The sequence below is a fragment of the Streptococcus sp. VTCC 12886 genome (assembly GCF_049893425.1).
Classification (GTDB): Bacteria; Bacillota; Bacilli; order Lactobacillales; family Streptococcaceae; genus Streptococcus; species Streptococcus suis_AA.
The window spans coordinates 57,672-115,342 of sequence record NZ_JBMVJB010000002.1 but is presented as its reverse complement, the minus strand read 5'-3'; the positions used below and the strand labels follow the sequence as shown (position 1 = coordinate 115,342).

The window sequence follows — 57,671 nt, the reverse complement described above, 5'->3', positions numbered from 1 at the left end:
TTTGGTCTTTTTCTTGTGGCAACTTATCCATTAAAGTTGTCACATACTGTTGTAAGAAATGGCTTTTCTGGTCTAACAAATCTTTCTGCAAGGCGAGATAGGTCACATCTCCAAAATAATCTTGACTCGTTAAAGACAACTCCTTTTGGATAATATCCTGCAAGGTCTCTAAGGTGAGAGGCGAATAATCCTCCTCATTCAAAACCTCATACTGAGCAAGGGAATCAGAAATGTTGTTGGACGCAATCACTTCCATAATGAAACTAGCTCCCTCACCTGTTCGATAGAGTTTATCCAAGAGGTCCGTCACTTCTTCTTGAAGCTGTTCCTGATAACCGTCTGCTCTTAGGCGCAGGTCATCACTAACTAAAGACAAGTCATCAATGTTCCTAAAGTCTTGATAGAGCGTATCAAGAAGTGACTTGTTTTTGATATTCAATTCCATGGCTAAAAAGGCTTTAACCATGACTTCATAGTTTTCTCGTGCCATCTCAGAAAGGGTTCTAGAAATTGTGTCATAATTCCAAGCCATAGCTTCTCTCCTTACGCTGTTGAATTGGATTCAAGCCTTGTTGGACTTCTTCAAGGTCTGTCAGTCCATCACTATCCGTATCACTGCTAAAAGGGTTGGTGCCAAGAGCTAACTCTTGAGCATCCGTTAGGCCATCTTGGTCTGAATCCATTGTGTAAATGTTTTTGGGTTCCATTTAATTGTCCTCCATTTTGCGTTTAGAAAGTCCGTAAGCTAGGCCTAAAAGAAGTCCTCCACCGACAAGCGCCAAGAGGGATTGACTCTCTCCTGTATTTGGTAAGACATTTGCTGGAACTGGTGGTTCTTGTGTTGGAATAGGTGGTTGGGGTGGTGTTGGTTGATTCGGAGTTGGTGGCTCTGGTTCAGGAGTAGTTGTTTTAACCGTGTTTGAACTGATGGTGTAACCATTGACAGTATGTAACACCGTATTTTCTACCTCTCCTGAAGCACTCCGTTTCATTTGCACGTAAACATCTGCCTGAAACTCGGATTCTTCTGCTAGTTTTTCAAGGAATTCCTGATCAAAACTAATGGTAACTGTCCCTTTTGACGTGTCAACATGTTGTAGCGTGTACTTCGTCACTTCTGTCCCTTTTGGTAAAACCGTTCCATCTTTTAGAGTCACATCTACTAAGGTATAAGCCTTGTAAACACCATTATAGTCGTCATGGCTTTCATCGTAATCATCGTCAAAGCGGTATTCGATGAGTGGTGTCGCACGATTACCTGGAATGAGTGCTCCCACCAAACGGTAGTTAAAGACCTGATTCAAGGCAACTTCTTTTCCATCAAGGCTTTTCTCCTTTTGTGATAAATCAATCACCACATCTTTTTGTGGGTCTAGTTTTGGCACATTATTAACCACAGTCTCTGTCACATAAGCCAAACCAAAGTCAATCTGATATGCGGTGTTTTCATACTTCCCACCAGTCTTTGTCAGCTCATTCTTAATAGTCATTGGAAGGGTCACCACTAAGGTTTGACCAGTTTTAACATAAGCCTCATAGAACGCTTTTGGATCATCAGCGCTTAAAACTTGAATGGCTCCTTTGGGTGTGAACTGGCGTTTGGCCATAGCGTCTTGAACTACTTTAGGCGCTTCTGACAATGAGGCATAGGATTTCACCGAAATCCCTTTGACAAGAGTTCCTGCCTTATCCATCACTTGGACACCATCTGCATTGACGCTAAGCGCTTCTTCGGGGTAATCATCCACCATGTAAAAGCCTTTTGTAAGGACATCATCTGTCACTACCAAGTCCTTGTACTGACTGTAATCCAGAACAATTTTGTAGTAATTAATGGTATTTGGAAGAACGGTCTTCCCATCAATAGACACACCATCTTTATTGGTATTGGACTTATGAGGGTTTACTTTTGGCACGTGATTCGTTACCGTATTGGTCTCATAGGCTTGTCCAAAGTCTACTTGATAAGCTACATTGTCATAAGACTTGCCTGTATTTGCCATCTCCTCACGGACAGTCATAGGGGTGATGATGGTGATGTTTTGACCTTTCGTCACATAAGAATCGTAGAAGTCTTTTGGATCTTCTGCCATAAAGACTTGGAAAGCTCCTTTAGGCGAAATCTTGCGTTTCGAAAAGGCTGCTTTTAAGGTTCCAGGAACTTCTGATAGGCTCGTATAAGTTTTTACTGTAACTCCTGTGACAGCTTTACCATCAGATGTCACAAGTTGAATCGCTGTTTCATCTGGTAATAGAGCTTCTTCAGGATAATCATCCACAAAGTAAAATCCTTGTGCAATCTGAGCCTTATCAGCCTTAATGCCACGGTATTGGTCCAAGTCCCATGACAAGGTATAGTAGTTTTGTGAACCCACTACCATCGGTTTTCCGTTAATGTCCACCTTATCCTTATTCAAGTTTTGTTTCTTAGGTGATGGGCTTACAAGGGTATTCGTCACCTCATCGGTTTCATAGCCATTGCCAAAATCAACTTGGTAAGCCTTGTTTCGATAGGTTGCCGTTTCCCCATAGAGGTCATCTTTCACTGTCATTTTGGTGAGAAGGTTTAAAGAAGTTCCTGTTTTAACATATTGGTCATAAAAGGCTTGATTGTCATTCGGCATAAAGACTTGGAAAGCCCCTTTAGGAGAAATCTTAGCATGAGCGAGTTTATCTTGAAGGTCTCTAGGAGCTTCTGACAGCGACGCATAATCCTTAACAGTAATCCCTGATACGGCTTTGCCATCAGGAGTGGTGATACCTGTCCCCTTGTCTACTAAGTCCAACACTTCTTCTGGGTAGTCATCTACAAAGAAGAAACCACGAGCAATTGTCTCTTTAGAAGACCTATCGCCTTTATATTGATCTAAATCCCAGGTCAAACGGTAATGATTAGTTGTTCCTAAAGCCACTACCGTATCGTTAATGACCACACCATCTTCATTTTCATTTTTCTTCTGCGGCTCAATACGGCTAGTGGTCGTTCCATCACCAGGCGTACGCACTGTCACAACATTAGAAGTCACCGTATAGGCATTTGGGGTCCCCTTATTGATGAGGAGCTTATAACTGTTGGAATAGGTTGCTCCATCATTTTGAAGGCTACCGTAAAGTTTCGGTGCCACCAGTTGGTAAGACTTGGTGAGGTCTTTGTTGACCTCTTGAAGCAAGACTTCCTTGGCGGTCAAGGTCACAAAGTTCTTAGCAGCATCAAAGGTAAGGGTATAATTTCCATTTTCTGCCTGCGTTTTTTCCTTGTCAAAGGCATAGCCTGCTGGAAGGTAATCTTCAAAGGTGAGGCTAGTGGTTTTGGCTCGATTTGGAGAAAAAGCGTCTACGGTTAAGGGATAGATGACCGTTGAATCTTTTGCGACGGTTTTGTCATGAAGGTTCACTTGGTCGGTATTGATAACTTCCTTAACAATTTCAGGAGTCGTTGTCAGACGATAGTCGTGATAATGAACCGTTGGCACTTGTGGTGCTTTTGGTAACGGTTCTGGTTTAGGTTCTTTAGGCAAGGTCACCTTGGTGAGTGTCAAACTAGGCTGAGTAACTTTCTCTAATGGTTTTTCCTTAAAGCTCACAGGTGGCTCTGGCGTAAAGGTCTTTGGGGTAAAGGTTTTTGGCACGACTTTAACTGGTTCTGGAACTGGCTCTAACTTTGGTGTCACATGTGGTTTTGGACTATAAGGTTTAACCGTCCGTGCAACTGGTAGGGTGTTTAAGGCAAACCAATAAGAGAGACCAACATTTTGGGGCATATCCCCTTGACCAAAGGTCACTGTATAGGTGTTACCTGATCTAACCGTTGAGACAATTGCTCCCTTATAGGCATACTTACTATATGACGTATCCCATTCTTCAGGAAGATTTAAATCACTGGTACGGTTTGACCCGAGTGAACGAGCCAAACCTTCGTTAGTCACTTGAATGGTTGAGCCATTGATAGGGACAAACTTGCCTGATGAGTCTTTCACATACTCTAAACCGATGTCATTGTGGTTGAGTGAGGAGTGGGTAAAGACACCTGGTTTTTCCTTGGTGAAGTTCACTTGTGAGCCATCTTCTAAGAAATACTTAGCTTTGACACGAAACTCCATTTTATCGGTTCGCCAATTACCTGTCCCATCATTACGGTAGGCAATAAAGCCTTCTGTTGGGTCATTTGGTACAACCAACTGTACGGCATTAGTTCCAGCTGGAGAAACAAGGTTTGTAATGTCATAGGCTACTTTTGTGATTTTCTTACCATCAAAGCGAGCATTTTGAAGATTTTGATAGGTAAAGGAAAGGGTTTCTCCCGTTTTAAAGGTGTCATAGACGAAGAAACCAGTAGAATCTAGGATTTTAGAATACCCACCAAGCATAGCGTCACCCTTAGCAACGATACGATTAGGATTTCTGGTATCAGCTGAATGGCGTGCTTGCGGTTCTCCATTATTCAAGTTGAGTGCCTGAGCAAGAGCTTGAGAGATATAGCCTTCCTCTCCTTTTGAAATCTCAGCTAAATCCCGTTTATAGCGCTCCATTTCCTTGGTGTTATAGGCATCAATGGCGTCATTTTCTTTCTTGGCGGCTTCTTCTTTTTCCTTATTACGTTTCGTGATAGCAGCAATCTCAGCTTCACGGTCTGTGACTAATTTCTGTTGGTCTTTATTGTGGGCATCAACAGCAGCTTGACCTGCCTTGTTTTCATCATCCACTGCTTTTTGTCCAACTTGATTGCGTTTGTCAATTGCTTCATTATCAGCTTTTGCTTTAGCAAGACCCGCTTCATTTTCCTTTTGAGTCACTAAGTTCTTTGCGACAATGGCATCTGCATCTTTTTTCTTTGATTCGTATTCAGATAGATTGTCCTTATTTTGCTTATCAATAGCAGCTACCGCAGAGGTATAATCCTGATAGCCTGAAACCGTTGAACCATCTCCTGATGTTACGGTTTGAGTTGTAACGGTCACATTAGCCGACTGATCTTGGCCTTTGATTTTTGAAACTGTGCTATCCACTGAATGGTTCAAGGCCTTTCCTGCTTGAGTGGCGTCTTTATGACTAGCAGCCAACTCAGCATTCCCTTGTTCAACACGAGTTTTATCTTGTTCATAGGTGGCTTTATCTGCTTTATAGGTATTGGTCACCTGAGTGATGGCTTCAGCCTGCTTAGCAGCATCCGATTCCGCCTTATCCAATTGCTTACTGGTATCACTCGCAGAGGTCGTGTTTCCTAAATCCATCGGCCGGTCTTGAACAGTAGTAACCCCTTCAGCAGTTGCTTGATTGGCAGCTTGTGTCACAATATCATGAGGAACGGTGACTGTAATAGCGCCATCTGATTGACCAGTTGACGCAAGACTATTCGTTTGTTCAGCAACTGGAGTGGGCTGAGCTTCTGGTAAATTTGTCGCAGGATTTTCTGTCAACTGAACGGTTTTACCTTGTGAGGATGTTACCACTTCGTCAGCTTGTGCTACTTGGCCACCCCAAGCGACAACAGCTGTCACCATAGTTCCAAGAGCTACCGAACAAAGCGTACGGTACTTCTTACTTTTACGGAAGACGTGTTTTTCTGCTTTTTCCTGATTGACTAAAAAGTGATGATGACATTGTTTGGTCATAAAAAGTCCTTCTTTTCTTTTGATAAGTAGTAACATTCCGTCACTCTCTCCTCATCATAAAAAAGACGACTTGATTTTGGTATCACATCAAAGAAGGACAAAGAAAAAAGCCACCCACAAAAAGTGGATGACCCAATGATTATCATATCAATTTTTACATTAAGACGGCCAATTAACCTTTCTAGCTTTAGCAGTCTTAAAGCGTTTCTTATCAACAAGTTTCAACTCTATTTCTCTACAATTTGTAATTAAGGTGTCGTTGATTTTAAGACTTCTTGGAAAGTATTGGTTCCCTTGTTCACGCGATAATTCAACTGTATAACTAATACCATTACTTAATTTGAAGACCACAAAATAAATATTATCTCTTCTAAATCGTTTGCCAACTTTTCTATTCAAAATACCATCCGTTGTGTAGAATTTACATTCCATCACATGTAACATTTGATAAAGTAATAATGTTCCAACGATTTTGAATTTATTTTCGTTAAACCAACCATTATCAGCCTTATTTAGACGCTCCAATGTCCAATCATCCTTTAATCCTTCAAAAATACTCCCTGCGTTATTAGTTGGTAAATTAACATGATGATCTCTTGATAATCCTAATAAATGGGGAATAGAGGAATTTGGGACAGAAAGAACAATTTCAGGATAGTTCTCCATATTTGTCTGATAAACGTATTTGTACTGAGAAACATATTTCTCAATAGTATTGGCTAGACAAGACATATCGACATTGAAAATATCAATTTCTCCATCAAAGGTCTCGAGCCATTCCAAAGTATATGTCATTCTATTTTTCTCCTAAAAAAGAGAAGGAAGCAGGTGCTTCCTTCTCTTCCACGTATTGAGTTTCACCTCACGCTAGATATGCCCTATCTATTCCTCAAGGGTAGGCAGTCCTGCTATTCTTTTTCTCAACAAACAGTTTGAACTGAGTGCGGAGCCCACAGGCGGGTGCAGACCATATCCACTAGCCCACAAGTAATTTATAACCTTTATTTACTATTATTATACGGGATAATTCCTTATTTGTCAACACCTATGTTCACGCTTAAAGTTTAGATGAGATGATTACTTTGCCCCAAATATCATACAACATTTGGGACAAGAAGACAAGTATTCTAATATTTTTTTATTTCGTCGTATAGGCAAAACTAATCGTACCATCGACTCCTGATAACTTACGGAAGGTATAGTTAGGATTGCCATTAACATTGGTCTCTGAGATAAGGAAAGAGCCATCTGGGTAAACTTTCTCGACAAAGGCGACATGACCGTATTCTGTTGGCGATCCATGACCTCCTCCCACAAAGGAAATAATCGCTCCTGCTTTTGGTTGCTTACCTGTTTCACCACCAAGACGTGCTGCTGTTGCCACCCAATCTTGACCATTCCCCATGGTACTGATAATTGGGATTTTCTCACCGTTTCGGCCTTTGAGTTTCAAGCCCAATTGGTTGATACGAGCGGCAACTCCCCACGTACATTGCCCATAGGCATAGCCCATACCGTCACCTCCACCTGGAACGGAGTTGTCATAAAGGTCTCCTCGAACCGCTTCTAGCGCTTTTGGATCACTTTGGGCGGTCCCACCATTTGGTTGGCTAAAGCCTTTCTCAATTTGGTAATACCACTCGGTAGCTCTGGTCTGTCGCTCTAGAAGCTTGTCGCCACTATTACCCTCCCAATAAATGAGAAAGACTTGGGCAAGACTGGCTGGGCTTCCTGAGTTTTTGAAAAAGTCTTTTAACCAGTTGGTATAGTAAGGATTATCCCCATGGAGCATAAAATCCAGTTGTAAGCCTAAGTCATACCACTTCTGTTTTTTTCGGTTGGCATACTCTAATAATAAGGTGTGTCTGCGTGACCCATCTGCTGTATCTGTCCATTGCCCCAAGCCTAAGCCACGTCTTAGAATATTCGGGTACCTGCCATTATAGATAGCTGGACCATTTAGAGACAACCAGCCCTCATCGTCCCAAGAACTATCCGTTGCACCAACAGGAGGCGATAAGTAATCACCTTCAGCTCGTTTAGGATTGATAGAGGATTCTACTGACCAGTTTCCTAAAATAGCCGCAATCGCTTGATTAGTCGCTCCTTGACTCTTCAAATACTCATAGATAGCTTTGGCTCTCGCAAACTCATCGCCTCCAAATTGACCAATGGTAGGTAGAATAGTCGTTTGGAGTTGAATGACTTTAGGAAAGTAAAAGGCTGGATTGACGTAAACCAGTTTCTCTGAATCATCGTCAACCTTTTGATAGGTCACTTTAAGACCAGCACCATCCTTAGTTTGACCGATCACTTCCCCTGCTTGGACTTTTTGGCCATCGCTCACTCGACCAGTATGGATATTAAACAAGGTCAATTGAGACTTGTTTAGTCCCTTACTTGACGTGATGATAATGTTCTCGCCATCTAGGGAAACCTTACCATCCATGGGAGCCACAATCACTTGATTTTCTTTAGCTTCTAGAATGATATGATGATGAAGCGTTGGCTTGTCATCAATCACCTCATAGCCATAGCGGACTGTCATGGTAAGCGCATCGTCTTCAGTCTGATCTTGAAAAGGATTATCCAATTCTTGGAGGGCAAGGTAGGTGCCTTCCTCACTTAATTCCTTTAAGTCTTCTCTATCGTCATCAGATAGCTTATAGGCAGGCTCCTTACTTAACTCAAGCATGGATTTTAAAGAATCCCCACCGTTTAAGTCCTGCCAAAGTTGACTCAAATAGGCTTGATAGGTTTTATCCCCTTCTTCCATGATTTCTTCTAAAGCATAATCTTGATACTTGAGATTCATAAAGCCCATAACGTCATCAATCTTGGTGTAGTAGGTAATGCCAGTGGGGTTGGTTCGGGTGTTTTCCGCATCTTCCCACGTCATGTGAGTATAGGCTTTTGTCAGTTCACTCTCATCCTGTTGAATGAGAGTAGTTCCTGAAATTCCTATAACAAAACTCATCATCAAAAGCAAGAAAAACAAGAGGCCTGACACGACCCAAGTCATAGGATTAAGGGCAATCGATGAAAAGAAGGTCAGGCTATTCTTAATCGCTTGAATAACCTTTGTTATTCCTGACACACTCTGTTTTCTAGCTTGTTTGAGAAAAGTCTGGTAACGTCTTCTTGGTTTTAAGGGCTTCTGACGAGTGAACCCTTTCCCCTTTTTAAAGTTCTGATACAGCTCCTTACTATGAGCGACTTTCGTCTTAGTAAACCGAAGACCAGTCTGCCCACTTTTGACAAGGAGTTTCCCTGACTGATAAGTAAATCTCCCATAGCGTCTTCCTTTAATCACAGACTCTTTTAGGGTTCTGATTCCCTCTAAGTCATCATCTTGAGCGACTACATCCAGTGATTCTGAAGCGACATAGCGTAACCCTCGTTTGACCTTAGTCGAGGGGTTCTTAAACTGATGTGCTTTTTTCAGTTGTTTCACGTCACGCTTAGCTGATTTCACCTCTTTTTCTGCCTGAAGGCGTTCAAGAGGTTTTTCTTTTTGAAACTGAAACCGTGATGTTTTTGATTCTGTTGGCTTTTTCTGATCGGTAAACTTAGAGGTAACAGCCTCCTCTTTTTCGGCCATCTTGACCTCTGCCAAGTGTTTTCTTGCTACTGCTAGGCGCTGTCTGGCTTGAGGAAGCCGATACTTCTTAATTTCCTTACTTTTTAGCCATCTGGGAGACACATAGGCAATCGCTTCCTTAAAGGTATCTGTCGCTAGGTCTTTTTCTTCCTGATAGTTTTGTTTCAGAGTCTGACGTTGTTCCCTTGTTTCAGCTTTCTCAGCTCGGCGCATGATAAAGCGTCGTTTAGGAAGTGAGCGTTTTAACCCCTTCTTCTCCCTGCGGTAATGGATACGGCTAGCCTTTAAACTACTCTGAAAGGTTTTACGGGCAACCTTGACCTTCTGTTGCTCTCTTGTCATGATTCACCCCTCATCTTTTCTGGATCGGTACTCATGATGTCAAAGAGTTGGGTTTGAAATGGGATTTTATTCCTAAAGGGAACAACCGTTGAGCCTGCCTTAATCAATCCAGCTCCCTTTTCTGGGTTAACCAAGTATTTCTCAAGCTCCTTAGATAAGCCCAAAAGATGAACCAACTCTTCTCGGTCACTCTTAGCTTGTTTTAGAAGTATCATGAACTCGCTATTAGCGATAATGCGTCTTCCGTTGGCATCAAGAAGTAAGGTTTCCACGTTCTGGGTAATCCCTGTTGGAATGGCCCCATACTTACGAACACGACTCCAGAGCTTGAAGAAGAAATCAGAAGCGTACTTATCCAACAACAGAAGCTGCATTTCATCAAAGTAAATCCAGGTCTTCTTGCCACGTTTTTGGTTTTTAACCACACGATTCCAAATCTGGTCAAAGATGACCATGAGGGCAATCTGCTTCAGCTCATCCCCTAACTTTTTAACATTGTAAATGAGGAAATGGCTGTCAGTTTTAATGTTGGTTCGGTGTGAGAAAATATCGAGTGACCCTTCCACATAAAGCTCCATATCAAGGGCTAAGTCTTTGGCTTCTTGTTCAGGTTGTTTAGAGAGAACAAAGACCCATTCCACGAGAGATGGTGTGGCAAAATGCTTATAGGTTAACCGTGTCACACGGTCAATTAGGGACTTTTCTCGACCGTCCATTTTCCGATCTAAGAGTTTCCCAATCCAAGAAAGTAGAAATTCAGATTTGACCTTAATAGGGTCTTCATCCATATTGTCATCGGATAAGTCTAAAACGTTTAAGAATGTAGTAGAGTCAGGCGCAATATCAATTCTTTCCCCACCAAAGGCTTGACCAATGATACTGTACTCATTTTCAGGGTCTACAATGATGATTTCGGTATCACTCTCTGCTTCTTTTAACTTGGTTGAGATGATTTCATGCTTAGTTGCCATCCCCTTACCTGCACCTGAAGTTCCTAAAATTAAACCTGATGGGGTATTGAGTTTCCCACGGTCAATAGTAATAATGTTACTTGAAATCTGGTTTATCCCATAAAATTTCCCTCCCTTATCTTGTAGGTCAACAGAGGTCCATGGGGAATTAACGGCAATGTTTGAGGTCAAAAGAGACCGAGACACACCCTCAAGGTAGTTCTTCCCAAAAGGCAACAGGCTATTAAAAGCAGCTTCTTGCATATAGGTCAGATTATCAATCACAAGGTCATTAGAACCTGCCACTTGTTTGATAATATCAAGGGAGTGCTTCAATTGGTCTTCGTTATCCGCAAAGACCCCAATCAAAAAAAGGGTGTCAAAGAGCTTGTCGCCTGTTTGCGTCATGGTTTTAATCAACTCATCAGCTTCATCGATGTTACTTTCTAGGACCTGACTAACCTTTTCAAGATAAACGCCAGATCGTGCCATCTTTTGTTGTTCCCCAATTTTTTGTGATTCCATCAAAGTCTTCTTAGTGCGGAGCTTGGTCATGGCTTCTGACTTGGCTGACCCTTTAGCATGAAGACTAATCATCACTTCCAAGTCCGACTGCATGAGTTCTCGTAAGAACTTATCCCCCAACTCCATCCCATAGTCACGAACATAGACAATCTGAAGCAGTCTATCATCCATTTCAATATGATTTTTGTGCTTAAAGGACAGACTGGTTGGGGCAATAAAGTGCTTGGTTGTTTGTCCTGAACGCACCAGGTCTTGATAAGTAAAGGACAAATGATTTTCCCCTCGCAACATATCAGCCAAGTGGTTCACACGGCTTTCTCCACTGAGGAGAGTAAAGTTCGCATCTATTTCAGAAAAACCACTCTTGAAGTATTCCCCAATCTGAGACAGGGAGCGATAAGCGAGTTTCGGATTTTGGTCTGACTTCCCAAAAGAAATGAGCTTAACCGCTGAAAAGTTATTTTCTCCAGCTTCAAGGTTATTTTCCATGATACGATTGAGTTCTTCACGATAGGTATCGTAGCCATCCTCATGAAAAGGATACAAGACACCCTTTCTAAACTTATCCAAGTTGACCCTCTGGTTAAAAATAGTAAGTTGGAAATTGGTCTTGTCATCCAAACTGTTAATCAAGTCCGAATAGGTTTCCATAATGGCTCCCTTATCCTCCAAACCAACCGTTTGGTAATTGACATCTCCTAAAAGATAGGACTGAGAAAAATAATCTGGGGTGACTTGCATGAGACCATTAGGAAAAAGGCCTTGGTAAAGAAGCGTATTAACAGTTGTTGGTAGCATTTCTTCTGGTTTTCGTGTCTTCTTATGTTTAGAAGAGGTCTTGGGTTTCATTGAGCGATTTGTTTTTTTCACGTTGTATTCCTTTCTGTCCAGTGAGTGTACGGTCTGGTATGGTCATTTCATAATGCCATCTATAATTAAGATACGTTTCAAAAGGTAAGTCATTAGGGCGATAGACCCCAAAAAGCATAAGAGGAATGGTAAAGGTAAAGATAAGTCCGTAGACAAACCAATCCCCAAATTGCCAATAAAAGAGGTTTAAACCTAAAATCAGGATGGTAATGGCAATGGCTGGCAAGACAAAGATAACTTGTCGTGTGGTAAAGCCTAGCCAAGCCCTATGTTGGACTTTTGTGATGTCCTTAAAAACACGTGTATTCATAAGACTCCAATCTAAGATGAATATGAAAAAAGATTGGGAGGAACGTCCTTCCCAATCCTCCTTACATGCCTAGGATACTTCTGGCAGTCCGTTGACTGCCCACCAAGGCAATGATTAACAAAATAGCCTGAACTAAGCCACCAAAGGCAGTCGCTAGCGTCTCCATCACTCCCGCACCATTTGAGAGAGCCAATTTCCCAGCTGATTCAAAGAGGGGAACAAGGGAGATGATTAAGAAAATCAAGACCCCTTGGAGAGCATAGACCATGATATTTTTCAGGTAGCCAATCCCAACACTTCGCCAGTCATCACTGAGGAAGGTCGGAATCGTTAAAGGTGCAAAAGGAATCATGAGATAGAGTTGGATAAAGCGAATGGTAATGAGGAGATTCACCACCATCACACTCACTAATCGCACCAACCATATCAGAATGGCAAAGAAACCAACAATCAGTTTTCCAATAATTCCTGACCCTTTAAGTCCTGAAATGGTCTCATAAGTTGTTCCCCCATGAGAAACGACACCAGCTACGCCTTCAATGATGTGAGAAGCAACGGCTAAGATGGCTTCTACAATAACGGTGGTGTTTGTAATCACTACTGCCACCATGATATAAGAGATAATCATGGGAGCAATAGCTTCAAAGGTCATAGCACCACCTGAGTTGGCGATTTTCTTAGCCATCTTAGAAAACTCAAGGACTAAAACGACTGCTAAAATAGCCACTCCCAAGGGCTGCATGATTCCCTTTGTGATAGCTGACATATAAGACCAAACGGTTGGGTTATAATCTGCAAGGGATTTGACCAAGTTGGCCGTCGATTCCAAGTCCACGTTAAAGCCTTCAAATAGGCTATCGCTTGAAATTTTCTCCGAGGCTAGAAAGACAAAAGCTGAAGGTAATGTGTTGTTCATGTCATACCTAGCCCTCCTATATGGTAATTTGGGTGATAAAGGCACCAGCGGCACCTACCATAACACCACCCACAATTTCTAAGATGGCATTGCGGACACCAGGTCCACCATCTTTGATATTGGTTGACAGGTTAATAATGCCCATGACGACAAGAAAGGCTCCTGTCGCAACCATTCCTTTTTGTAAGAGCGCCATGGCTTGGGCAAACATGGAACTAGCGTCCACGCCATAAACAAATCCTGTAAATTTTTGGTTCATACGATTCCTCTTTTCTATTAGTGTAGTGTGCTTTCTGTGCTTAAATCCCTAACCTTGTGGTCTGATGGTTCAAACGGAACTTCCTCTGTTTTGAAGGGGTCAATGTGGTAATGCCACCAACGTTCATCTGACTCCTTATCCGCTAAGTATTGCCAGTTCTTATGTTTCAAAGGAAAATACTTCTTTTCCTTAAAGACTGGAACCCCTGCAATTCTCACCAAGCATTCATCCCGTTTCATGTTTCCGACTTCATCAGGGGTCATGAGATCCCTTGCGATTTTCTGATGAGAGGTTGACCCAGACCCTGTTTGGCCATACGACCGACTGGTACTTCTCACATCAATGGTTTGTTTGCCTAAGAGACCACTCATGAACTTGAAGGTCTCTTCATCATTGCCTCCAAGATAAAGCAAGCTATCACAGTTTCCTAGAATGGTTTTCCAAGCCTCCTTCTCCTTATAGAGCCCTTGAAGTTGGGCAATGTTTTGAAGAATGGGTACGAGACTCATGTTTCGTGAACGAACCGTTGAGGTTTGTTCCGCAAAGTCTGGAATTTCGCCGACATTGGCAAATTCATCTAGATAACTTCTGACATGAATAGGCAATTGTCCCTTAAAGTCCACGTCAGCTTGTCTCGTTAAGGTGGAAAAGACGGTGGAGAAGAAAAGGGCTGAGAGAAAGCGAAAGGTGGTGTCATTATCTGGAATAACGAGATAGACCATGGTTTTCTGCGTTCCCCATGTTTTTAAGTCCAAGGTGTCACGTTTGGTTAAATCAATGACAGATTGGATATTAAAGAGGGCAAACTTAGCTGTTGTGACGGCAATTACCGAATCTAAGGTCTTATCCTTGTAGTTTTGGAAGTCTGCCCAGTTACGCATAGTGAAGTTTTCTGTCCCATATGTCTTGGCATAGGTCTCAAACATCACTTCTAAGACACTCTTATCTTGATTTTCTCCTTTGGATAAGAGCTTGATGAGTTTTCCAATTTCAGAAAAAGAGGGGTAACGCCCACGCTTACGGCGACTGTCTGCTTCTTCTTTGGGACTTCCTGGAGGATTGTAAAAATCCACCAAGTAAGAGGAAATGGCTCTCACTAAGGTCATGGACGCCTCATCCCAAAAGGGATCACTGCGACTGCCATTACCTTTGGTATTATTGAAATAGACCGTAAGCATACGGTTCAAATCATTCTCCGTTTCCACATAACGAAAAGGATTAAAGCCATCTGAGTTAATCATGTTTACAAGGTCTAAGACCTTAACCTGATAGCCATTCTCTAAAAAAAGCTTCCCTGTCTTTTCAGCTAAGTGATCCTTAGGGTCAACGACAATATTGGAACAGTTGAGCTGAATCAGATTGGGTTTGACAAACCGAAAGGTCTTCCCGCTACCAGACCCACCGATGACCACAAGGTTCTTGTTTCGGTCAAACTGTGGGGCTTTCTTTTCTAACAGGCTTAGCCTAACGTTTCGTGACAAAATGGTGTCATTAAAGGGATTCTTACTGAGAAAGGATTTACGCTCACGATTGTTTCCAAAGCGAGCAGAACCATATTCAGCCCCTTCTCGGTAAACCTTTTGACCAGTTGAAACATAAAGATAGACTAGTCCCACCGTCACAAGCCCAAAGCAAAAGCCTAAAACCGATCTACCTGTAAAATGACCATTCCACAAGGGATTTAAGACCTGGTTCTGTCCTTCGCCTAAGAGATAGGCAAGCCGTTCCAAAGGTGGTTGATTGGGGAGACTATCGTAAAGCAAGACTAGCCTATGGCAGAAATAGCCAAGAGCAAGCCCTAAAATACCAAAGATAAAAACTTTTTTCCCTGAGACCATTAGAGAATGACCTCCTTTGTTTTCACAGCAGAGGGTTCTGACATCACAATCTGTTCCTTGGCTTGTGCGATTTCCTCATCAAGGGTTTTATCCATAGTTAGCCCTTTCAGTTTTTCTGGATTGGAAACCAACTTCTGAAGCAACTCATCTAAGTGCTTGTCTAAGAGCGACTTATCCTTAGCATAGAAATGAAGGTAGTCACCTTGCCAACTAATGGCAATAGGAAGGTTCTCTGATTCCACCAATTCCTTGAATTTCTCGACATCAACGGGTTTATCCAAGACATCTTTAGAAATATTAAGCGACTCAATGGCATAAGGACTTTGAAGGAGTTCTTCTAACTTTTGAACCCCAATCTTATAAGCAGAGTCTTGTGCTAGGGCATGTCTGGCTGACCACTCTAAGAGTTTAAGAAGAATCTTTACCGTAAACATAGCACTACGTTCCGCATATTGAATCGCTTGGCGTTCCTGTTGTTCAGATGACATCATTCCCTCCTTCATGTGATTCCCCATAAAAACAATAGGGTGCTTTCATAATACGAAAGCACCCTTGATTTTGGTATCACAATAAAGATAGGAAAAAGACGATTCCATTCCAAGACAGATGAACGAGAGTTGAGTTCAAGCAGTCCGTTTGCCATCGCACTATACCAAGTATGAGACCTAAACTCCCATAAAGCACCCAAGTGAATAAACTAGAGGGGTGGTGGGCTAAGGCAAAGAGGAAACTCGTTAACACAACTTGACTCATTGGTTGAGACAAGACTCCCCACAACACTTCTCGGTAAAAGACTTCTTCCACGACACTAGCATTAAGGAGAAAAAGAATAAAGGACAGAACAGGAATCTGGTTTTGAACAGTCACTAACGTTTCTTGGTTTGGTTCGCTTCCTGAAAATAGAGCACTCATGATAAGAGCCAGACTTACCATGACACCAAGACTACCAAGTAACCAAATTCCTCTCTCCTTCAAGGATAGGTTTCTTTTCGGTATCTTAAACCTTTTCCAGCCCCACAATAGCAGGGCTAGAAACGTCACTTGTAAAACTGTTAACCATGCCCCATTTAGCCAACCAACCAGGTACAAACTCACAAGGAGGACATTGACATGAATGGCTCCGTACATCACTAATAGTCGTTTCATCACTATCTCCTAAACAAGTCTTCATAGTCAATCTCTAAGACAGTCACTATTTTCTCCACCCATTTGCCTTGTGGCATGAGACGATGAGATTTGTAGTGACGAAAGGTTTGGTAGAGACGGTTAAACTCACTAGGGTAGACGTATTGTCCCTTAAACATCTGTCGAGCAAGGTCAGCCCATGTCATACCCTTTTCCAAAACAAGACTTTCTAAATTTTCCCAAAAGCGTTCGTTCATAGCTCCTCCTTATGTCGTCATGTCCTTAAAAAGATGTTCACGAAAGGAAACCACTTTTTGACTTCTCGGAAGAAAGGTTCTCGCTTCTTCTAAACTCATATCGGGATACACGTTATCCTCACAAACCACAATTGGGAGACGAAGATTCTGGTCAGGTTTCCGTAGAACTAACGTCACTAACTCACTCAATTTCATCTCTCTATGACCTTTAAATCGTTGTAGCGAAAGGGATAAGAGCGTAAAACAATCACTGCTTTTGGTAAACAAGCCCAATAAGTCTTCACGTGACAGGTTACTTACTTCTTTACTGGAGTAGGAAATACCATGTGAGTCACAAAAAGATAGGAGTTTCTGATTCCGACTGTTATTTCGACTTAAATAGATTTCTAACATCGCTTCCTCCTACACAGATAGCTCCTTCTCTAATGCTTGAGTTGGTGGAGTAAACACCTTACTCATATCAATAGGTGATCTGCCTTCACCAAAGCACTTCACTGTTATTAATGTGGTGACGACATCATTCTTATCATTCCAAGAATAGCCTTGCCCATATGCCCTAAAGGCGAGATTGTTCTCATCCGTTAGATAAGTATCAACACCATTTTTGATGTCTTGGATTTCAATAAACTCAAAAATACGGTGTAAGTTGGACTCATAAGCTAACGGATAATTCATTTCTTTGTGGTAGTCATCTTCAAAAGTGACATCAATGTCACAATCATAATTGGGTAAAGAAGCAATCATTTCCGAAAATCTCTCCACTTCTGCTTGATGTATGGCTTCTTCTAGCTCCGTGCAGTTCCTAATACTTTTACTATGTAATAATTTCATGTTTTTCTTCCTCTTCAATCTTTCTAAATTCTCTAGCAATGGCTTCAATAACGGTGACGGTCACGCTATTGCCTGCTTGTTTATACAACTGGCTTTTACTGGATACGTTCTCAGCTCTGTCATAAGCCCAATCAGGAAACCCCTGAAGTCTAAAACACTCTCTAGGTGTTAGGCGTCTGATTCTCAAACGATACAGTTTTCCCTCTAGGATTATTCCAGTCACTTCATACCACTTGTCCTTACGGTATTCCAAAGCCGCAACTACCACTCCCATATTGTCAGAAGTGGTTAAGGTATTTGAAATCCCCTTTCCCACTCGTCCTCTGCGTTTGGTAGACTCTGGGTAAGCAAGGTTGACAGAATCTCCCACTATTGCCTTGGCATAGCCTAGTTTGGTCGCTTCCCTAATTTTCAAATGTGGCGCTTCTTCACGACAAAGAATCTTAGGAACTTTATCCCCTCCTTGCATCGTGGTCAACGTTGGAGAAAGCCCTGAAAGGTCATAAACTCGTCCAGTCTGCACAAACGTTGTTGGTAAGGTTCCTGAGACAACTACACCATGTCGATTTTGGCTAGTTAAAGTAAACATTGGATCATCATTCCCTTTAAAGCGTCTCCCATGTTGGCTTTTTTCTAGCCTATCAGGGGTTAAAACTGGAATGGCAATTTTAGTTCCCTCACCTTTTCCTCTGGTTAAGGTTGGTGCTAGCCCACGTGATAAATAGACTTCTCCATTCATCCCTTTGCCTGACGGATTAACATTACCTAATCGTTCAAGACTAGCTGAGCTGTTTTCTCCTCTGAGAGGAAATAGGAATCGGGGACGGTATCTTCTAGAATGTCCGATAATAAAAATTCTTTCACGGTTTTGCGGCACTTGGAAATCTTTACTGTTAAGCACCTGCCATTCGACATCATACCCCAACTCATCCAATGTGGTGAGGATTGTTCGAAATGTCTCTCCCTTGTCGTGACTGAGTAAGCCCTTGACATTTTCGAGGAATAAAAAACGTGGTTGGATCTGTTTGGCCGCTCGAGCAATCTCGAAGAACAAAGTTCCCCTAGTATCCTCAAATCCCAATCGTCTGCCTGCGAGTGAAAATGCCTGGCAAGGGAATCCCCCACAGATGATGTCCACTTGCCCTCTAAGTTGTCTAAAGTCTTGGTCTGTGACTTGTCTAATATCATGAAATTCTATTTCTCCTTTGGTCTCATAGATGGCCTTGTAAGATTTCCTCGCAAACTTGTCAATCTCACAAAAGCCAATACACTCATGGCCCTGACGAGTTAACCCCAGTCGAAAGCCTCCAATTCCTGCAAACAAATCTAAAAACTTCATGTCTCTCATTCCTTTCTGACAAAACTAAAAAGGACCTTACTTCTTGCGTAACGTCCTTGCTTAACAATGATCTTCCATTTCTGGGGCAGTGATAAGTTCAAAAATGAACCAAATCATTCCTAATCCCCAAATACCTAATAATATCCACCAAAACACCTTACTCACCCCCTTTTAGTTCTTTTAAGCGTTGGACCTTGGTCCATTCGGATAAGACGCCATTAAAGACGTATTCCGCTATCGTTTCTGATTTATCCGCAAACCTCATATTCTCTAAAGCGTACTGATAACGATGATCAAAATAAATCATGGCATAATCACTAGCAGCCTGCGAAAGACCAACTTGTCTCAACTGGTCATGAACCAGTCCCCAAATGTAATCTCTGTCATATCTTGTGACTTGCTCCACCTTACGTTGAAATTTGTCATTGTCACATTTCTTACTTGTTAGACTTTCTTTCTCCTCGTCGTCCTCAATGACTGACTCACTCTCTTTAGTTTCACTCATATCAGTCTCACTAACTTCAGTCTCACTAGTGGCTGAATTTAAGACTGGCCCCGGCTGATTTTGATACCCCCCTAGTGTTTTTTGAACACCACCCCCGTCTGAATTTGAGACTGGGGTAGGTTCATGTTCCAACTCACCTAAGTAAATTTTATTCGCCAAACGTCCTTTTTCACTGGAAGATTGTTGGACTTCATCTATCAAACCATACTCTCGTAAGGTTTTCTTAATCGTCAATAATTTTGACTTGGAACAGCCAAGTAGTGCCATGAGTTTGGAGTTGGAATAGACCAAATAAATAGCTCCATCTTCATCTATCCACCCTCTACTTAATGACAATTCCAAACGGTCTTTTAGAACAGCATAAGCAACCTTAACTTCTAGTTTCATATCCTTGTAGCGTTCGCTCTCAAATAAGAGTTTTGGGAGCTTATAATAACGCTCTGACGTTTGATAGTGATTTGCGGTGATACGTTTCATGATTGTCCCTCCAGCACTAACAGACCAACATTTCCCATGTCATCAAACTGGATTAAGCCAGACTCTTCCATCTCACCAACTATCCATGTCGCTTTCTCAATATCGATTCCCATGATAGCCATGAGATGACACATCACAATTTGTCGTGATGACTGTTCATTCTTTTGCATGATTTTCCTCCTGAGAATAAAAAAAGCGAGAACACTTATTAAAATGTTCTCGTTTAGTTAATTTACTACTGACGTATCTATTTTTTATCTACGCAGTCGACATCCAAACAGACGTTCACATCAATGTACTTTTTTTGCACCTTTTTTATGTCAAAATCACTCTTTTCAATAAAGACAAAATGCTTGAAAAAGTGCTTAAAATAAAGGATTTTTACCCTTTGCTTCGTTGTAGCAACACTACGCACTCGACGTGGTGCGTATTTGGAAATAAATCTGTCGGCTGTACTTTGGTTAATCGATACCCTAACTCTTCATAGAGCTTTACATCACGCGCCATCGTGGCTACATTACAGGAAATGTAGACAATTTTTTCAGGCTCAACAGATGCACTGGCACGGATAAAACTATCCGTCAAACCTTTTCTTGGCGGATCAACAAAGATAACAGTCGGTTTAATGCCAGCCATCACCCATTTTTTCATCGCCGATTCAGCGCTATCACAAACGTAGGTAACATTCTCAATACCATTTCTAGCAGCATTTTTCTGGCTATCAAGGACAGCCTTTTCAACCATTTCCACTCCATAAACATGCTGGACTTGTCTTGCAAAAGATAGACCGATCGTCCCGATACCAGAATAGGCATCAATTACAAGATCATCTGCCGATAGTTCAGCAAAGTCAATAGCCGTTTGATATAGTTTTTCAGCCATTTCAGTATTGACTTGATAGAAAGAAGGGGCTGAAATTTCAAATTCATTGCCCAACATCGTATCAACTATTGTTTCACTACCGTACAAGAGGCGGAAATCTTGACCGAATATCGCATTGGTGTTCTGATCGTTGATATTCTGAATTACAGAGACAAGATTCGGAAACTGACTGGTCAAGCGTTCGATTAAGGTTTCAATACGAAAAATCTTTGGCCTGGTTGTCACGATGATCAACATGAGTTGCCCTGAATAATGGCCACGACGAACGACAATGTTTCTGACCAGACCAGTTTGTTCTATTTCATCGTAAGGCTTTAAATCCAGTTGACGCATAAGATTACGAGTAGCCAAAATCAAGGCATCAATTTCCTTGTGCTGAATATAAAAATCTTCAATTGGCACTAAATCGTGAGAATTTTTTCGGAAAAAGCCTGTTTCTAATTGGCCGTTGACACGACGGACAGGCACAGCTGCCTTGTTACGGTAAGCCACAGGATGATTCATCCCGATTGTATCGTTCACCTCAATATTTGAGATACCTGCAATCTTTCTCAAACTAGTTTCAACTTGCTTTCTCTTAAATTCAAGTTGAGCAGCATAATTCAAATGACCCAAATCAGCAATACCTGTTCTTAAATAGGTCAAATCAAGGCTCTGATTGCGATTTGGTGAAAAGCTCAGCCATTCTTCCACCTTACCAAACCCAATATTTTTCTTCAGTTTTAAAATTTTCATCCGAATATTTTCACCCGGTAGAGCATTGTCTACAAAAAAGACAAATCCGTCTAATTTTGCGACACCTTGTCCCTCATGGGTCAGGTCAATTATTTCTACTTCAACAATATCATTTTTCTTAAACATAGTTCTACTTTCTATTTTGGGCACTAAAAAAGTGACCGAAGTCACTTCTAGTATACCATATTTCCTAACGCAAGCCCAATTCTGCTAAGCGTTGTTGATAATTATCAAAATCAATTCGTAAAGCCATACCACCAAACATATCATAATCATCAATCCAATCTCCATTTTCAGGGATGGTCATTCGTTCAATACCATTTGCGGCATCTAAAACAATGCCAGGACCTTGTAACCACATAAAACTTTGTGGAACTGTTGTAGGCGTCATTGCGACAACTTTCCCTATTGCCTCAGAACCAGAAAATAGTTTCATTGGATTTTTTGCCTGTGACATGACGGCTGACAACACCTGCTGCTGACGTCTAGTTCGACCAAAGTCCCCCTCATCATCGTAACGATAACGGGCATAGTTTAAAAGTGTTTTTCCGTCCATCTGTTGCACGCCTACTTGAATAGTCTGGTAGGCAGGTGCGTTCTCCTCAAGTCCTAAGTCATTAGGAACTTCAACAGAACTGACTTCTTCTCCATCAATTGTAGAGAACTGCGCGTCTATTGTAACTCCCTCAGGGAAAAGTGTATCAATTGTGGTAGCAAATGTTGCAAAATCAACCATTGCATAATATTGAATATCAATGTCAAAATTATCCTTTAAGGTCTTACGTACTTGTTCAGCACCCTGTTGATTATCTTGCTCACCTAGGGTATAGGCGTTATTTAATTTGTATTCGTAACCATCAATATTCACCAAGGTATCACGCATGAAACTGACGAGTTTAACCTTATTGTCCTTATTATTGACGTTCAAGACCATTATGGTATCGGTACGGGTTTCATCAGAATTTTCACCAAGGCGCCCATCAGTCCCCAAAATCAGGATGTTTGTTCCATCAGCTGTCTTTACACCATTAAATACTTCGGCAACTGGTTTCTCGCTAACGCTGTTCATACCTTTGAAAAAATTATAGCCCATCGCTCCAATGACAAACAAGAAAGCAAGAATCAAATAAAAGAAAAATCGTTTCAACCGACCGCGTTTTCTAGGTTTTTTCTGTTTTTTCAACTTGATTTTAGGTGCTGTTTTTTCTGGTTGTATCCGCTTTTGGGGCTGCTTTCTGCTTCTTGATCTACGTTCAGGATACTGAGGTAGGATAGATTCCTGTTCAATATCATCATCAAAGTAATCACTCTCAAAATCATCCTCATAAGCAGATCCTACATGACGTGTCTTCGGTTGTTGAGGAGCTGCATGACGATCTCTAAGCTCTTTTTTATACAGTAAATACTCTAATTCACGACTCTCTTTTTCGTTTAAATAGTGGATATTTTTTTGTAAATAATCTAACCTCAATTGTTCATGATGGGTTAGGATACTATCATTATTATTCATTTGTCTCATTTCATCCTAGCTGGTCATATAAACCAGGTAATTCCCTAGTATTTTACATGATATTCCTAAACTAGTCAATTCATCTTGTGAATAAGCTAGCAATTCATCGGATTGATGATCAATATCTAATATGAAAAAATACTCTCCCAGTGCTGTTTTTAAAGGACGACTTTCTATTTTTGTTAGGTTAATCCCGCGCCATGAAAAAACAGACATTGCTTTATAGAGGGCACCCGGTAAATTATCTGGCAAGGTCAGTGCTAAGCTAACTTTTTGTGCCACCTTTCTCAACTGTATATCTGGAGCTACTGTTCCCAAGATCCAAAAGCGGGTAAAGTTTTCACTAATTTCCTGGATATCTTGTCCAATCACCACCAAACCATACTCATCTGCAGCAGCATGAGGAGCAATGGCAGCGAATGGTTGGTCCGCATGTTCAGCGACAAATCGAGCCGCGTAAGCAGTACTTGCCGTAACTTCAATCCGAGCCTGAGGAAAATGCTCCTGAATGTATTTTTTCCCCTGAGCAATAGCTTGAGGATGGGAATAAATCACTTCAATTGATTTATGTGCATCGGTTGCCAATAACTGCTGAGCAATTGGTTGAACGATTTCTGCAACTGCATGTATTTCTGCCTGATGAAAAAGATAGTCTATGGTCTCATGAACACTTCCTTCAATCGAGTTTTCTACTGGAATGACGGAATAGGTAACTTGTCCATTTTCATAAGCTTTAATCACTTCTGTAATCGTTCCGAAGGCCTTCAAATCAGCAGTAGGAAATGCCTCCTGGGCAACTTGATGGGTGAAGGAACCACGAGGTCCCAAATAGGCTACTTGCATAGAATTTTCCTTGCTACTTGTTCTGGACGTACATGATCTGTATCAATAACTGTTGTTGCCAATCCTTGATAAAGTGACATCCGTTCTTGATAAATGGCTTTAAATTCATCTTTGCTATGTTGCAAAAAGAGTGGCCTTGGAGATTGATCATCCATGCTAATTCTCTGATAAGCAACCTCAAAGGAGGCTGTAAGAAGTACATTATTATCCTTATTTTCCAGCAATAACTTCCTGTTTACTTCAGATTTTACAACACCACCACCCGTTGAAACAATGCAATCTGCTGGTAATGTTAATAAGTCTTTTAGCACCTCGGTCTCAATCTGTCGAAAAGCCGTTTCTCCCTTCAGACTAAAATAATCAGCGATTGACATACCAATCCGTTCCTCTATGATCTGGTCCATATCATAGACTGGGAGTTCTAACAAACTGGCAGTTGTAGTTTTCCCAACCCCCATAAATCCTAGCAATACGATTGGCATATTTACTCCTAATCAATCAAACTATTTAAGTGTTCAAAGAAAGCAGGGTAGCTTGTATTGATCGCTTCCGCTCTCTCTAACACAACTTCTCCATTTTTAGCCAACAATGCAGCGATAGCTGTCATCATACCAATACGATGATCACCAAAGGTATTGACAGTAGCACCATGTAAAGATGTTGGTCCATGAATAATCATACCATCCTCAGTCGGCTCAATATTCGCACCCATGCTATTCAAAGCATCCGCAACAACTTGAATTCGATCTGTTTCTTTAACCTTGAGTTCTTCAGCATCCCGAATCACAGTTGTACCATTTACTTGAGTTGCTAATAAGGCGATAATAGGCAATTCATCAATTAAACGTGGAATTAATTCACCACCAATTTCTGTGGCATGTAGTTCTGAATATTCAACTGTAATGGTGGCAGATTTAGCGAGTTCATCAACATTCGACAAGGTCATTTTCCCGCCCATGGCCTTAATGACATCTAAAATTCCTGTACGCGTCTCGTTAATACCAACATTTTCTAGCGTAATCTTTGATCCTGGAACAACCAACCCAGCAACCAACCAGAATGCTGCACTTGAAATGTCACCTGGAACTGTGATTTCTTGCGGTGTAAACTCCTGACCACCTTGAATGCGAATTTCTTTTCCATGAACATCCAATTGCCCACCAAATTGAACAATCATATCTTCCGTATGATTTCGTGTCAGCTCCTTCTCAACTATGACGGATTCCCCATCTGCCTGTAAGGCAGCAAATAGCAGAGCTGACTTAACTTGAGCTGAAGCTACAGGAAGTTTGTAATGAATCGGTTTTAAATGCTTACTACCTTTTATTGTTAAAGGTGGCAAATCACGGTCAGTTTGTCCTGAAATCTCCACACCCATTTGACTGAGTGGGACAGTTACACGATCCATTGGACGTTTGGACAGAGAATCATCACCAAACATGGTTGCCTCGAAGTCCTGACCAGCTAAAACACCTGATATCAAGCGAATCGATGTTCCCGAATTTCCCATGTCCAAATCATTTTTGGGAGCCTGAAAGCCATCAAAACCAACACCATGAATCTCCACAGTGTCCCCTTTATCTTCAATTTCAACTCCAAGATCACGGAAAACTTGCATAGTCGATAGGACATCTTCTCCTCGAAGAATATCGTGAACTGTTGTGACACCCTTAGCCAAGCTACCAAAAATAATCGAACGGTGACTGATTGATTTATCACCTGGAACACGAATGGTCCCCTTTAATTGCTCTACATTGCTTCTTAATCTCATATCCTTACCTCAAAATAGTTTCATTCCCATTTTACCATATTTACAGAATATTTTCTGATTTTTTTGACAATTCGTAGGAAAAATACGATTATTCGTGATTTAAAACAAACGTTAAAATGTATTTATTGAAGCTAATGCTAATCAAGTATATTTTTATCGGTTTTAGACATCGTTTACCAAACTACATGTTTAAACCTTCATTTCGAAATCAATTCAAAATCGGTCAGTATCTCAGATTTTCATAATCTAGAAAGGAAATATTCTGAATTTGCTGTAAATTTACCGCAGATTCACTAATCTATATTTAAAAATCGTCAGAATAATGATATAATTAGGAAATCTACTAATGAAAGAGGAAGAACTATTGTTTACACCAATCAGCGAAAAAATTAATATCGAACAGGTTCGAGAACATTCTAAATTAGCACCTGAAACACTTGCAAAAAAACAAGCACGAGACCGTGAGCTAGAAGCAATTCTCAAAGGTGAAGACGATCGTCTATTATTGGTCATCGGTCCATGTTCATCTGATAATGAGGAAGCTGTTCTTGATTATGCGCATCGCTTGGCTAAACTCCAAGAGGAAGTCAAGGATAAAATCTTCATGGTCATGCGTGTATATACTGCCAAACCACGTACTAATGGGGATGGCTACAAGGGACTCATGCATCAGCCTGATACAGATGCCGCCCCTAGTCTTATTAATGGAATTAAAGCCGTTCGTAACCTGCACTATCGTGTGATTACGGAAACTGGTTTAACGACTGCTGACGAAATGCTGTATCCTGAAAATCTCCCGCTTGTAGATGATCTAGTTTCCTATATTGCGATTGGTGCTCGCTCTGTTGAAAACCAGCAACACCGCTTTGTTGCTTCTGGTATTGATGTTCCAACAGGCTTGAAAAATCCAACATCTGGAAACCTAAAAGTTATGTTTAATGGAATCTTTGCAGCTCAGAAAAAGCAGTCCTTCCTTTTCAATAATACGGAAGTTGAAACTTCTGGTAACCCACTTGCCCATGTTATTCTCCGCGGGGCAGTGAACGAAAATGGAAAATACCTGCCGAACTACTACTATGATAACCTTTTGGAAACGATTGAGATTTATCAACAATTCGGCTTAAAAAATCCATTTATTTTGATTGATACAAACCATGATAACTCTGGTAAAAACTATTTAGAACAAATACGAATCGTACGCCAAACCTTGATCAACCGAGACTGGAACGAGTCCATCCGCAACTATGTACGTGGATTTATGATTGAATCCTATATTGAGGACGGTCGTCAGGACAATCCAGACATTTATGGCAAATCAATCACTGATCCATGTTTAGGATGGGAAAAAACACAAGAATTAATCCAAGAAATATATAACAGATAGGAAATAATGATGGGAATACATAGAAAAAGTACTAGTATTGATGTAGAACAAATTAAAGAACTTTCAAAACTTGAAGGCGAATTTTTAGTAGCAAAAAACCAGCGTGATGAAGAACTAAAACGAGTGATTAGAGGTGAAGATCAACGTTTTCTCCTCGTCATCGGACCTTGCTCTTCTGATAATGAAGATGCTGTTTTAGATTATGCACACCGTTTGTCAAAACTCCAGGAAGAGGTTAAAGATAAAATCTTTATCGTTATGCGAGTCTATACTGCAAAACCGCGTACAAATGGTGAGGGATACAAGGGTTTGATGCATCAACCAGATACCTCTAAGCTACCTGATTTAATTAATGGTATTGCTGCTGTACGTCATCTGCATTACCGTGTTATTACTGAGACAGGTTTGACAACGGCGGACGAAATGCTCTATTCCGCAAATTATCCTTTGGTAGAAGATTTGGTATCTTATCATGCCATCGGAGCTCGCTCCGTCGAAGACCAAGAACACCGTTTCGTTGCTTCTGGAATCGATATGCCTACAGGCATGAAAAACCCGACTTCAGGTAATTTGACTGTCATGTTCAATGGTATCTATGCTACACAAAATAAACAAAATTTTATCTACCGAGATGCGGAAGTTTATACAGACGGCAATCCACTTGCCCACGCTATTCTTCGCGGTGCCAATACTGAAAAAGGTGGTTATGAACCGAACTACTACTATGACATTCTTTTGAAAACCATCAAGCAATATGAGCAATTTGGTCTTGAAAATCCATTCATTGTCATCGATACTAACCATGATAATTCTGGTAAAAATTACTTGGAGCAAATTCGCATCGTTCGCCAAACGCTTATTAATCGTGATTGGAACGAATCCATTCGTAAATACGTCCGTGGTTTCATGATTGAATCCTACTTAGAAGACGGCCGTCAAGATAGCCCCGAAGTCTATGGCAAGTCCATCACTGATCCTTGCTTGGGATGGGAAAAAACCGAAGCACTCATCCGTGAAATTCATCAGACACTATAATTATTTTACAATTGCAAAGCATGATTGATTAGAATTGGAGACATTTTGTGAATATTGATGGATATACTCGCCTAGCAGCTGTAGTTGCAAAGCCAATAAAACATTCCATTTCACCCTTCATCCACAATCTTGCTTTTGAGGAAACGGGTGTAAATGGAGTCTACCTAGCATGGGAAATTCCAGAAGATGATCTAGCAGTCACACTTGAAAATATCAAACGATATAACATGTTTGGAATTAATCTTTCCATGCCTTATAAACAGGCTGTAATACCCTACCTAGATGATTTAACAGAGTCTGCTCGCTTGATTGGTGCCGTTAATACTGTTCTTCATCAAGACGGCCTGCTTATTGGTCACAATACAGACGGCATCGGATTTTTTAAAAGTTTGGAAACTCTTAGAGCATTCCATGTAAGAAACAAACGGCTGACAATCTTAGGTGGAGGTGGTGCTTCAACTGCCATTATCGCCCAAGCTGCAATAGATGGCGCAAAGGAAATCACCATTTTTTGTCGCCCACAAAGTGTGGAAAGGACTGTTGTAACAGTCCAAACTATTGCACAATCTACTGGAGTTTCCCTACAAGTACTCCCCAACAATGATAGCTACTTACTCGCAGAGCACATAAACAATTCAGACTTACTCATCAATGGAACCAGTGTGGGAATGGATGGCACTTCCCTACCACTCCCAGCTACCATTCGTTTTCCAGAGGAACTATTGGTCGCGGATGTGATATATCAACCATTTGAAACACCTTTATTGAAAATGGCAAATTCACAAGGAAATCCCACCATCAACGGTCTGGGTATGCTACTCTTTCAAGCAGCGGAAGCCTTTGAACTCTGGACGGGAAAAGAAATGCCGACAGATTTGATTCGGCAACTATTAGTACAGAAATACGATATCAAATAGAGAGGAACGGGTATGAAACTAACTGTTAACCTTCCCCACAATCCATATGACATCCTCATTGAAAGAGGTAGCTTGTCACAGGTTGGTTCCTGGGTCAAAGGACTCTGGAACCCTCAAAAAATTGCCATCATTACAGATGACCTGGTTGGTAGACTGTATACTCAAACGGTTCAAGCTAGTTTAGAACAAGCTGGTTTTGACACTATTGTATTTGAATTTCCAGAAGGTGAAGCATCAAAAAATCTTGAAACTGTTTATCAAGCCTACGAATTTCTCGTAAAAAACGGGATGACACGGAGTGATGGAATTTTAGCTCTTGGTGGTGGTGTGGTTGGAGATTTAGCTGGCTACGTTGCTTCAACTTATATGCGGGGTATTCATTTTCTCCAGGTTCCAACGAGTCTAACTGCCCAAGTTGATTCTTCAATTGGTGGGAAAACTGGCGTGAATACACCATTCGCTAAGAATATGGTCGGTAGCTTCTACCAACCTGATGGCGTCCTCATTGACCCTAATACCCTAAAAACACTTGGCAAACGTGAATTGATTGAAGGAATGGGCGAAGTCGTTAAATATGGCTTGATCGATGATGTGGAACTCTGGGATACACTTGACCGATTAGATGGATCTGTAGAAAGTATTTTGGAGAATGCCGACTATATCATCTACCACTCCTGCGAAGTTAAACGCAAGGTTGTAGTCGAAGATGAGTTGGACAATGGAGTCCGCTTATATCTAAACTTTGGACACACAATCGGTCATGCGATTGAAGCTACCGCTGGCTATGGTCAAGTCATGCACGGTGAAGCTGTCGCTATCGGAATGGTTCAAATCTCACGTGCTTCTGAGAAAAAAGGATTGATGCCAGCAGGTATAACTGAAAAAATTATCGCTATGTGTGAGAAGTTTGGTTTGCCAACTGCACATCAACCATGGAATAGCGAGGAATTATATACAGCCTTAACTCACGATAAGAAAGCAAGAGGAAAAACTATTAAGCTTGTTATCGTGCCACAGCTTGGACAGGCTGCAATCCATCACATTCCATTAGAAGAAATGAGAGAGTTCTTGCAATAGAACATATAACAAAAGGCTACTGAGTTGAAGCAATAAACTCAGTAGCCTTTTTTTTACAATATCATATCATCATCAGTCAATTTTTCGCCACTATTCTGGTAGAAAAGATTCATCAAGTCTTGAACAGTTAAGTTCTTCTTCTCTTCACCCTCAACATCAACAACGATTTGACCACGATGCAACATCACTAATCGATTGCCATATACAATAGCGTTTTCCATATTGTGCGTAATCATCAACGCCGTTAATTGGTGTCCTTCAACGATTTTCTTCGTCAATTCCATTACCATATCACTGGTTTTTGGATCTAGGGCAGCAGTATGTTCATCTAGCAAGAGTACCTTGGGCTTAACAAGTGAAGCCATCATCAAAGTCAAAGCTTGACGTTGGCCACCTGAAAGAAATTGAGTATCAACTTTCATACGGTTTTCCAATCCGAGACCAAGCTCTTTCAATGCTTCCTTAAAAATAGCACGTTCACTATCTTTTACACCCCAACCGAGACCACGTGATAATCCACGACGATAAGCAATGGCCATGTTTTCTTCAATAGTTAGGCGAGAAGCAGTTCCCATCTTCGGATCTTGGAAAACACGGCTAATGTCCTTAGAACGTTTTGCAGCTGAGACATGCTTGATGGATTTCCCTTCAAGTAAAATATCACCCGAATCAACCGTTAGTGCTCCAGCAAGTGAGTTCATAAATGTTGACTTACCAGCACCATTACCACCGATAATAGAGATAAAGTCTCCTTCTTTCACATCTAAGCTTAACCCACGAAGAACATGATTTTCATTGACAGTCCCTGCTTCGAAGGTTTTATGAATATTTTCTATTGATAAAATTGTTGTCATTATTTCCTCCTAAGCATGTCCATTTAATTTGGGACGACGAATATTGAGTTTCTTCTGTAATTCAGGTACATAAAGTACAGTTGCCAATAGAATTGCAGAGAAGAGTTTAACAAGGTCCGCATCCATCCCAGGTATTTCCAAAATCGCAAGAATAATCAAGCGGTATACGACTGCACCCAGTACAACTGACAGCAATCTCCAACCCAAACGGAGATTCCGTAATATGACTTCAGCAATAATGACAGATGCCAAACCGATAACGATAGTACCCGTACCAGAGTTAAGATCTGCATAACCATTATTTTGGGTCAACAAGGCACCACAGAGAGCAATTAACCCATTTGACATCATATAGCCATAGATTTTCATTCTGTCTACGTTAATGCCATTTGCTTCACTCATTGGAATATTATCCCCTGTTGAACGAATAGCCAAACCAATTTGTGTATTGAGTAAAAGCGTTAACACTCCGACAACTGCTAAAACAAAGATGATACCAATCACCAGTACAGCATTCGTTTTAGTCAAACCAAAATCCTGCAATTGAGTGACCAAGGTCTCCTGCTTAAGCAAAGCCACATTGGCCTTATCTAATATTTTCAAGTTAATCGAATAAAGACCTGTCAAGGTGACAATACCTGTCAAGAGAGCAGGAATTTTTAACTTTGTGTGGAGTAAGCCAGAAATTAATCCAGCTCCCATACCAGCTATCATTGCAAGAAAAGTTGCAAGGAAAGGGTTTAGACCATTTACAATTCCTGTTGCACAAACAGCGGCTCCAAGGGGATAAGATCCCTCTGCTGTCATATCTGCGATATCCAAAATACGAAAAGTCAAGTAAACACCAATCGCCATGACTGACCAAAGCAAGCCTTGCGAAATACTCGATAAAATAATATCCACGATTTTCTCCTTTGTAGGTTATTGAAGAATCTCTCTTCTTGCACCGTTTACTCAGATACAGAAAGTTTGCTAGTATCAATTCCGAGTTGTTTGGCAATGTCCTCATTTACATGAAGACTAACTGTTTCAGGGTATTCCACTGCGGTTTCAGAAACATCCGCACCTTCAATAATTTTGATTGCCATTTTTGCGGTTTGACGTCCTAGAGCCTCATAATTAGTACCATAAGTTAGTAAACCACCTTCATCCACCATATCTGTTGAACCACCGATAACTGGTATTTGATGCTCAACAGACAATTCACCAATCATGGTCATTGTTGAGGCAATAGTGTTATCAGTTGGAACAAAAATAGCATCTACATCCTTCATCAAGCTTGTAGTGGCATCTTGCACTTCATTTGTTGAAGTGATTCCCTTTACAACCACCTTATAGCCCGCTTTTTCAAATAATTGTTTAGCTTGTTCTACTTGAACCTCAGAGTTCCGCTCGCTAGTGGTATATAGGATACCAACTGTTTTCGCATCTGGAACTGCCTGTCCTAGCAATTCAACTTGTTTATCAATTGGAGCTTGGTCGGAAGTTCCTGTCAAGAGTCCCCCTGGTTTTTCAATAGATTCTACCAAATCCGCTGATAATGGATCCGTAACGGCAGTGAATAGGATGGGAGTTTCAGTTGATACGGTTGCCAAACTTTGTGCAGCAGGTGTTGCAATAGCTAACACAATATCATTTCCATCGATTAATTGTTCTGATATAGTTTGTAGGTTTGCTTGATCACCTTGTGCATTCTGATAATCTAAGACTAATTTTTCTCCTTCTTTGTAGCCGTTCGCCTCTAACTCTGCGACAAACCCTTCACGCGCTGCAGTCAAGGATTCATGTTCCATATATTGTAGAATCCCAACTTTAACCGTTTCAGAAGAAGATTTGTCTGAACTTGCGGAAGAGCAAGCTACAAGCGTCAAAATTCCTACACTAACCAGGGAAATCGCAGCTATTTTTTTCATGAATTTAGTTTTCATCATATGATACTCCTATCTTTCCAACTTTTATTTTTCCAATGCTTTAATGGTTTCAGCATCAAAACCGAGTGCTGTCGCCATTTCTTCATTCACAGTAACAGCAGCTGTATTTGGTTTTTCAACTGGCAAGTCAGCTGGCTTATCACCTTTCAAGATTTTCACAGCTAGTTCGCCAGCCTGTACACCAATTGCATGATAGTCAACTCCATAAGTAAATAGAGTAGCATCAATAACTGCGGCATCACTTCCCATTGCTGGAACCTTTGCTTCTTGTAAAATTTCACCAATCGTTGAAGCAGTTGAAGCAACTGTATTATCTGTCGGGAGATAGATAGCATCGACCTTAGCAGCCAGAGAGGTCATTGTTTGTTGAACGTCATTTGTTGAAGTAACAGTTGCTACCTCTACTTTGACTCCTTTCGCTTCAAGGGCTTGTTTAGCTTGGTCAGCTTGCACCTCAGAATTAACTTCACTTGAATTGTAGAAGATACCAACCGTTTTAGCTGAAGGAACCACTTTAAGTAACATGTCAATCTGCCCTTCTACATCTGTTGCATCAGTAGATCCTGTCATAGAACCGCCGGGTGCATCCAAACTTTCAACCAGTCCTGCTTCAACTGGATCCGTTACAGCTGTAAACACACTTGGTGTTTCACCATCCGCATTTAACAATGCTTGGGCAGCAGGTGTTGCAATTGCAAAGTTCAAATCATTTTTCCCTGCAAGCTGTCCTACCATTGTTTGTAAATTGGCTTGATCTCCTTGGGAATTTTGTAAATCAATTGTCAGATTCTCGCCTTCCTTGTATCCCGCATCTTCCAATGCTTCTATAAATCCTTCACGAGCTGACGTTAATGCCTCATGATCTGCATATTGGATAATACCAACCCGAACTGATCCAGAATCTTCACTATTAGAACTACATGCTGCCAATGTTAGCGCTGATAGTGCAACAACCGAGCTAAGAATAATTTTTTTAAATCTAAACACTTCAATCTCCTTTAAATGTATAAGTAGTTAAGCCAAAAAGAAAGGGACCGTCTAGAAGATGACATTCTAAACGACCCCAATGCTTCAACTGTATAGTAAAAACAGACTGAACAACTCGCGCCATTTAGATGTATTCATCTATGAGGCACACGTCAAAATGACTACAGCCACATAGATACAAACTTTACGTTCCCGTGTTTGCATCCATGTCTTCCATGTCTACAAACACTATCTAAAATAGCTGTAGAAATATGTACGAGTAACTGTTTGTTTTCGACACATACGTGGCATATCTGTTTTCCTTTCATTTTTTGATTTGTAACTATGATAACTGTTTTAAAATCATTTGTCAATAGATAATTGCGTAAATTTTCAGATTTTTCAATAAAATTCATACAATTGATGAAATTCTAAAAATAAACGACTACTTGAGCCGTTTATTGAAGCAATTCATTTAATGGTTTAAAGATAATCCGTTCCAAATCTGCCACATAGGTTCCTAATTGTTGTTGCTTCGTAAAATACTCTGTCAAAAATGGATTGGCTTGAACCTTTTTATTGAAATCAACCATTTTCTTTTGGTCAGCTTCAGTTGGAATTTCACCTGCTTGCAATTTTTCCTGAATACCTTTTTGGAAAGAAATATAGTCATCTAGGGTACTTTTAGCTTCTGCATTCGCTTCAACAGATACTTTCACTGCTTCTACTGCCTTATATTCCGGTAGATTGCGAATAGCGCGCTCCAATTGATTGGCAATATCATAGATATTTGTGGTCATAAACAACCTCCTAATTTAAGTATATTTGATAAGAAGTCTGCGCAGTTAAACGTTTTGCAGCTTCATCTAAATGTTCCTTATTTTTAAATGTGATCTGTAAGATACCATATGTGTCTTCACGGTTCTCTTCGTTAATACGAATATTTACGATAGAGATTCCTCTCAGGACCTCTAAAACTTTTAGAACAGAGTCCTCTTCGTCAGGCACATTGATAAATATATCGAAAAATGAATCAACACCACCACGCTTATGGATTTCCATCTCTTTACGTGTTTGACTACCTCTAGCAAAAAAGTCCCAAATATCATCCTGTCGTTTTTCTATTAAAAGTTGACTAATATAAGTTAGGCGATCTTTAAAATCTTCTATACGTTCAATAATTGGCTCTGCATTTGTCATCAAGATACTCGTCCACATACCTGGTTCACTCTCTGCAATTCGAGTCATATCTCGAAATCCACCTGCTGCAAAGTTATTTGTAAAGGGGTGTTCTAAGGCATAATCACCCGCCTGATTCATCAGGGTTGAAGCTAGCACATGGGGAAAATGCGATATTTGACTCGTTACAAGATCATGTTCCCGGGCATCAATCTGTACGAATCGCGCACCAGTTCCCGAAAGGAGGTCAGTTAGTCTAGGAACTGCATCTGCCTGGGTCAATGAACAAGGTGTCATAATGTAATATGCATTTTCAAATAATAAAACATCTCCAGCTTCCGCACCAGATTTATGACTACCAGCCATTGGATGACTTCCGATAAAGTTTATTCTTTTTTCTGAGAGATAAGCCTCCGCAGCTTGAATAATCTCTGTTTTTGTGGAACCAGCATCTGTCACCAATACGTTTGGTTTTAAATCGATTTGTCCTAACTGTTTGATAAACTCAATGGTTTGCTGAATTGGAACGCATAAAATGATAACATCTGCACGACCCGCAAATAGTAAGAAATCATCAGTCGCCTCATCTACCATATTTCTTTGTAAAGCTATATGACGAGATTTTTCTCCTCGATTATAACCAAGTATGGTGTAATCTGGATGGTGTTTTCGTATACCGAGTGCTAGAGAGCCACCGATTAGACCGAGACCGGCAATATATACTGTCTTAGTCATCTTATCACCTAGAAATTCTTAACATAGTCACGGTGGCTAGCAACAGCAGCTTTTAATTCCTCTAAATTATCTGAAGAGAATTTTTCCAACATTTCATTTGCAATAACCGTTGCAACAACAGATTCCATCACAACACCCGCAGCAGGTAGAGCTGTTGGATCCGAGCGCTCTACAGTAGCTTTATAAGGCTCGTGAGTATCAATATCGACTGACATAAGCGGTTTGTAAAGGGTTGGAATTGGTTTCATCACCCCTCTGATAATTAATGGTTGACCGTTTGTCATACCACCTTCAAAACCACCCAAATGGTTTGTCCGTCGAGTATAGCCATCCTCTTCTGTCCAAAGTATTTCGTCCATTACTTGACTACCTTGGAGATAGCCAGTTTTAAAACCAAGACCAAATTCGGCACCTTTAAAGGCATTAATTGACACAACAGCCTGTGCTAGTTTTGCATCTAGTTTCCGGTCCCATTGTACATAGGAACCCAAACCAGCTGGAACACCGCCAACGATTGTTTCAACGACTCCACCAATCGTATCACCATCACGTTTCACTTGGTCAATGTAAGCCTTGATTTCCTCTTCACGCTCTTGATTGACAATGGAAACTTCTGATGCGGCCGCGCGGTCACGAATCTGAGCAACAGTTAATCCATCTGGTACATCAATTTCTTTCCCACCAAAAACAACAACATGATTTGCAATCTCAATATCAAGTTCTTCCAAAATACGTTTTGCAACAGCCCCAACTGCCACTCTCATTGTGGTTTCACGGGCACTTGAACGCTCTAAAGAGTTTCGTAAATCACTAAAACGGTATTTCATCCCACCGACCAAATCGGCATGTCCTGGACGTGGGTGTTTTATGCGACGCTTGCTTTTGAGTTTCTCTTCAATATCCTCAACAGCCATAATATCCAACCACTTCTGATGATCCTTGTTTGTTACATTAAGAGTGATTGGTGCACCTGTTGTTTTACCATGACGAACTCCAGCAGTAATTTCCACACGGTCCGTTTCAATTTGCATACGACTTCCTCGACCATAACCACCTTGACGGCGTTTCAAGTCTTTATTAATATCTTCAGCTGTTAAAGGAAGACCTGCTGGAACTCCCTCTATGATGGCTGTTAAACGTGGGCCATGCGACTCGCCTGCTGTTAAATACCTCATACTAGTTCTCCAATATATCTAAAAATTTTCGTGTATTTGCCAATGAGATCTGGCCAGGGGCAGAAGCTTCATCTAAACTTGCAAAAGTCCAACTTGAACCCGTTACAAATCCTGATATCCGAGATAATTTTCCTAATGCCCCCATTGAAATTGTAGCAAACTCTTGCTCAGAATTCAATGTTTTAAACCCACGAGTATAATTCATCACATCAAGTACATCCTGCTCGGAGTTTGCCATAACAGCAATTTTCACAACCGCAGGAGATAAACGTGTAAGCTCAGAAATGATTTCCAAATAATTGGAAGGTGTTTCCTTGAAATTGTGGTAACTTAAAACTAAGTTAGGGAAATCCAACATCTGATCAAATACAGACTGATAAGAATAGTACTCAAAATCAATATAGTCTGGTTGGTAAATTGCTGCAACTTCCTTAATTAGATTGACATATTCTTGATCTTCTAAATCTAGGTGTCCACCCTCACGTGTGGTTCGAAGCGTAAATAATACCTCTTTACCATTACATAATTCAAAAACGGCAGGTGCAACTTTCAATATCTCAGCTTTTGGAAGAAAATCAGCTCTCCATTCAACAATGTCAGCTTCAGATAATCGTTCTCTATCAATTGCTTCTATTTCTTCTAAATTTTTAGGCATTATTGGAACAACAATTTTCATTTTTGCACCTGTATCGTAAAGACCTTAAGGTAATTACTACTTTCATCATTTTTATTAACTGTAAAATCGTTTGGCAAGCGATAAGTTTGTAAAAAGCGATACTTAACTTTTCCAAGTCCCTTCTGAACTTGCTGTTTAAACTTGTCTATCGAAATGTTTGCAGCATTGGTTGAGGCAATAATCATGCCATCTGAATGTAAGATTTCAAGTGATTGTTCAATCAGTTTGTAATAATCTTTCGACACTGTGAATGTATGCTTTTTATTTCGAGCAAAGCTAGGTGGATCCAGAATGATCATATCAAACTTCAATCCCTTTCTCTTTGCATAATTAAAATATTCAAAAACATCCATTACAACGAATTGATGGTGATCAAGAGGTAAACCATTTGCCATAAAATGAGCTTTAGATAGATCACGTGATCGTTTCGCCAAATCAACTGAGACAGTCTCACTCGCCCCACCCATAGCTGCCGCAACCGAAAAAGCAGCTGTATATGAAAACATATTTAGCACTTTTTTACCGCTAGCAAGTCCATCAACCAGTGAAGCTCTAACATCATGTTGATCCAAGAAAATTCCAGTCATCAATCCGTCATTTAAAAATACCTGATAAGCAACACCATTTTCGTTAACAGTGAATGTATCCGGGGCCTGATCTCCATACAGGAAATTAGAATCTCTTAATTCTGATTGAAAACGAATTTTCTCGTAAGCTCCAACTACCTCAGGAAATACAATTTGAAAGGCCTCAATAACTAACTGCCTAATGGAATAGACAAAAGTATTATACCAAGAAAAAACAGCGTAATCTCCATATAAATCAATTGTCAATCCACCAAAACCGTCACCATCTTGATTAAATAAGCGAAAAGCTGTTGTCAAATTTGAATGGTAGAACGGCTGGCGTACTGTTTTTGCCTTTTTAAAGAGATTAGTAAAAAAATCTACAGACAATGCTATTTTATTACGACTAAAAAGCCAACCAATTCCCTTATTTTGTGGAGACAAGTAAGCCTCGCCTAAATATCTTCTACTCTTAGAAAACAAGGACACTTGACCATCAGGTAGGTTTTGGTTTTCCTTGAAATCTGAACTGTCTAAAAGGCTGATTCCTTTATTAATCTTTTTTTCTACAATGGTACTAACTATTATTTTCATACATTTTCTATTATATCATGAATTAAACTATATGCCAAAAAAACTCGTATTATTGCAGTTTTTTTTATAAAATATGATATGATATAATGTACAAAGATTTTAGAAAGGGATGTGGAGACTACTAATTGTGAAAAAACTAATTGACATCATAAAAAAGAACTATCAGACTCGTATTGGATTCATAGTTTTACTATTATTAAGTTATTGGACAAAATCCCTTTGGGCCTATTTTGTTGATTTTCGTTTGGATTTATCTGGTTTATTGCAATATTTAATTGCTATTTTTAATCCAATTCCACTAGCATTACTTTTACTCGGACTAGCACTTTATATAAAAAATACTAAGCTATTTTATGGAATTGCCATAACCATCTATCTTGTTTTGTTCCTATGGCTTTTCTCAAATGTCGTCTATTATAGAGAATTTGCTGATTACATTTCAGTTTCTACAATGTTGGCAACTTCGAGTGTTTCCACTGGTCTTGGTGAGACAGCACTCGAGTTATTCAACTTATGGGATTTAGTCTATTTTGCGGATTTTATTATCATTGCAATAGTATTAAGAAAAAAACCATACAAACTAAACCCTAAACCTTTCTCAAAAAGAGCTAGTTTTGCAGTCTCTTCTTTAGCAATTTTATTATTTTCAGTAAACCTTTTTACTGCTGAGATTGATCGCCCAGAATTACTAACTCGTGGATTTTCAAATACGTATATCGTACGGGCTTTAGGTTTACCTGCATTCTTTACTTATAATGCACATCAGACTTACACTACGGAAAAGGATCGTTCTGATGCAACAGCAGAGGACCTTGTTCCTGTAGAAGAGTACATTCAAGAACATTACGCCTCACCCAATAGTGACTATTTTGGAATCGCAAAAGGACGGAATGTCATTTATCTACACTTAGAAAGTTTACAACAATTTGTAATTGATTATAAACTGAACGTTGATGGCGTTGAATATGAAGTAACACCATTTCTCAACTCTCTCTACCATTCACAGTCTACTTTGGCCTTTTCAAATTTCTTTAATCAAGTTAAAGCAGGAAAGACTTCTGATGCTGAAACTATGATTGAGACATCTCTTTTTGGTCTCAATCAAGGCTCATTCATGGTTCAATATGGAGGAAGCAATACACAGCAGGCTGCGCCTTATATCCTTTCTCAGAATGGAGGCTATACTTCCGCTGTTTTCCACGGTAACTCAGCCAGCTTCTGGAACCGAAATAATACCTATAAACAATGGGGCTACAATTACTTCTTTGACCAGTCCTATTTCTCTGAGGCGACTGCTGAAAACTCATTCCAGTATGGTTTGAATGATAAAATCATGTTCGCAGACTCGATTCAGTATCTCGAACATTTGCAACAACCTTTCTACGCAAAATTCATCACGGTGTCAAACCACTATCCCTACACTTCCAGTCTAATTGGCGATGAAGTTGGCTTCCCTTTGGCAGATACACCTGATGAAACTATCAACGGGTACTTTGCTACAGCTAACTATTTAGATGACTCAATCAAGGCATTCTTTGACTATTTGAAAGCTACTGGTTTGTATGAAAATTCAATCATTGTTCTATATGGCGACCACTATGGGATTTCAAATTCTCGCAACCCGGACTTAGCTCCATTAATCGGAAAAGATTCTCAAACTTGGTCAGATTTTGACAATGCAATGATGCAACGAGTTCCATATATGATTGTAGTACCTGGAATGACAAATGGTGGAATTATCGATACTTTTGGTGGTGAAATAGATGCCTTACCGACTCTCGAACACCTCTTAGGAATTGAAGCAAACAATTATCTTCAAGTTGGACAAGATATGCTCTCTAGCGAACACAGTCAAGTCGTTGCTCTCAGAACCGCAGGAAACTTTATCACACCAAAATATACCAGTTATGGCGGAAAAATATACTATACTGAAACTGGAGTTGAAATAACCAATCCAGATGAAGTTACTCAAAAAGAAATTGATGATATAAAAGCCTCTGCTGCGGCGCAATTATCTGCTAGTGACGCCATTCAGACTGGGGATCTTATCCGATTCTATGACAATGGTTTAACAGCCTTAGACGCAAGTCAATACAATTACATAGATTCACTCGCAACTTTATTAGCTTTAGAAAAAGAACTTGGAATCAAATCAACAAGCTTATATAGCAAAAACAATAATCAATCAACTGTTGACCTCTTTAAAGCTCCAAGTTATCTGGAATTACACAGTAGTTCATCATCCAGTGATGCCTCGAGCTCAAGCACTACTACTTCCACAAGTTCATCAACAAAGACTAGCTCTAGTGAATAATAAAAAAAGGACATTGACCAATCACACGTCAGTGTCCTTTTTTTACTTCTAGAATAATTTCTCATTACCTTGACAACCTCACGCATACTCATAAAATGAAAAGCAGTATAGCTTCAAACAGCATCACTCTCACAGACTAATAAAACCCTTATCAAGCATATCGCTATGTTGTGCCATATACTCTGAGAAGTTATACTAAGGCATTTTGATCAACCTCGTACCCATGCAGAGGATATGCCAATATTTGTTTTATATTTCAATAAAATGCTTGAAAACTCCACTAAGAACATTCAATCAGCATTGCGGTGACACTGAAAAATATTGAATTTTTAAAAGTACGGTCATTTGAATTAGCTTTGATGCATCCTCATTTTCAGCTTGCCCTACTCTACGAAAGTGACTTGACGAAAGTGACTTGTTTCGCAAGTCTTATTTCCAACCTAGAACAGCCTTTAGGCTGTTCTAGCTACCTGCACCTCCTCCATTATCTTCAAAATCAAAATGTACAAAAAAATGTAAAGAAAAAACTTGGAAGTTTTCCAAGCTTTTTTCAAATCCTATATGCTTATTTAGCAAGTTTTGCTTTAGCAGCATCTGCAAGAGCTGTGAAAGCTGCTGCATCGTTTACTGCTAAATCAGCAAGCATTTTACGGTTCACTTCAATTTCAGCCAATTTCAAACCGTGCATCAATTGTGAGTAAGACAAACCATTCATACGAGCAGCCGCATTGATACGAGTGATCCACAATTTACGGAAATCACGTTTTTTCTGACGGCGGTCACGGTATGCATAGTAGTAAGAGTTCATAACTTGTTCTTTCGCAGTGCGGAACAAGAGATGTTTAGCTCCATAGTAACCTTTAGCTAATTTTAAAATACGTTTACGGCGTTTACGAGAAACAACGCCACCTTTAACACGTGCCATTTAATTTTCCTCCAAATAATTTAAATTCTAGTAGTCGGCTTATTTCAAACCAGTAAGCATTGATTTTATACGCTTAAAGTCACCAGAATGTACCAAACCTGCTTTACGAAGGTGACGACGTTGTTTTTTAGTTTTACCGTGGAAACGGTGTGAAGTATAAGCGCGGAAGCGTTTCAATCCACCAGAACCTGTACGTTTAAAACGTTTAGCTGATGCGCGGTGAGTTTTTTGTTTTGGCATTTTAATTCTCCTTTTAGCGTAAAAAGCTTATTTTTTTTCTGAAGCTGGGGCCAATTGCATAAACATTTGACGACCGTCCATCTTAGCACGTTGTTCAATAATCGCAATATCTTGGGTTGCTTCGGCGAACTCAGCTAATACTTTCGCTCCAACTTCTTTGTGGGTAATCATACGACCCTTAAAACGGATCGAAACCTTGACTTTATTTCCTTTTTCAAGGAATTTACGGGCATTACGAAGTTTTGTCTCAAAATCCCCTTTATCAATTACTGGACTTAGACGTACTTCTTTTACAGTAACAACACTTTGTTTCTTGCGTTGGTCTTTCTGTTTTTTCTGATATTCAAACTTAAACTTACCGTAGTCCATGACTTTAGCTACTGGCGGTTTAGCTTGTGGTTGAATCAATACTAAATCCACATTTGAATTATCAGCAATGGCCTGAGCCTCATTGAGCGGTTTGATTCCCAACTGTTCACCCTCAAGACCGATAAGACGAACTTCACGCACTCGAATTTCATCATTGATGAACAAATCTTGCTTTGCTATGGCTTTTCACCTCATTTTATTTTTTTCGAGAAAAACAAAACGGACCTGCTAAACAAGTCCGCACTACACCATTATTCTTTCCGAAGAAATCTTAAATCGTAGAGCCAGACAACGTTAGTCGCAAGGCGAGAAGCTCTCACTTCTGCTTTTCTCAATATGACTATTTTATCATCTCTCCAACTACTTGTCAAGTATTTCTTTCGCTTTTTCTGAAATAAATTTCACAACACCTTCAATGGACACACCGGTCGTATCAAAAGTGATTGCATCATCCGCTGCTTTTAATGGCGAAATTGCTCGGTTTGAATCTTTAAAATCACGAGCTGCAATCTCCTCCTTTAAGGTTTCCAAATCAGTTTCGATGCCACGTTCCGTATTTTCCTTAAAACGACGCAAAGCCCGTTCCTCAACCGATGCAATGAGAAAGATTTTTAACTCCGCTTGAGGAAGTACGACAGTGCCAATATCACGACCATCCATGACGATACCACCAGCTTGTGCAATTTCCTGTTGTAAATGAACCAATTTTTCCCTTACCAAAGGAAGTGCCGCTACTGCAGAAACATTATTAGTCACTTGGTTATCGCGTATAGGTAACGTCACGTCACATTCACCAACAAATACAAGTTGCACTCCATTCTCATCCCTGCCAAATCGAATCGGATTGGATTCAAGCAACTCAACGATTTTCTCTTGATTTGACACCTCTATACCATTCTTCAACGCTAGAAATGTAGCTGAACGATACATGGCCCCAGTGTCTAAATAGGTATATCCTAATTGTTTTGCAATAATTTTAGCTACTGTTGATTTCCCGCTCGAAGCAGGACCATCAATAGCGATTTGAATTGATTTCATAACTCCTCTTATCTAATACGAACAATGTCACCAGGATTGGCCCACCATGTTCCACCAGGTCCGACCATTTTATCTGGATTTAAACGTTCTAGCTCTGAAATTGAAATACCAGCACGGGCCGCGATACTCCCAATTCCTTCCCCAGCTTCAACAGTAATGGTTGAACCATCTCCTGCTTCTGACGAAGTCGTCGTTTCAGTGCTAGAATCTGTAGTACTTTCAGATGTTGTACTTTCCTCACTCGTTGTTGAAGAAGAGGAAACGACACTACTAGCATTGCTTGCATTGTAAAATTCTTGTTTTGAATTAGTTGAACTACCACCTGTTGATAGGTAGATGGAAACCACTAAAACAACAAGCATTATGATAAAGAAAATAATAGCCAGTACTGTGAAAATTCGCGTACTCGCAACACTATTTTTTATTCGATCTTTGCGACTCGCAGATTGTGAGGTATAAACTTCTTCATTCCATGGTTCTTTTGACATGAGCCTAGTTTCTCCTTGTGTTTTTCGTACAATACGATTAAAATATCAATATGAATATAAAATTAATTCCGGAAAGATGCATTGCATGTGGTCTTTGCCAAACCTACTCAGAACTTTTTGATTACAATGATGACGGTATTGTCATCTTTTCTGATAGCGAAGCTTTAGAAAAAGAACACCCACTAACAGATAGCATCTTGAAAGCAGCAAAATCATGTCCCACTAAAGCGATTCGATTAGACTGAAGTTGCTTGCTTACTATAATATTCCTCAAAATAGTCCTGTTTGATTAGGTGATCAACTAATACTATCTCCCCTGAAAACTCTGGATGTATTGCTATATGATTCACAAAATAATTTTTTGGCCATTTACGCATATGATAGAGTTCTCCCTCAGGAGAGGTTATTGTATAAATACGAATCGCCAAATAGGACACTTCGATTCTACTGATATCCTTCATCAGTAATTTTTTTGTTTTAAAAGGATTAGCTGTGGAAATTCTTAAATGATATTCTTTTATTTCAAAATACCGTCTTGTTCCAAGAAGGCACATTAAAACAGAAAGGCTGACTAACACAAAAAATAAAGTGGACATTTTTAGCTTTTCTAATAGAAGCGACAAAGCGATAAATAGCGGGGTAAATGCCATTGTCCAGTATATGATTCCCAACGAAAATTCTGGTTGCCAGTGATAACGTATTTTCCCAAAAATTTTTATCATTGCTATCCTCCAACTATTATTCTAGCATAAAAAAAGAGATTTTCCTATGAAAATCTCTAACATTTGGTAATTTTTATTACATTTTCATTACAAATTTTAGCATAAATGTAACCAATTAGTAACATTTTTCCTTCTTAACTTCTTGAAGATTAACTGGTTTTACAACTCAGTGATATCACCAGTACGAAGATACACAACCCATTCACAAATGTTTTTCGCATAGTCACCAATACGTTCCAAATAAGTTAACACTTGGAAGTAATCTCTACCTGCAATAAGTGAATCTGGATTCTTTTTAATCTCTTCAGTTGTCAATTCTTGAATTTTAGAATAATATTCATTGATAATTTCGTCACTGGCCGCAATTTCGTAAGCAGTCTCAATATCACCAGAATTTAAATACAAATCGAGTGAGGACTCAACTAAACGACGGGCTTCTTTGCCCATATTCTTAATTTCTTCCTCGACTATAGGAATACGAACTTCACCTTTCATGCGAATGGCTGCTTTTGCAATTGAAACAGCATGATCGCCCATTCTTTCTAAATCACTGGTTGCTTTTAAGACTGTAATCACTCGACGTAGGTCAGTTGAAACGGGTTGTTGAAGCGCAATAATCTCAAGAGATTTTTTCTCTAGTTTTACTTCAAACTCATTAATTTTTTTGTCTGCTTCAATTACTTCCTTCGCTAATTCGCGATCATGAGTCGTGAATGCACGAACAGTATTGTTAATCTGTCCTAATACTTCATTACCCATAGCATAAAATTGATTGTGAAGCTTGCCTAGTTCTACTTCAAATTGTGCTCTTAGCATATGAATCTCTTTTCTATATCTTTTTAAACGCTCTGATTAGATGGTTTATCCAAATTTACCTGTGATATAATCTTCAGTCTCTTTGTGAATAGGGTTTAGGAACATTTCTTTGGTGTCATTGTATTCAATTAGGTCGCCATCTAAAAAGAAGCCTGTACGATCTGAAATACGTGAAGCTTGTTGCATAGAACGCGTCACTAAAATCATTGTATACCGTTCTTTCAATCCGTAGAGTGTATCTTCAATCTTACCTGCTGAAATAGGGTCTAGGGCTGAAGTCGGTTCATCTAACAAAATGATTTTGGGACTAGTTGCCAATACACGAGCAACACATACACGCTGCTGCTGACCACCTGAAAGACCTAATGCTGAATCATGGAGACGATCCTTTACCTCATCCCAAATGGATGCACCGATCAAAGACTTTTCAACAGCTTCGTCTAAAACATGCTTGTCTTTAATACCATTGATTCTAAGTCCATAGACAACGTTCTCATAAATAGACATTGGAAATGGGTTTGGTTGTTGGAAAACCATTCCAATTTCCTTGCGCAAATCTACAGTATCTGTACGTGGACTATAGATGTTTTTCCCATTATAATCAATCGCACCCGTCAGAGTCACTTCAGGATTTAAATCTCCCATACGGTTTACAGACCGCAAAAGTGTTGATTTTCCTGAACCAGAAGGACCAATCAAGGCTGTAATTTCATTTGGATAGAAGTCAATTGAAACACTATTTAAGGCCTTTTTCTTATTGTAGTAAACAGACAAATCTTTTACTTGTAAAATAGGGGATGTCATAGTTTTCCTTTCTATCCGAAATGACCTGAAACATAGTCGCTAGTAGATTTAAGTTTCGCATTTTGAAAGACATTTGCCGTCTTATCATACTCAATTAAATCGCCTAAATAGAAGAACGCTGTATAATCACTCGCACGTGCTGCTTGTTGCATGTTGTGTGTCACGATAATAATGGTATAATTCTTCTTCAACTCGAACATGGTTTCTTCCAATTGCATTGTCGCTATCGGATCAAGTGCTGACGCCGGTTCATCCATGAGCAAAATTTGAGGCTTCACTGAGATAGCTCGGGCAATACACAAACGTTGTTGTTGACCACCTGATAAGGTGAAGGCTGACTTATGCAAATCATCTTTTACCTGATCCCAAAGTGCAGCTTGTTTCAATGATGTCTCAACAATTTCATCCAAAACTTTTTTATCTTTTACACCTGCACGCTCATGCGCAAAAGTGATATTACGATAAATGGATTTTGCAAAAGGATTTGGACGTTGGAAAACCATTCCAATATGCTTACGAATCTCGTAGACATTCATGTTTGGTTTATTGATATCAATTCCCTCATAGAGGATTTGACCAGTTACTTTTGCAATATCAATCGTATCATTCATTCGATTCAAACTGCGAAGATAAGTTGATTTCCCACAACCCGATGGTCCAATCAAAGCTGTGATTTTATTTTTCTCGAACTGCATATCAATGCCCTTGATTGCTTCATTTTTACCATAGTAAACATGAACATCTTTTGTTGAAAGGGCTATTTTTTCCTCTGGAAATGTAATGATATGGCGTTCATTCCAGTTGTAATCTGCCATTTTTTCTCCTTATTATGCTAACTTCTACGCTGCAGAAGTCATTTTCGCATGAAGTTTTTTACCGATGTATCTTGCAGAGAGGTTAAAGAGTAAGATGAAAATCAAGAGAATTGCTGCAGATCCAGCAGAAACTTGAGTCGCATCAGGAATTGTACCCTCACTGTTTACCTTCCAAATATGTACCGCTAGGGTTTCTGATTGACGGAAGATTGAAATCGGACTTGTAACACTTAATGGATTCCAGTTAGACCAGTCAAGAGCTGGTGCAGACTGACCAGCTGTGTAAATTAGAGCAGCAGCTTCACCAAAAATACGACCAGATGCCAATACGATACCTGTAACGATACCTGGAAGGGCTTCTGGGATAACAACATGAAGTACAGTTTCCCAACGAGATAAGCCGAGTGCTAATCCTGCTTCACGTTGTGTATGATGCACATGGCGAAGGCTATCCTCTACATTACGTGTCATCTGTGGTAAATTAAAGACTGTTAATGCCAAAGCGCCTGATAAAATAGAGAAACCATATTCAAATTGTACAACAAAGATTAAGTAGCCAAACAAACCAACTACTACAGATGGCAGAGAAGACAAAATCTCAATACAAGTGCGAATAAAGTTTGTCAAAGGTCCTTTTTTTGCATATTCAGCTAAATAGATACCTGCTCCAGTTGATAGAGGCACAGAAATCAACAGCGTAATGATTAGGAGGAAAAATGAGTTATATAACTGAATTCCAACCCCTCCTCCAGCTTTATAGGAAGATGACTTGCTTGTCAAAAAATGCCAGTTGACATGTGGCAACCCTCTCACAAGAATAAAGAGGATAAGCGCTGTTAAGATAATAACAATCACTGTTGCGATTGAGTATAGAACTCCTGTCGCAAGTTTATCCATTTTCTTAGCGTGCATAGTTTTTCTTACCCTCTCTTGTAATAAATTTCATAATCATGTTAAAGACAAGGCTCATCAAGAGCAAGACAAGAGCCAATGACCAGAGCACGTTATTTTGGACGGTACCCATAACAGTGTTACCGATACCCATCGTTAAGACGGAGGTCAATGTCGCTGCTGGTGTAGTCAATGACGTAGGCATAACTGCTGAGTTACCAACTACCATTTGAATTGCAAGAGCCTCACCGAATGCACGAGCCATACCAAAAATAACAGCGGTAAAAATACCTGGCTTAGCTGCATTCAAGGTAACACGCCAAATTGTTTGCCAACGCGTCGCACCCATCGCAAGACTAGCTTCACGATAATGACGAGGTACAGCTCGCAAACTATCAACGGTCATAAATGTTACTGTCGGTAAAATCATAACAAAGAGAACACATACCCCTGATAAGATACCAAAACCAGTACCACCAAAAATAGAACGTACAAATGGTACAACAACTTGGAGTCCAATGAAACCATAGACTACTGATGGAATACCTACCAAAAGTTCTATAACAGGTTGTAAAACTTTTGCACCACGCTTTGGAGAAATTTCAGTCATAAAAACAGCTGCTCCAATCGCTATCGGAGTGGCGATAATGGCTGATAAAATGGTAACAATGAATGAACCAGCAATCATGGGTAAGGCACCAAAAGTTTTAGAGCTTGGTTCCCACTTATCACCAAATAAAAAATCTGTTATGTTTACACCATCTACAAAGAAAGTTGACAGCCCGCGTTGAGCTACAAAAATTAAAATCATAGCCACAATAAATACAATCAAACTAAGGCAAAGAAACGTCAATACCTGTCCAAACTTTTCCAAACGAGAGTTTTTGGAAGGCATCGATAATTCTTTTTCGAGTTGTTCGTTTTTCATCCCTACTCCTTCACTGATACCACACCATCAGCAGTTTTTTCTACTTTCATATCGTTGATTGAAATATAGCCCATGCTCACAACAATACCTTCTTGCACTTCATCCGAGTACATGTAATCAAGAAATTCCTTGGTTAAACCATCAGCTTCACCCTTCGTATACATGTGTTCGTAGGACCAAATCGGCCAATCATTTGTTGATACATTTTCAGTCGTTGGCTCAAAACCATTCAACTTTATTGTTTTGATAGAATCATCCAAATAGGCAAAAGCCAAGTATGAAATAGCTCCTGGTGTTTGAGCTACAATTGATTTGACCATCCCATTTGAATCTTGTTCTTGACTTTGAATAGCTTGTTCACCATTCATGATAATTGCATCAAAAGTTGCTCGAGACCCTGAACTAGCTGCACGGTTAATGATTGAAATTGGTAGAGCACTACCACCCAACTCTTTCCAGTTCGTAATTTCACCAGTGAAAATCTTACGAAGATTTTCCGTTGAAATGTCATCAACTGTTACTTGCTCATTAACAATAACTGCTAGACCTGCAACAGCAACTTGGTGATCTACGAGCTGACTAGCGTCAATTCCTTCTTTTTCCTCTGCGAAGACATCTGAGTTCCCAATCTGAACTGCACCAGATTGAACTTGCGAAAGACCAGTACCTGACCCCCCACCTTGGACGTTAATCGTTTTTCCTAGGTTTGTCGAACCAAACTCATCGGCTGCTGCTTCAACCAAGGGTTGCAGTGCTGTTGATCCAACTGCGGTAATGGATTCTCCACGATCAATCCAAGCAGAGCAGGCAGATAAAGCCATGCTAGAGATGAGAAATAAAGCTGCAATTCCTAGCTTATGCTTTGTTTTCATATCAAATATTCCTTTACGTTTTTCAGTGGAATTCCTAGTTTTTTACTTGATTTTTACATAGTATTTACAAGAAATTTCCACTTATCCACTATAACATATAACAAGACAAGTTGCAAAAATAATTTGCTTCTTCTGACTTAAAATCTTAGTCCTTTGGGGAAGCTATTTTTCAATACTCCAGAAACGATTTTTGAAAAGCCTAGCCCATTTCCAGCAACGGCAACTTGATACCAACCATTTGGTAATTCTTTAGGCACCTCAATCGTCTGACCTGCAGTATATTTTTGAAAATCTTCCGCTGAAATTTCAACTCGCTTCATCACTTCATCACTATGTAATGCAAGGCCGAGAGCAAAACTGGGTTCAAAGCGCTTCTTCTTAAACACACCCAGATGTAAACCATTACGTGCAATTTTAATTTTAGATAAATCAGGAAGCTCCTTGGGTAATAAATAGAGATTATCTCCAAACGCCTGTAAAACACCGTCAAATTGTATTGTCAGGTGTTCTTGTTTGAAAGACTGCCATAATTGTTGCTGTTCACGATTTAAATTTGACTTCCCAAATTTCCTTTTTTTCGTGGAACCTTCCCCTTTATATCGAAATTTCGCTACAAACTGTCCTTCTCCTTTAAAACGATGAGGATACATCCGAGCCGTCTCAGGATAGCCAATACCTTCAACCATACCATTTTGTTTCGGAATATCAATTAATTCTAAAGCATATTGCTCCAATAACCATCGAACAATATCTTCATTTTCTTCAGGCGACCACGTACAGGTAGAGTAAATGAGTTGTCCATTAGGTGCAAGCATTTCAAGAGCTGATTCCAAGATTTCCTTTTGCAACTGCGCACACTGAGCAAGATAGTTTTTAGACCAATACTGAATAGCATCCGGGTCTTTTCTAAACATTCCTTCGCCAGAACAAGGTGCATCCAAGACAATCATATCAAAATAATCTGAAAAAACACTTGCTAATCGCTGAGCTGACTCATTTGTGACAACCACATTCCTTGCTCCGAATCTCTCGATATTTTCGGCAAGAATTTTGGATCTTGTGGCTGAAATCTCATTACTAACTAAAATCCCTGTATTCTCTAAATATGAAAGTAAATGGGTGGTCTTTCCTCCAGGAGCTGCTGCTAAATCCAGTACCTTCATCCCTTTTTCAGGAGCAGCAACTTGCCCAACAATCTGTGCAGCGGGTTCTTGAGAATAAACCAAACCTGTCACATGTTCGATGGACTTTCCAGAAACCTTACCGTAGTAAGACCAAGGCATATTCGGTATTGCATCTGGGAATTCCTTCTGTTGTTCTTTTAAAGGATTTGTACGAAAGCCAGAAACTGCAGAAGATTCAAAACTCTCAAAAAATGCTTGGGCATCTGGGCCAAGCAAGTGCGTATATTTTTCAATAAATTCCTGTGGTAATTGTATCAATGGATAAACCTCTTAATCTCACTCAAACTAGCTTTTGGGACCAACATCACATGTTCTCGACCAGAAAATTGGGGAGCATCACCTTCTAAGCTCAATAACTGACAATCTAAACCTTCCCCTAAAATGCTCGCCGCCGCATAATCCCATGGATAAAGATTTGAAGCATAAGCTAATAAGCGTCCTTCTAAGACGTGAGAGAAACCAATTCCAGCACTACCAACAGAACGAGTCCCTAATGAATGATCGGCCAAGTCACCTAAGCCATACTGATTTGTAGCATATAAGGTTGCATTTAAACCAATCAAGCTTCTTTTCAAAGATGTAGCTGTGGGAATCTCAAGTTGTTGATGATTGAGATAAACTGGAAATTGCCCTCCACCATGAAATAATTTATCTTGCATCACATCATATATGATTGCGAATTGACCAACACCATCTTCAAAATATGCCAAAAGAATGGAAAAGTCATTCTTTTGAGCGATAAAATTCGTTGTCCCATCAATCGGATCCAGCACCCATACCTTTCCCTCTTTTATGGAACCAGTTTGTCCACCTTCTTCACCAAATACGCTATCCATTGGAAATTCCGAAAGAATCTTTTGGCTCAATTGGTCTTGTACCTGTTTATCTAAGTGCGTGACTAAATCTTGAGGATTGGTTTTTTCATCTATAATAAGAGGGTCATATAAATGATCACGTAAGAACTCGCCCGCTTCAAGAATAATCTGCTTAGCAAAATGATATTTAGTTTCCAAATCGGATCATTCCTTTCTGTTTTTCTTGGGCAGCCTTTACAACTCGATAGCTCGAGTAACCTGACGCTTCTTCGAAATATCGATCAATTTGTCTTTCTTGCCCTTTGCTTCTTACAACTTCTTTAAACTTTTTATACTGTTCAAGAACGAGTCTTGCTTCTACACCCTTTTCATATGCTTCTTCCACTCTATTCAAAAAAGAAAGCACTGAGGAAATTTCCTCTGTGCTCCACGAAAAATCAAGCGGATATGAGTATTGTTTATCCATGTCTCTATCCTATTTCTGCTCGTAATGTTGCATTCTTTAATTCTTGCTTGCGATAGTTTCGCGGTAGAAATGCCCGAATTTCATCCTCATTAAACCCTATCTGCATCCGTTTTTCATCAAGGATAATCGGACGCCGAAGTAAACTCGGATATAGCTCGATTAACTCAATGAGCTGTCTCACGGACAGTTCATCCAGGTCAATATCTAACTTTTGAAACACTTTTGATCGTGTTGAAATCAAATCATCTGTCCCATTTTCAGTTAGAGACAAAATTTGTTGTAGCTCATCAGCAGTTAAGGGACTAGTCATAATGTTATGCTCATTAAAAGGCACCTCGTGGCTAGTCAGCCATGCTCTAGCTTTACGACAACTCGTACAACTTGGTGACAAAAATAAGGTTATCATGCCCGTACATTCCCTTCTATGCAAGCTTTTCTAATATATTATATCTTATTTTGTTATTTTTTTCAATAGGGAACCAAAGGGATTATATTAATTTTTCATAAAATTTAATGACTGTTAACACAAATGTATTAGCAAGTTCTTTGAAATCTATTGGTTTACTTACTTGTCCAATGCAAGGCGTAGTTTTCATCGGACTTCATCTGCTCCATGAGACTCTCAATTCCATCAAATTTGACCATATCTCGAATTTTTTCAAGCCAAAAAATAGTTATTTTTTCACCATAAATAAAGCGGTCAAACCCAAAAATATGGGCTTCTATCCGCATCTCAGTTCCATCAAAGGTCACATTTTTTCCAACGCTTGTCATAGCTCGATAGCGTTTTCCATCTACTTCGACTTCAGCGACGTAGACTCCCTCAGATGGTAAATAGACACGGTCAAAAGGAGCTAGATTTGCTGTTGGATAGCCGATGGTGCGCCCTCTGGCATCTCCATGAACCACAATTCCCTCCGTCATAAATGGATAACCTAAAAGTTGATTAGCTAAAGTGACATCCCCTGACTGGATAGCCTGACGAATGCGAGTTGAAGAAACTTTCTCTCCACCCAAACTCACTTCACTTACAATTTCTACCTGACCATCAAATAGCTCTGTCAAATCTTTGACATCTGCTCTGCAATTTCCAAAATGATAATCAAATCCAGCAACCAAGACCTGAGCATTTAACCCTTTTACATACCGCTCAATAAATTCTTCTGGAGTATTACTGGCAAATTCGCTAGTAAATGGCGTCATGACCAGTTGATCCACACCATATTTCTCCAATAAGAGATAGCGCTGTCCCTCACTTGTTAAATGTAGCAATAATTCTGGTGTAAAACGAGAAAAGGCCAACCGAGGCGATTCTGGAAAGGTCAAAACAGTAACCGTCAGCCCTCGTTCATCTGCCACCTTTCGTGCACGTTCAAAAAGGGCTTTATGCCCCAGGTGAATTCCGTCAAAATAGCCAAGTACCAAAACAGTTGGTTCTTCTTTTTGCAATTCGTTAAAATCTTTAATTGTTCTTATATTCATGTCTTTTATTTTATCACAGTTATTGAGAAATTTCTTAGACCAAAACCTTGCTCGGTTTGTACAGCTGGTCGCGTTTTTCAAAAATAGCAATCAACTGACCATTATGAAAGCCTGCTAAGCGCTCTGCTTCTGCATTCAATTCTACAAATCGACCAAATGTAGCATCTTGCACCTGCTCTTCTTTCAATTCTACAACAGGTAAATCCCCGATACCACGTTCAATAGGTTGGAGAAATGAAAAATCATTTTCAGCTACCATCGAAGAAATTTCTTCCAAAGTCAAGGCGTCCGCTAGGTCCATTCCAGCTGAACCAGTTCGTTTCAGCTTAGACATGTGGCTGGCGTAGCCTAACTTAGCACCTAAGTCAACAGAAAGAGTACGGACATAGGTGCCCTTTCCACAACGAACTCGGAAGGTAAAACGTGCACAGTCATCTGCCAACTCAATTTGGCTGGTACGTTCAAAACTATATATGTAAATTTGGCGTTGGGGACGTTCGACTTCTTCACCTGCCCGTGCGTATTCGTAGAGTTTGCGGCCATTGACCTTGACAGCTGAGTACATAGGCGGAATCTGGGTAATCCTTCCGACAAAACTGGCCATAGCCTCATCCACTGCCTGCTCTGCTATGTCCAAAACAGGCGTCCGCTCAATAAGGTCGCCCGACGCATCTTCGGTCGTGGTCGAGTAGCCGAGGGTAATCTCCCCCTCGTAAATCTTGCCCTCTTCCTGCATATACTCAATCATACGCGTGGCCTTGCCGACTGCGATGGGCAGAACGCCTGTCACATCTGGGTCTAAGGTCCCCCCGTGACCAATCTTCTTCTCCTGCAAAATCTTGCGGAGCTTTAAAACAACATCGTGCGAGGTCATACCTGCTTCTTTATTAACGTTAATAATTCCTGAAATCATGTTCTCATTATAACACAAAAGACCGCTCTAGTGGGCGGTCCGCTATCAATCACTCATCGTAGAAACGATAACTACCAAAGGTTGTACCTATCAAATTCTCAAGTTCCTTGTGAATATGTCGCATGGTTTCAGAAGGTACTGCATCACGCGGAACTGCTTCATCAATCCCTTCCTCAGCCTCTTCATCATAGCCATACGAAAATACCAATGGGGCATCATGATACCCTTTATCACCTAATCTTAGTGTAGGCCACTCCAACAGCTTCATTTCTTTCAAAAATTCTCTAAATTTTTTTGCCTTGCTGATACGAATAGGGATATGATCCAGTTCATTTTCAACTTTTCCTTCTTTATCAACATGCTGTATCAAATAATAGTAATCCTGCAAGCTAACTGCCACTTCTACGCTTCTTCCCTCAATATAGTCAGCTCTGAAAATGATTAAGTCCAAATTCTCATAAATACGCTCAAATTGTTTCATAAAATTTCCTTTCACAATTATATACAAGATTTTCTAAATTTCTCGATGAAAATCGCTATCAATCTCAAAAAATGGTTGAATATCCTGGACATACTCCAAAACGCCTTGAAACTCTCCTTGGTCATCACGCACTGCCTTATAGACCACATAGACAAACTTGCCCATGCTCTCGGACTTGAACCACATGGTGACCTCGTCTTTTTGCCCTGTGCGGAGCAGTTCAAAAATCTTCTTGACCTTGTCTACGATTTTAGGTGGATGGCAGAGTTCCACACGGCGTCCAATCTGGCTTGGCGTTCGTTTGAAAATCATGTCTTCAACAGGGTGGCTGTCATTATAGTATTGGAAAATGTCGTCCTTGTTGACAAAGGTGAGTTCCAGCGGTAAATGGTTGAGAATGAGATTGGCCTGCTCGACAGACAAGTAACCATTGCCAAAGGTCTGCGGGCTGGTCCTATCCTGAACAGTTTCCGATTTCTCCTTGGGTGTGAAGGTAATGGTGAAGTGGCCTTCTGGTGTATCGATAATCTGCTGGTTTGACCCTGCTGGCTGCGGAGAAACTCTGTCTGCTGCCTGCTCTGCTATTTCCCCAAAAGTCTCCCGATGGGGCACCCACTTGGCTGTCGGCTTGACAATGGCGTAGCCGTAGGCGTCGCTGTCCGCTGCCACTTGGAGCCAGTCGTCCTGAGTGAAAATCTCCAGCAGAATCATGAGGAGAATGGCCTCTTCCTTGAAAATCATCTCTTCAAATTCCTTGGCAAAGGCTTCAAAATGGGCCTTTGTTGCCACTAGGTCGCCGCTTTCGAGAGTTTTTCGAGCCGTCTTGAAGAGGTCGCGAATCTCGTCGTCCACACCCCACATGACCTTAGGCGGTGAATCATGACCGTACCGCTCCATAATCGGAAAGAAGACCTTTTCTTTGCGCGTGTAGTGGTTTTCAAACTGCCCCAAGAGGTCAAACTGTCGTGTCAAACCTTGCAGAAGCTGGTCTTTCAGCTCCGCATCCTCTGTCTGCCCATACTGGTCGATGATACGGCGAATACGTAAAATTGCCGCCCGCAGTGCCAGGTTTTCCTGCTTAAAGACATAGACAGGGTGCCCCTCCTGGTCCATATCCGCCACTTCCACATCCGCAATGGCTCCTTTGAAGAGGTTAGCGTGGATATTGCAAAGGCTCATGACATCTTCAAAAGTGATCCCCGTGTCGCTGGACATAAGTTCATGCTCCATCATGGATATTTCCAGGGCAGAAACTCCCTTGAAATGCTGATTAAACTGGTCTTGAACAGACTCCGGACTGGCACCATTGTGCAGTTCTAAGAGAATATTCTTCAAAATATCAATCCGTTGGTCTTTCATACTTCTCCTCCTATCACCTCATAGCCGTTACATTCCAAGACCTGTTGAATACGGTCTAGTGGAATTTTGGTCATCTTGGCGCCTGTCTTCAGACTGGTTACCTTACCAACTGTGTTCAGCATGGCTGGATTAGCCAAGGGCTTGAAACCAAGCTCCACCAAAATATCCTTGACTTCTGGGTGCTGGTTGATAATCTCTGCCACAGGCAGATTTAGGTCGATGGTGTTCATGAAAAGTACCTCTTTAGAAATTGCTTGATGGCTTGAGCCAATTCCGCTGGTTTATGAACATTTAATTCATGTCCTCCGCCCTTTATGATAACCAGCTCAGCCTGTGGTATTAATTTGTTCAGTTCATGTGCAGGTTTCAGATTGGGTTTGTCCGTTGAGCCACAGATTAGCAAGGTGGGCCGACTGAGTTGACTAATTTCTTTCCTTAAATCAAGCTGACGCATACTTTTCTGCAACGCTAATAACTGTGCCTTATCTAGCCCCTGCTTACGATAAAAGGGCTTGGGAAGCAAAGACATAATCGCGATTTGAAGACCAAACAACCAATTCCCCTCTAAGCGATACTGGGCACCAGAAACAATCAACCCTCGACACTGGGGCAAATGATTGGCTAAAGCCAAAGCTAGAACACCGCCTAGCGACAATCCAAAGAGTACAAAAGATTCGCTTTCCTGCTGCAATCTGTTCCGTAATTGACTGCAAAGGTGTTCAAAATTCTTTGCCTTGGGCAATTCCAACACATCAACCTCAAAATCGGTCAAATAGTTTTTCAAGTCATCGTAACTGGCCACAGTCTGTCCTAGACCATGTAAAATAATGAGTTTCATCTGATTTTCTCCCGTATTTGCCTCATCTGCTCTTCCACAAATCGTTTTGCTAACTGCCTATCAATTACTGCCTCTAATCGTTCTCCATTGTAAACTGCTAAAGTATCTTCTAGCAGAGTTTGGTACATAGGATGACAAACTGTAAGTTCCCACACCCCACCTTCTCTTTTGGATAGAATGGTATTTTCATCAAAATAGGCAAGCGTTCGACAAAGATTTAGTACCGCGTCAACAGGTTGTTCCAAGACTTTATTCTCGTAATCTTGAACGTCAAACCAAATACTGTTCAAGTAATCTTCTCGCCTTGGTTCTTCAAACAGTTGT

The 57,671-nt window shown here is 40.3% G+C and carries 61 protein-coding genes and 1 other annotated feature (2 of these 62 cut by a window edge); of the genes, 6 read left to right on the top strand and 55 right to left on the bottom strand.

The window, feature by feature from the left end; all coding sequences use genetic code 11:
- The 23 genes from ACPC57_RS01255 to aroA form a co-directional block, all read right to left on the bottom strand.
- Positions 1 to 532: the 5' portion of a hypothetical protein gene (locus ACPC57_RS01255; protein ID WP_434066129.1), read on the bottom strand. 20 nt of this gene lie to the left of the window's left edge; the window shows 532 of its 552 coding nt (coding positions 1-532); the start codon lies at positions 530 to 532; the stop codon falls past the left edge of the window.
- Positions 516 to 707, bottom strand: a complete 192-nt coding sequence (locus tag ACPC57_RS01250) for a thrombospondin type 3 repeat-containing protein (RefSeq protein ID WP_006739948.1) — start codon at positions 705 to 707, stop codon at positions 516 to 518. Before ACPC57_RS01250 ends, ACPC57_RS01255 begins: the two co-directional genes overlap by 17 nt.
- Positions 708 to 5,612, bottom strand: coding sequence for an SspB-related isopeptide-forming adhesin (locus ACPC57_RS01245; protein ID WP_434066128.1), 4,905 nt, complete (start codon positions 5,610 to 5,612; stop codon positions 708 to 710).
- Between the two features lie 159 nt (positions 5,613 to 5,771).
- Positions 5,772 to 6,407 (bottom strand): hypothetical protein, encoded by a 636-nt coding sequence (locus ACPC57_RS01240; RefSeq protein ID WP_434066127.1) that lies wholly within the window; start codon positions 6,405 to 6,407, stop codon positions 5,772 to 5,774.
- A 343-nt stretch (positions 6,408 to 6,750) separates the two neighbouring features.
- Positions 6,751 to 9,555, bottom strand: coding sequence for a phage tail tip lysozyme (locus ACPC57_RS01235; RefSeq protein WP_434066126.1), 2,805 nt, complete (start codon positions 9,553 to 9,555; stop codon positions 6,751 to 6,753).
- Positions 9,552 to 11,900 carry a VirB4-like conjugal transfer ATPase, CD1110 family gene (locus ACPC57_RS01230; RefSeq protein WP_434066125.1) on the bottom strand — a complete coding sequence of 783 codons (2,349 nt, stop codon included), beginning with the start codon at positions 11,898 to 11,900 and terminating at the stop codon, positions 9,552 to 9,554. The genes ACPC57_RS01235 and ACPC57_RS01230 overlap by 4 nt, the downstream gene beginning before the upstream one ends.
- Positions 11,857 to 12,210 carry a PrgI family protein gene (locus tag ACPC57_RS01225; RefSeq protein ID WP_065736402.1) on the bottom strand — a complete coding sequence of 118 codons (354 nt, stop codon included), beginning with the start codon at positions 12,208 to 12,210 and terminating at the stop codon, positions 11,857 to 11,859. Before ACPC57_RS01225 ends, ACPC57_RS01230 begins: the two co-directional genes overlap by 44 nt.
- A gap of 61 nt (positions 12,211 to 12,271) precedes the next feature.
- Entirely contained in the window at positions 12,272 to 13,126 is an 855-nt protein-coding gene (locus tag ACPC57_RS01220; RefSeq protein WP_044755528.1) for a type IV secretion system protein, read from the bottom strand.
- A gap of 16 nt (positions 13,127 to 13,142) precedes the next feature.
- Positions 13,143 to 13,385 carry a hypothetical protein gene (locus ACPC57_RS01215; protein WP_001072129.1) on the bottom strand — a complete coding sequence of 81 codons (243 nt, stop codon included), beginning with the start codon at positions 13,383 to 13,385 and terminating at the stop codon, positions 13,143 to 13,145.
- Between the two features lie 17 nt (positions 13,386 to 13,402).
- Entirely contained in the window at positions 13,403 to 15,223 is a 1,821-nt protein-coding gene (locus tag ACPC57_RS01210; RefSeq protein ID WP_434066124.1) for a VirD4-like conjugal transfer protein, CD1115 family, read from the bottom strand.
- Positions 15,223 to 15,711, bottom strand: a complete 489-nt coding sequence (locus ACPC57_RS01205; RefSeq protein WP_232981838.1) for a hypothetical protein — start codon at positions 15,709 to 15,711, stop codon at positions 15,223 to 15,225. The genes ACPC57_RS01210 and ACPC57_RS01205 overlap by 1 nt, the downstream gene beginning before the upstream one ends.
- A gap of 76 nt (positions 15,712 to 15,787) precedes the next feature.
- Complete coding sequence (locus ACPC57_RS01200) at positions 15,788 to 16,369, bottom strand: type II CAAX endopeptidase family protein (RefSeq protein ID WP_232981839.1); 582 nt, start codon at positions 16,367 to 16,369, stop codon at positions 15,788 to 15,790.
- 2 nt (positions 16,370 to 16,371) lie between these two features.
- Complete coding sequence (locus ACPC57_RS01195) at positions 16,372 to 16,605, bottom strand: transcriptional regulator (RefSeq protein WP_111693176.1); 234 nt, start codon at positions 16,603 to 16,605, stop codon at positions 16,372 to 16,374.
- A 9-nt stretch (positions 16,606 to 16,614) separates the two neighbouring features.
- The gene (locus ACPC57_RS01190; RefSeq protein WP_232981840.1) at positions 16,615 to 16,998 is read right to left on the bottom strand and encodes a hypothetical protein; all 384 of its coding nucleotides are present in this window, start codon (positions 16,996 to 16,998) and stop codon (positions 16,615 to 16,617) included.
- A 9-nt stretch (positions 16,999 to 17,007) separates the two neighbouring features.
- Positions 17,008 to 17,436 (bottom strand): hypothetical protein, encoded by a 429-nt coding sequence (locus ACPC57_RS01185; protein ID WP_232981841.1) that lies wholly within the window; start codon positions 17,434 to 17,436, stop codon positions 17,008 to 17,010.
- Positions 17,420 to 18,775 carry a DNA (cytosine-5-)-methyltransferase gene (gene dcm / locus ACPC57_RS01180; RefSeq protein ID WP_232981842.1) on the bottom strand — a complete coding sequence of 452 codons (1,356 nt, stop codon included), beginning with the start codon at positions 18,773 to 18,775 and terminating at the stop codon, positions 17,420 to 17,422. Before dcm ends, ACPC57_RS01185 begins: the two co-directional genes overlap by 17 nt.
- 157 nt (positions 18,776 to 18,932) lie before the next feature.
- Complete coding sequence (locus ACPC57_RS01175) at positions 18,933 to 19,757, bottom strand: replication initiator protein A (protein ID WP_434066123.1); 825 nt, start codon at positions 19,755 to 19,757, stop codon at positions 18,933 to 18,935.
- Complete coding sequence (locus ACPC57_RS01170; protein ID WP_006738653.1) at positions 19,754 to 19,927, bottom strand: hypothetical protein; 174 nt, start codon at positions 19,925 to 19,927, stop codon at positions 19,754 to 19,756. Before ACPC57_RS01170 ends, ACPC57_RS01175 begins: the two co-directional genes overlap by 4 nt.
- Before the next feature lie 211 nt (positions 19,928 to 20,138).
- Entirely contained in the window at positions 20,139 to 21,500 is a 1,362-nt protein-coding gene (rlmD, locus tag ACPC57_RS01165) for a 23S rRNA (uracil(1939)-C(5))-methyltransferase RlmD (RefSeq protein WP_434066122.1), read from the bottom strand.
- A gap of 64 nt (positions 21,501 to 21,564) precedes the next feature.
- Entirely contained in the window at positions 21,565 to 22,884 is a 1,320-nt protein-coding gene (locus ACPC57_RS01160) for an LCP family protein (RefSeq protein WP_434066121.1), read from the bottom strand.
- A gap of 15 nt (positions 22,885 to 22,899) precedes the next feature.
- Entirely contained in the window at positions 22,900 to 23,727 is an 828-nt protein-coding gene (gene pheA, locus ACPC57_RS01155) for a prephenate dehydratase (protein ID WP_289648929.1), read from the bottom strand.
- Positions 23,718 to 24,209: a shikimate kinase gene (locus ACPC57_RS01150; protein WP_434066120.1), complete on the bottom strand. Its 492-nt coding sequence runs from the start codon at positions 24,207 to 24,209 to the stop codon at positions 23,718 to 23,720. Before ACPC57_RS01150 ends, pheA begins: the two co-directional genes overlap by 10 nt.
- An 8-nt stretch (positions 24,210 to 24,217) precedes the next feature.
- Complete coding sequence (gene aroA, locus ACPC57_RS01145; protein WP_434066119.1) at positions 24,218 to 25,498, bottom strand: 3-phosphoshikimate 1-carboxyvinyltransferase; 1,281 nt, start codon at positions 25,496 to 25,498, stop codon at positions 24,218 to 24,220.
- A 346-nt stretch (positions 25,499 to 25,844) separates the two neighbouring features.
- Here aroA and ACPC57_RS01140 point away from each other — a divergent pair, with 346 nt between their 5' ends.
- From ACPC57_RS01140 to aroB, 4 genes are read left to right on the top strand one after another with little or no spacing between them, the layout of a single operon-like run.
- The gene (locus tag ACPC57_RS01140; RefSeq protein ID WP_277836682.1) at positions 25,845 to 26,882 is read left to right on the top strand and encodes a 3-deoxy-7-phosphoheptulonate synthase; all 1,038 of its coding nucleotides are present in this window, start codon (positions 25,845 to 25,847) and stop codon (positions 26,880 to 26,882) included.
- A 9-nt stretch (positions 26,883 to 26,891) separates the two neighbouring features.
- Positions 26,892 to 27,917 carry a 3-deoxy-7-phosphoheptulonate synthase gene (locus ACPC57_RS01135; protein WP_274504922.1) on the top strand — a complete coding sequence of 342 codons (1,026 nt, stop codon included), beginning with the start codon at positions 26,892 to 26,894 and terminating at the stop codon, positions 27,915 to 27,917.
- Between the two features lie 47 nt (positions 27,918 to 27,964).
- Positions 27,965 to 28,834 (top strand): shikimate dehydrogenase, encoded by an 870-nt coding sequence (locus ACPC57_RS01130; RefSeq protein WP_434066118.1) that lies wholly within the window; start codon positions 27,965 to 27,967, stop codon positions 28,832 to 28,834.
- Positions 28,835 to 28,846: 12 nt separating this feature from the next.
- Entirely contained in the window at positions 28,847 to 29,911 is a 1,065-nt protein-coding gene (aroB, locus tag ACPC57_RS01125) for a 3-dehydroquinate synthase (protein WP_217374972.1), read from the top strand.
- A 53-nt stretch (positions 29,912 to 29,964) separates the two neighbouring features.
- On the opposite strand, the gene ACPC57_RS01120 is transcribed toward aroB, so the two are convergent.
- The 9 genes from ACPC57_RS01120 to ACPC57_RS01080 all read right to left on the bottom strand — a co-directional run bounded on the left by ACPC57_RS01120 (position 29,965) and on the right by ACPC57_RS01080 (position 38,587).
- Positions 29,965 to 30,765, bottom strand: coding sequence for an ABC transporter ATP-binding protein (locus tag ACPC57_RS01120; RefSeq protein ID WP_277843473.1), 801 nt, complete (start codon positions 30,763 to 30,765; stop codon positions 29,965 to 29,967).
- Between the two features lie 9 nt (positions 30,766 to 30,774).
- Entirely contained in the window at positions 30,775 to 31,668 is an 894-nt protein-coding gene (locus ACPC57_RS01115) for an ABC transporter permease (protein ID WP_434066117.1), read from the bottom strand.
- Positions 31,669 to 31,715: 47 nt separating this feature from the next.
- Positions 31,716 to 32,693: an ABC transporter substrate-binding protein gene (locus ACPC57_RS01110; protein WP_217375154.1), complete on the bottom strand. Its 978-nt coding sequence runs from the start codon at positions 32,691 to 32,693 to the stop codon at positions 31,716 to 31,718.
- Between the two features lie 27 nt (positions 32,694 to 32,720).
- Positions 32,721 to 33,683, bottom strand: a complete 963-nt coding sequence (locus ACPC57_RS01105; RefSeq protein WP_434066116.1) for an ABC transporter substrate-binding protein — start codon at positions 33,681 to 33,683, stop codon at positions 32,721 to 32,723.
- 437 nt (positions 33,684 to 34,120) lie between these two features.
- Positions 34,121 to 34,462: a YlbF/YmcA family competence regulator gene (locus ACPC57_RS01100; protein WP_434066115.1), complete on the bottom strand. Its 342-nt coding sequence runs from the start codon at positions 34,460 to 34,462 to the stop codon at positions 34,121 to 34,123.
- A gap of 10 nt (positions 34,463 to 34,472) precedes the next feature.
- The gene (locus tag ACPC57_RS01095; RefSeq protein ID WP_217374969.1) at positions 34,473 to 35,576 is read right to left on the bottom strand and encodes a prephenate dehydrogenase; all 1,104 of its coding nucleotides are present in this window, start codon (positions 35,574 to 35,576) and stop codon (positions 34,473 to 34,475) included.
- Positions 35,577 to 35,584: 8 nt separating this feature from the next.
- Positions 35,585 to 36,751: a chorismate synthase gene (gene aroC, locus ACPC57_RS01090; protein ID WP_217374968.1), complete on the bottom strand. Its 1,167-nt coding sequence runs from the start codon at positions 36,749 to 36,751 to the stop codon at positions 35,585 to 35,587.
- Between the two features lies 1 nt (position 36,752).
- Positions 36,753 to 37,427, bottom strand: coding sequence for a type I 3-dehydroquinate dehydratase (aroD, locus tag ACPC57_RS01085; RefSeq protein WP_434066114.1), 675 nt, complete (start codon positions 37,425 to 37,427; stop codon positions 36,753 to 36,755).
- Entirely contained in the window at positions 37,424 to 38,587 is a 1,164-nt protein-coding gene (locus ACPC57_RS01080; protein WP_434065802.1) for a class I SAM-dependent rRNA methyltransferase, read from the bottom strand. The genes aroD and ACPC57_RS01080 overlap by 4 nt, the downstream gene beginning before the upstream one ends.
- Before the next feature lie 127 nt (positions 38,588 to 38,714).
- Here ACPC57_RS01080 and ACPC57_RS01075 point away from each other — a divergent pair, with 127 nt between their 5' ends.
- On the top strand, positions 38,715 to 40,901 hold the full coding sequence (locus tag ACPC57_RS01075) for an LTA synthase family protein (RefSeq protein WP_434066113.1): 2,187 nt from the start codon (positions 38,715 to 38,717) through the stop codon (positions 40,899 to 40,901).
- A 565-nt stretch (positions 40,902 to 41,466) separates the two neighbouring features.
- Here the strand turns inward: ACPC57_RS01075 and rplT are convergent.
- From rplT to ACPC57_RS01050, 5 genes are all read right to left on the bottom strand, one after another.
- Entirely contained in the window at positions 41,467 to 41,826 is a 360-nt protein-coding gene (rplT, locus tag ACPC57_RS01070; protein ID WP_012028296.1) for a 50S ribosomal protein L20, read from the bottom strand.
- 39 nt (positions 41,827 to 41,865) lie between these two features.
- Positions 41,866 to 42,066, bottom strand: a complete 201-nt coding sequence (gene rpmI, locus ACPC57_RS01065; RefSeq protein WP_171988655.1) for a 50S ribosomal protein L35 — start codon at positions 42,064 to 42,066, stop codon at positions 41,866 to 41,868.
- A 27-nt stretch (positions 42,067 to 42,093) separates the two neighbouring features.
- Positions 42,094 to 42,600 (bottom strand): translation initiation factor IF-3, encoded by a 507-nt coding sequence (gene infC, locus ACPC57_RS01060; RefSeq protein WP_216658258.1) that lies wholly within the window; start codon positions 42,598 to 42,600, stop codon positions 42,094 to 42,096.
- A gap of 40 nt (positions 42,601 to 42,640) precedes the next feature.
- Positions 42,641 to 42,769 (bottom strand) — a sequence feature (ribosomal protein L20 leader region).
- Positions 42,770 to 42,795: 26 nt separating this feature from the next.
- Positions 42,796 to 43,473 (bottom strand): (d)CMP kinase, encoded by a 678-nt coding sequence (gene cmk, locus ACPC57_RS01055; protein WP_217374964.1) that lies wholly within the window; start codon positions 43,471 to 43,473, stop codon positions 42,796 to 42,798.
- Positions 43,474 to 43,481: 8 nt separating this feature from the next.
- A complete protein-coding gene (locus tag ACPC57_RS01050; RefSeq protein WP_434066112.1) occupies positions 43,482 to 43,961 on the bottom strand; it encodes an SAG1386/EF1546 family surface-associated protein in 480 nt (159 codons plus the stop codon).
- Positions 43,962 to 44,011: 50 nt separating this feature from the next.
- On the opposite strand from ACPC57_RS01050, the gene ACPC57_RS01045 reads away from it, so the two are divergent.
- Positions 44,012 to 44,206, top strand: coding sequence for a ferredoxin (locus ACPC57_RS01045; RefSeq protein WP_130555644.1), 195 nt, complete (start codon positions 44,012 to 44,014; stop codon positions 44,204 to 44,206).
- Here ACPC57_RS01045 and ACPC57_RS01040 read toward each other — a convergent pair.
- The 18 genes from ACPC57_RS01040 to ACPC57_RS00955 form a co-directional block, all read right to left on the bottom strand.
- Positions 44,198 to 44,683, bottom strand: a complete 486-nt coding sequence (locus ACPC57_RS01040) for an EbsA family protein (protein WP_217374962.1) — start codon at positions 44,681 to 44,683, stop codon at positions 44,198 to 44,200. The genes ACPC57_RS01045 and ACPC57_RS01040 overlap by 9 nt on opposite strands.
- A gap of 159 nt (positions 44,684 to 44,842) precedes the next feature.
- Entirely contained in the window at positions 44,843 to 45,499 is a 657-nt protein-coding gene (phoU, locus tag ACPC57_RS01035; protein ID WP_217374961.1) for a phosphate signaling complex protein PhoU, read from the bottom strand.
- 45 nt (positions 45,500 to 45,544) lie between these two features.
- A complete protein-coding gene (gene pstB, locus ACPC57_RS01030; protein WP_024392733.1) occupies positions 45,545 to 46,303 on the bottom strand; it encodes a phosphate ABC transporter ATP-binding protein PstB in 759 nt (252 codons plus the stop codon).
- Between the two features lie 11 nt (positions 46,304 to 46,314).
- On the bottom strand, positions 46,315 to 47,118 hold the full coding sequence (gene pstB, locus ACPC57_RS01025; protein ID WP_172040285.1) for a phosphate ABC transporter ATP-binding protein PstB: 804 nt from the start codon (positions 47,116 to 47,118) through the stop codon (positions 46,315 to 46,317).
- Positions 47,119 to 47,142: 24 nt separating this feature from the next.
- The gene (gene pstA, locus ACPC57_RS01020; protein ID WP_217374960.1) at positions 47,143 to 48,030 is read right to left on the bottom strand and encodes a phosphate ABC transporter permease PstA; all 888 of its coding nucleotides are present in this window, start codon (positions 48,028 to 48,030) and stop codon (positions 47,143 to 47,145) included.
- Positions 48,020 to 48,937, bottom strand: coding sequence for a phosphate ABC transporter permease subunit PstC (gene pstC / locus ACPC57_RS01015; protein WP_217374959.1), 918 nt, complete (start codon positions 48,935 to 48,937; stop codon positions 48,020 to 48,022). The genes pstA and pstC overlap by 11 nt, the downstream gene beginning before the upstream one ends.
- Before the next feature lie 2 nt (positions 48,938 to 48,939).
- Positions 48,940 to 49,809, bottom strand: coding sequence for a phosphate ABC transporter substrate-binding protein PstS family protein (locus ACPC57_RS01010; protein WP_217374958.1), 870 nt, complete (start codon positions 49,807 to 49,809; stop codon positions 48,940 to 48,942).
- Positions 49,810 to 49,946: 137 nt separating this feature from the next.
- Complete coding sequence (locus ACPC57_RS01005) at positions 49,947 to 51,248, bottom strand: RsmF rRNA methyltransferase first C-terminal domain-containing protein (protein ID WP_217375153.1); 1,302 nt, start codon at positions 51,246 to 51,248, stop codon at positions 49,947 to 49,949.
- Positions 51,248 to 52,006 carry an inositol monophosphatase family protein gene (locus tag ACPC57_RS01000; RefSeq protein WP_217374957.1) on the bottom strand — a complete coding sequence of 253 codons (759 nt, stop codon included), beginning with the start codon at positions 52,004 to 52,006 and terminating at the stop codon, positions 51,248 to 51,250. Before ACPC57_RS01000 ends, ACPC57_RS01005 begins: the two co-directional genes overlap by 1 nt.
- Positions 51,996 to 52,274 (bottom strand): UPF0223 family protein, encoded by a 279-nt coding sequence (locus ACPC57_RS00995; RefSeq protein WP_434065549.1) that lies wholly within the window; start codon positions 52,272 to 52,274, stop codon positions 51,996 to 51,998. The genes ACPC57_RS01000 and ACPC57_RS00995 overlap by 11 nt, the downstream gene beginning before the upstream one ends.
- Before the next feature lie 4 nt (positions 52,275 to 52,278).
- Positions 52,279 to 52,680 carry a Spx/MgsR family RNA polymerase-binding regulatory protein gene (locus ACPC57_RS00990; RefSeq protein WP_171988644.1) on the bottom strand — a complete coding sequence of 134 codons (402 nt, stop codon included), beginning with the start codon at positions 52,678 to 52,680 and terminating at the stop codon, positions 52,279 to 52,281.
- A gap of 155 nt (positions 52,681 to 52,835) precedes the next feature.
- Positions 52,836 to 53,756, bottom strand: a complete 921-nt coding sequence (locus ACPC57_RS00985) for a bifunctional riboflavin kinase/FAD synthetase (protein ID WP_217374956.1) — start codon at positions 53,754 to 53,756, stop codon at positions 52,836 to 52,838.
- 34 nt (positions 53,757 to 53,790) lie between these two features.
- On the bottom strand, positions 53,791 to 54,669 hold the full coding sequence (gene truB, locus ACPC57_RS00980; RefSeq protein WP_434066111.1) for a tRNA pseudouridine(55) synthase TruB: 879 nt from the start codon (positions 54,667 to 54,669) through the stop codon (positions 53,791 to 53,793).
- 49 nt (positions 54,670 to 54,718) lie between these two features.
- Positions 54,719 to 55,150, bottom strand: coding sequence for a hypothetical protein (locus tag ACPC57_RS00975; protein ID WP_434066110.1), 432 nt, complete (start codon positions 55,148 to 55,150; stop codon positions 54,719 to 54,721).
- A 33-nt stretch (positions 55,151 to 55,183) separates the two neighbouring features.
- The gene (locus ACPC57_RS00970) at positions 55,184 to 56,509 is read right to left on the bottom strand and encodes a DUF438 domain-containing protein (RefSeq protein ID WP_274504777.1); all 1,326 of its coding nucleotides are present in this window, start codon (positions 56,507 to 56,509) and stop codon (positions 55,184 to 55,186) included.
- On the bottom strand, positions 56,506 to 56,739 hold the full coding sequence (locus tag ACPC57_RS00965; RefSeq protein ID WP_434066109.1) for a DUF1858 domain-containing protein: 234 nt from the start codon (positions 56,737 to 56,739) through the stop codon (positions 56,506 to 56,508). Before ACPC57_RS00965 ends, ACPC57_RS00970 begins: the two co-directional genes overlap by 4 nt.
- Positions 56,736 to 57,347, bottom strand: coding sequence for an alpha/beta fold hydrolase (locus ACPC57_RS00960; protein WP_434066108.1), 612 nt, complete (start codon positions 57,345 to 57,347; stop codon positions 56,736 to 56,738). The genes ACPC57_RS00965 and ACPC57_RS00960 overlap by 4 nt, the downstream gene beginning before the upstream one ends.
- Positions 57,344 to 57,671, bottom strand: the end of a protein-coding gene (locus ACPC57_RS00955) for a nucleotidyltransferase domain-containing protein (RefSeq protein ID WP_172040280.1). It continues 449 nt past the right edge of the window; the window shows 328 of its 777 coding nt (coding positions 450-777); its start codon lies off the right edge, out of view; its stop codon occupies positions 57,344 to 57,346. The genes ACPC57_RS00960 and ACPC57_RS00955 overlap by 4 nt, the downstream gene beginning before the upstream one ends.

Coding starts and splice junctions, on each gene's coding strand:
- ACPC57_RS01250 (WP_006739948.1), bottom strand. CDS start 707: ATGGAACCCAAAAACATTTACACAATGGATTCAGACCAAGATGGCCTA.
- ACPC57_RS01245 (WP_434066128.1), bottom strand. CDS start 5,612: ATGACCAAACAATGTCATCATCACTTTTTAGTCAATCAGGAAAAAGCA.
- ACPC57_RS01240 (WP_434066127.1), bottom strand. CDS start 6,407: ATGACATATACTTTGGAATGGCTCGAGACCTTTGATGGAGAAATTGAT.
- ACPC57_RS01235 (WP_434066126.1), bottom strand. CDS start 9,555: ATGACAAGAGAGCAACAGAAGGTCAAGGTTGCCCGTAAAACCTTTCAG.
- ACPC57_RS01225 (WP_065736402.1), bottom strand. CDS start 12,210: ATGAATACACGTGTTTTTAAGGACATCACAAAAGTCCAACATAGGGCT.
- ACPC57_RS01220 (WP_044755528.1), bottom strand. CDS start 13,126: ATGAACAACACATTACCTTCAGCTTTTGTCTTTCTAGCCTCGGAGAAA.
- ACPC57_RS01215 (WP_001072129.1), bottom strand. CDS start 13,385: ATGAACCAAAAATTTACAGGATTTGTTTATGGCGTGGACGCTAGTTCC.
- ACPC57_RS01210 (WP_434066124.1), bottom strand. CDS start 15,223: ATGGTCTCAGGGAAAAAAGTTTTTATCTTTGGTATTTTAGGGCTTGCT.
- ACPC57_RS01205 (WP_232981838.1), bottom strand. CDS start 15,711: ATGTCATCTGAACAACAGGAACGCCAAGCGATTCAATATGCGGAACGT.
- ACPC57_RS01200 (WP_232981839.1), bottom strand. CDS start 16,369: ATGAAACGACTATTAGTGATGTACGGAGCCATTCATGTCAATGTCCTC.
- ACPC57_RS01195 (WP_111693176.1), bottom strand. CDS start 16,605: ATGAACGAACGCTTTTGGGAAAATTTAGAAAGTCTTGTTTTGGAAAAG.
- ACPC57_RS01190 (WP_232981840.1), bottom strand. CDS start 16,998: ATGTTAGAAATCTATTTAAGTCGAAATAACAGTCGGAATCAGAAACTC.
- ACPC57_RS01185 (WP_232981841.1), bottom strand. CDS start 17,436: ATGAAATTATTACATAGTAAAAGTATTAGGAACTGCACGGAGCTAGAA.
- dcm (WP_232981842.1), bottom strand. CDS start 18,775: ATGAAGTTTTTAGATTTGTTTGCAGGAATTGGAGGCTTTCGACTGGGG.
- ACPC57_RS01175 (WP_434066123.1), bottom strand. CDS start 19,757: ATGAAACGTATCACCGCAAATCACTATCAAACGTCAGAGCGTTATTAT.
- ACPC57_RS01170 (WP_006738653.1), bottom strand. CDS start 19,927: ATGCAAAAGAATGAACAGTCATCACGACAAATTGTGATGTGTCATCTC.
- rlmD (WP_434066122.1), bottom strand. CDS start 21,500: ATGTTTAAGAAAAATGATATTGTTGAAGTAGAAATAATTGACCTGACC.
- ACPC57_RS01160 (WP_434066121.1), bottom strand. CDS start 22,884: ATGAATAATAATGATAGTATCCTAACCCATCATGAACAATTGAGGTTA.
- pheA (WP_289648929.1), bottom strand. CDS start 23,727: ATGCAAGTAGCCTATTTGGGACCTCGTGGTTCCTTCACCCATCAAGTT.
- ACPC57_RS01150 (WP_434066120.1), bottom strand. CDS start 24,209: ATGCCAATCGTATTGCTAGGATTTATGGGGGTTGGGAAAACTACAACT.
- aroA (WP_434066119.1), bottom strand. CDS start 25,498: ATGAGATTAAGAAGCAATGTAGAGCAATTAAAGGGGACCATTCGTGTT.
- ACPC57_RS01140 (WP_277836682.1), top strand. CDS start 25,845: ATGAAAGAGGAAGAACTATTGTTTACACCAATCAGCGAAAAAATTAAT.
- ACPC57_RS01135 (WP_274504922.1), top strand. CDS start 26,892: ATGGGAATACATAGAAAAAGTACTAGTATTGATGTAGAACAAATTAAA.
- aroB (WP_217374972.1), top strand. CDS start 28,847: ATGAAACTAACTGTTAACCTTCCCCACAATCCATATGACATCCTCATT.
- ACPC57_RS01120 (WP_277843473.1), bottom strand. CDS start 30,765: ATGACAACAATTTTATCAATAGAAAATATTCATAAAACCTTCGAAGCA.
- ACPC57_RS01110 (WP_217375154.1), bottom strand. CDS start 32,693: ATGAAAACTAAATTCATGAAAAAAATAGCTGCGATTTCCCTGGTTAGT.
- ACPC57_RS01100 (WP_434066115.1), bottom strand. CDS start 34,462: ATGACCACAAATATCTATGATATTGCCAATCAATTGGAGCGCGCTATT.
- ACPC57_RS01095 (WP_217374969.1), bottom strand. CDS start 35,576: ATGACTAAGACAGTATATATTGCCGGTCTCGGTCTAATCGGTGGCTCT.
- aroC (WP_217374968.1), bottom strand. CDS start 36,751: ATGAGGTATTTAACAGCAGGCGAGTCGCATGGCCCACGTTTAACAGCC.
- aroD (WP_434066114.1), bottom strand. CDS start 37,427: ATGAAAATTGTTGTTCCAATAATGCCTAAAAATTTAGAAGAAATAGAA.
- ACPC57_RS01080 (WP_434065802.1), bottom strand. CDS start 38,587: ATGAAAATAATAGTTAGTACCATTGTAGAAAAAAAGATTAATAAAGGA.
- rplT (WP_012028296.1), bottom strand. CDS start 41,826: ATGGCACGTGTTAAAGGTGGCGTTGTTTCTCGTAAACGCCGTAAACGT.
- rpmI (WP_171988655.1), bottom strand. CDS start 42,066: ATGCCAAAACAAAAAACTCACCGCGCATCAGCTAAACGTTTTAAACGT.
- cmk (WP_217374964.1), bottom strand. CDS start 43,473: ATGAAATCAATTCAAATCGCTATTGATGGTCCTGCTTCGAGCGGGAAA.
- ACPC57_RS01050 (WP_434066112.1), bottom strand. CDS start 43,961: ATGTCAAAAGAACCATGGAATGAAGAAGTTTATACCTCACAATCTGCG.
- ACPC57_RS01045 (WP_130555644.1), top strand. CDS start 44,012: ATGAATATAAAATTAATTCCGGAAAGATGCATTGCATGTGGTCTTTGC.
- ACPC57_RS01040 (WP_217374962.1), bottom strand. CDS start 44,683: ATGATAAAAATTTTTGGGAAAATACGTTATCACTGGCAACCAGAATTT.
- phoU (WP_217374961.1), bottom strand. CDS start 45,499: ATGCTAAGAGCACAATTTGAAGTAGAACTAGGCAAGCTTCACAATCAA.
- pstB (WP_024392733.1), bottom strand. CDS start 46,303: ATGACATCCCCTATTTTACAAGTAAAAGATTTGTCTGTTTACTACAAT.
- pstB (WP_172040285.1), bottom strand. CDS start 47,118: ATGGCAGATTACAACTGGAATGAACGCCATATCATTACATTTCCAGAG.
- pstA (WP_217374960.1), bottom strand. CDS start 48,030: ATGCACGCTAAGAAAATGGATAAACTTGCGACAGGAGTTCTATACTCA.
- pstC (WP_217374959.1), bottom strand. CDS start 48,937: ATGAAAAACGAACAACTCGAAAAAGAATTATCGATGCCTTCCAAAAAC.
- ACPC57_RS01010 (WP_217374958.1), bottom strand. CDS start 49,809: ATGAAAACAAAGCATAAGCTAGGAATTGCAGCTTTATTTCTCATCTCT.
- ACPC57_RS00995 (WP_434065549.1), bottom strand. CDS start 52,274: ATGGATAAACAATACTCATATCCGCTTGATTTTTCGTGGAGCACAGAG.
- ACPC57_RS00990 (WP_171988644.1), bottom strand. CDS start 52,680: ATGATAACCTTATTTTTGTCACCAAGTTGTACGAGTTGTCGTAAAGCT.
- ACPC57_RS00985 (WP_217374956.1), bottom strand. CDS start 53,756: ATGAATATAAGAACAATTAAAGATTTTAACGAATTGCAAAAAGAAGAA.
- truB (WP_434066111.1), bottom strand. CDS start 54,669: ATGATTTCAGGAATTATTAACGTTAATAAAGAAGCAGGTATGACCTCG.
- ACPC57_RS00975 (WP_434066110.1), bottom strand. CDS start 55,150: ATGAAACAATTTGAGCGTATTTATGAGAATTTGGACTTAATCATTTTC.
- ACPC57_RS00970 (WP_274504777.1), bottom strand. CDS start 56,509: ATGAAAGACCAACGGATTGATATTTTGAAGAATATTCTCTTAGAACTG.
- ACPC57_RS00965 (WP_434066109.1), bottom strand. CDS start 56,739: ATGAACACCATCGACCTAAATCTGCCTGTGGCAGAGATTATCAACCAG.
- ACPC57_RS00960 (WP_434066108.1), bottom strand. CDS start 57,347: ATGAAACTCATTATTTTACATGGTCTAGGACAGACTGTGGCCAGTTAC.